Here is a 56,499-nt window from a genome sequence, read left to right as displayed (position 1 = left end):
TACGTACGTATACGAACTGCCATATTTAAGGGGGCGCAGCGGCGTATTGTGCATAATGATGCGAAAATGGCGCTGAAGAACAAGAGGAAATCGCCTGAACTATGCCAGTAGTAGAGTTAATTAAACCGCTAACTCGTTACCACACAAATATTCGCTAAAATAGACGTTAATAATGAAACATTAATGACAAAGTATTGCCCGCAGGCAATAGAAACGTTTCGTTATTACTTTTTTTGATTAGCTCAAAAGATTATTCAATATGTGAAATAGAGCATGGATGTTTAATCCATTAAACGGAAACAGTTTGAGGCAGAATAAGGGATTATATAAGAATAAGTTATAGCAAAATTTTATGACACTCACAGGCGCGCACATGATGTGCACACCTGTTCATCAACTTAACGTTCGGCAACGAGACGAATGAAATCGTCGTCGTTTTTCTCCTTCTCAGCCGCTGAAGGTTCAGCAACCTCTTCTTTCTCCGGCTCATTGGCTTCACAGAGACGGCGCAGCAGCGCATTCTGCCGCTTTTGTTGATCCAACAGCGACTGCAGCAGTTCGATTTGCTCATTGCTACGTGAACTGGCGCGATTCACAAAGAACCACAGCAGCAGCCCCACCAGCAGCAGTACAACGGAAAGCGCCAGAGACGCCAGACTTACAATCCCAGGATTCAATAACTCACTCATTTCACCACCTCAAAGAGAAGGCGTTCATTCTACCACCCGCGCGGCAGAAGAAAATCCGTCGGCACAAAAATGTCTTACCAGGGGATGAACTTGTTAATAGCGCAAATACCGCTGAAAAATTGCACATCCTGATCGCACATTACGTTAAGCATCTGAGTCCACAGCAGTAAACAGCCCGCTATGACAACAATCAGCAAAACCCAGCGTAATTTTTTCACTCCACTCTCCGTACCATAATCAGATGTTGCCAGGATAACACGGCCTTCTTAAACCGCGGCTAACTGTAATACGAAAGGCGAGTTTAGGAATCATAGACTTGTATCAAATAATGTTCGTGCCAGAATAAACGTCAGGATCATACAAATAACGAGGCAACAATGCGATTGATCATTCGCTCTATTGTCATACTGGCGATCGTCTGGATTGGCGTATTATTAAGCGGTTATGGGGTATTAATTGGCAGCAATCAGAATGCTGGCGGGCTGGGACTACAGTGCAAATACCTGACGGCGCAAGGCATCACCACCGCACAATATGTTCACTCTGATAGCGGTATTATCGGCATTACCAACTGCCCGATTCTGCGCAAAAGCGTGAAGGTTATCGATCAGGGTTAATACAAGTGGAGCTACAGCATCGCGCTGTAGCTCCCGCTGACTATCAGAACGGATAATTGTTATAACCCATCTGCTCGGAAATCTTACGCGCGGCGGCATGCAGCATCGCCACATACTCGTGCAAACGTTCTTCAGAGAAGCGCAGCGTCGGGAAGGAAATACTCAAGCCGGCAATCACCACGCCAAAGCGATCGAAGACCGGCACCGCAATACAGCGTAATCCTTCTTCCTGCTCCTCATTGTCTTCGCCATAGCCCTGCTCGCGCACCTGGTCCAGCACTTTCAACAGCTCGCTGGTATCGGTAATGGTTCGCTCGGTGCTACGTTTGTACTCCACGCCCTCCATGATTTGCTCGACTTCCGCCCGCTCGCGCCACGCCAGCAGCACTTTACCAATGGCGGTGCTATACAGCGGATTACGACGACCGATACGCGAATACATCCGCAGGTTATACATGGAATCAATTTTGTGGATATAAACGATGCTGTCTTCATCCAGCGCGCCGAGGTGAATCGTCTCTTTAGTCAGACGCGAAATTTCGCGCATCTGGATATCAGCGCTGCGGATCAGATCAACGTTCTGCAATGCCCGCGCGCCAAGCTCGAACAACTTCAACGTTAAAGAATATTTCTCAGACTCGCCTTCCTGTGCGACATAGCCCAGCGACTTCATAGTCTGTAAAAAACGATACACCGTGCTTTTAGACATCATCACACGCTGTGACAATTCGGTGATACCAATCTCACGCTCTTCGCCCAAAGCCTGCAGGATGCCAAAAACTTTTAATACTGAAGAGACAGAATCTGGCTGTTTATCCATATCAGCAGCTGCCATTGTTCACCTCATCGTAACTGTTTTATAAAATTCAGAACTGTTTTTTATTATAAATTCACATTATGACCGTCGCAATCGTTGTTCTGCGAGTTGGTTACAAATCTGCGACTTATGGTTGAATAATCAATGCTAAAATCATTAATCAGAAAATAGTTTCCTCTAAGACTTAAACTTCACATGGATAAAAAATTTTTGGATGGCCTGCCGGCGCCGCAGCGCTACGGCGCCATTCTGACGATTGTTTTAGGCTTGACGATGGCCGTACTTGATGGCGCTATCGCCAACGTCGCCCTGCCGACGATTGCCACCGACCTCAATGCTTCGCCGGCATCGTCAATCTGGATAGTCAACGCTTATCAAATCGCTATTGTCATCGCCCTGCTACCGCTATCGTTTCTTGGCGATATGGTTGGCTATCGGCGCATCTATAAAATCGGTCTGGTGGTATTTACTATCACCTCGTTGATTTGCGCACTTTCCCGAAGCCTTGAGATGTTGACGCTGGCGCGAGTGGCTCAAGGTTTAGGTGGCGCAGCGCTGATGAGCGTCAACACGGCGCTGATTCGCCTTATCTATCCTAAAAGGCAGCTAGGACGTGGAATGGGCATCAACTCTTTCGTTGTCGCCGTATCCTCCGCCGCGGGGCCAACCATTGCCGCCGCTATTCTTTCGCTCGCCTCCTGGCAATGGCTGTTTTTAATCAACGTACCGCTGGGGATTATTTCTATTTTCCTCGCTATGCGTTTTTTGCCGCCCAACAGCGCCGCCAGCAAAATTACCCGTTTCGATCTGCCGAGCGCGATCATGAACGCTCTCACCTTCGGGCTGCTCATCACGGCGCTCGGCGGCTTTGCCCAGGGGCAATCCGGTTATCTGGTGCTCGCGGAAGTCATCGCCATGCTGATTATCGGCTTCTTCTTTGTGCGACGGCAGTTGCGCATGCCGGTACCACTGCTACCCGTTGATTTACTGCGAATTCCGATCTTTTCGCTCTCTATCTGTACCTCAATCTGTTCTTTTTGCGCCCAGATGCTGGCGATGGTATCCCTGCCCTTTTTCCTGCAAACCGTTATCGGACGCAGTGAAGTAGAGACCGGGCTGCTGTTAACGCCGTGGCCATTGGCGACCATGGTGATGGCCCCTCTGGCGGGTTACCTGATAGAGAAAGTTCATGCCGGGCTACTGGGGGCAATGGGGTTGCTGATCATGGCCTGCGGCCTGTTTGGCCTTGCGCTATTACCCTCTTCCCCTTCCGACCTCGATATTATCTGGCGGATGGCGCTGTGCGGCGCGGGCTTCGGGCTGTTTCAGTCGCCAAACAACCATACTATTGTCTCCTCCGCGCCAGCTCATCGCAGCGGCGGCGCCAGCGGCATGTTAGGTACCGCACGCTTACTGGGACAAAGTAGCGGCGCCGCGCTGGTCGCCCTGCTGTTTAACCTGGCGGGCGATAGCGGCACCCATACCGCGCTTCTGCTGGCAGGCGCCCTGGCGGTGGTTGCCGCTGCCATCAGCGGACTACGCGTAACTCAACCGCGCGCCGCCTGATAACGCGCGGCCAAAAAAAATCCGCAGCCCGAAAGCTGCGGATTTTTATTTTCAACGTCTGCACGCCAGATTATTTCAGGTATTCCCCGCTGCGCAGCGCTTCAATGCGTTTGTCCAACGGCGGGTGGGTCATGAACAGTTCGCTCATCGACTTCGCTTTACCGTTGATACAGAACGCCATCATGCTGCTCGCTTCCTGCGGTTCATAGCTGGTTTTCAAGCGCTGCAATGCAGCAATCATCTTCTCACGGCCGACCAGTTTGGCGGAACCAGCATCGGCGTGGAATTCACGATAGCGCGAGAACCACATGGTAATGATGCTGGCGAGAATACCGAACACCAGTTCCAGTACGGTAGCGACCGCAAAGTAGATAAGCGGGTTACCGTTGCTGCTTTCGCCTTCATCTTCACGATTACCGCCGAGGAAACCAGCCGCAATCTGCGCGATAACGCGGGAGATAAAGATAACGAAGGTGTTCACTACCCCCTGAATCAGCGTCATGGTGACCATGTCGCCATTGGCAATATGGCTGATTTCGTGAGCGATAACGGCTTCCGCTTCGTCACGGCTCATATTCTGCAGCAAGCCGGTGCTCACAGCGACCAGAGAAGCGTCGCGGCGCGCGCCGGTGGCGAAGGCGTTAATGTCCGGGGCGTGATAAATCGCCACCTGCGGCATGCCGATGCCCGCCTGCTGCGCCTGCTGCGCGACGGTGTTCATCAGCCAACGCTCAGTTTCGTTACGCGGCTGCTCGATAACTTCCCCACCAACCGACTTCAGCGCCATCCATTTCGACATCAGCAGCGAAACGATCGAGCCGCCAAAACCAAACAGCAGCGCCATGATCAGCAGGCCGGTCATGCTGCTCGACTGGATCCCCGTCAGGCTAAGCACCAGGCCAAATACCACCATGACTGCCAGGTTAGTCAGCAGGAAAAGCGCGATTCGCATCATAATATTCTTTTTACCTCGATTTAACAAAACGCACTATGCGATACCCATATCGTATGGGTCAGATGCTAATTTTCAACTATCAGGCCCTGCTAAGTCACGAGAAAGACACAACTTTACATTTTGTAGCATATCGCTGACACCTGAGAGAGTGTTGACATTTTTGTTGAATAAAGTCGACGGGCAGATGAAGGGAGAAAAAGAAACGGGCACAATCACTTGTGCCCGTTGAGGAGTTATTTGCTAACCGGCGGCTCTACCGGAGGCTGAGCTTTTTCCTGTTGCGCCAGGTCAATGGCGATATGCACGGTCTCATCAAGATACGGATCCGGTTCTTGATAATCCTTCGGCAGATCGTCAATCTTTTTGAGCAGCGGCTTGCCTTCGCGTTTCAGGCGATCGTTCACTCGCGCCAGACGAATTGCATCATCTTCTTCATTCTCTTTCTCACGCTGCGCGTAGTTCAGAGAAACAATATTGCGCTTGTCTTTCATAGCGTTAAAGCGCGCAATATCCTTCATGATGTACTGGAATTCCGGATCTTTCGCGATACGGTCTTCATGGCGCTTAAGCAGTTCAGGTTCGAACGGTTTCATATCGCCGGACTTCACGTAGGTCGCCGGATCGATACTATCCCACGGCAGCGCGTTATCTTCATACTGCTCGCCGGTATCGCGATCTTCTTTACCGGTTGGCATCATGATGTCCGGAGTAACCCCTTTACGCTGAGTGCTGCCGCCGTTAATGCGGTAGAACTTCTGGATGGTGTACTGTACGGAACCTAACGCCGGCCATTCCGGGCGCAACATCTGATCGTAGATACGGTTTAGCGAACGATACTGCTGAACGGTTCCTTTACCAAAGGTCTGCTCGCCGACGATCAGCGCACGGCCATAGTCCTGCATCGCGGCGGCAAAAATTTCCGATGCCGAGGCGCTGAAGCGATCGACCAGGACCACCAGCGGACCTTTATAGTAGACGACACCGTCGGTATCGCTATCTTCGCGAACCTTACCGTTGTTATCACGCACCTGCACCACCGGGCCGGATGGGATAAACAGACCAGAGAGCGAAACCGCCTCCGTCAGCGCGCCACCGCCGTTACTGCGCAGATCGATGACGATGCTGCTGACATTCTGTTTTTCCAGCTTCTGCAGTTGCACTTTGACGTCATCGGTCAGGCCAACGTAGAAGCCCGGGATATCCAGCACGCCGACTTTTTCTTTACCGACGGTTTTGACCGACATCTTAACCGCACGGTCTTCAAGACGAATACGTTCGCGGGTCAGAGTAACAATTCGGGTTTTCGCCCCTTTGCCAGCCGGCAGAACTTCCAGGCGAACTTTGCTGCCCTTCGGCCCTTTGATCAGCGCGACAACATCGTCCAACCGCCAGCCGATGACATCGACCATGCTCTTACCCGGCTGACCGACGCCGACGATACGGTCGCCAACGCTAATCGCTTTGCTCTTCGCCGCAGGACCACCGGCAACCAGTGAATTGATCACCGTATAGTCGTCGTCCATTTGCAGCACCGCGCCAATACCTTCCAGAGACAAGCTCATTTCAGTATTGAACTGTTCGGTGTTACGCGGGGAGAGATAGTTGGTATGCGGGTCGATTTCGCGCGCGAAAGCGGTCATCGCCAGCGAGAAGACGTCTTCGCTGTTGGTTTGGGCCAGGCGACGAATCGCAAACTTGTAGCGACGAGTCAGGGTTTCACGAATTTCTTTCTCGTCTTTACCCGCCAGCTTCAGGCTTAGTTCATCGAACTTCACCTTGGCGTCCCACAACGCGTTAAGCTCGGATTCATCCTTCGGCCACGGTGCCTTGCTGCGATCGAGATTGAAGTTGTCGTTGCCGGTAAAATTCATCGGACGATCCAGTACCTTTAAGGCGTACTGGTAACGCTCAAAGCGACGCTTCTGCGCGAGGTTATACAGGTCGTAGAAAACGTCCAGTTTACCGCTGCGCAGTTCGTCGCCGATTTTATTTTTTTGCGCCGCAAACTGAGAAACGTCGCTGGCCAGCAGCACGTTATGGCTGTAATCCAGCAGATTCAGATAGCGGTCGAAAATTTTTGCCGAAAAGGCGTTGTCGAGATCAAACTGCCGATAATGGGAGCGAGTAAAGCGCGAGGTAACGCGCTCACTCACCGTCGCGTGCTGCGGCTCTTCTTTCAGCACGGGAATTTGATCGACTCGGGTGATATCGTCCACGGCGAAGGCATGGCCTGCTATTGCTAGCAGGCCCGCAAGCGCGGTGAGCTTAAAAAGTTTGTTCATGCCTGGCCCGGCCTCCGTTTCAGAACACCAGGTGTTCTGCGCGTACAATCATTGACATACCAGAAGTCAGCTGTACACGAACGCCATCTTTGGTGATTTCCACAACGGTGGCGTCCATTGCGTTGTTGCCTGCTTTCACCTTCAGAGCCTGACCGACGCTCAATACAGAGACGTCAGACACCGGGGTAAGGCGTTGCTCTTCACGCGGTGCTTTGGCAGCTGCAGGACGCGGCTTACGCTGTTCACTACCTTCTTTACGGCGAGCCTGCGGCTGAGGACGCGGTTTACGCTCGCGGCGTGCCCCTTCTTCCTGCTGGCCTGCCGCGGCAGCGGCTTCGCGCTTCTTCGCCTGCTGGCTGGCGCGCTGCGCCTGAACGCGGGCTTTGGCTTCTTCGAGCTGCTGACGGGCGTGAGCAACGTGTTGCTCTTCCAGTTCGCCGCACGGGTTACCGTCGAGATCGACGCGAATCGCTCCCGCTTTCACGCCGTACAGATAACGCCAGCTCGAAGTATAAAGACGTAAGGCAGCGCGCAGTTGGGTTTTGCTGAGATTCATCTCGCCGCCAACTCGCTCTACAAGATCCTGAAAAATACCGATTTTCAGGGGGCGCGCTTCGCCTTCAGCGCTGAAACACTGAGGAAAACGTTCGGCCAGAAACGCGATTACTTCTTTACTGCTATTCAACTTAGGTTGATTTTCCATGAAATTTCCTGATTACAACGGACGTAGCCAACAAGCCGCAGGCATGAACAGGCGTCATTATAATGACGTCATCGCTAAATGCTACGTTATCCGTTGATTATCCTGCGACGTGGGCAAAGATTTTTTGATAATCGGTCGCCGCAATCAGCGTTTCAAGGCGCGAGACCAGCTCTGCAAGCCCCTGTTCGTCTTCTGCGGTGAAGCGGGAATACGCCGTGCTATCGATATCCAGTACGCCGATAATCTGATTATTCACCTGCAACGGAAAGACGATTTCCGAATTGCTGGCGGCGTCACAGGCGATATGGCCATCAAAGGCATGGACATCTTCCACGCGCTGGACGCGGTTCTGCGCCACGGCGGAACCGCACACGCCGCGGCCGACAGGAATACGTACACAGGCCAGCTTACCCTGGAACGGCCCCAGCACCAGCGTGTCGCCTTCCAGCAGGTAAAAACCGGCCCAGTTGACCTCTTCCAGGCGTTCAAACAACAACGCGCTGGTATTGGAGATCATTGCCAAAAAACTGGTTTCGCCTGCCATAAGCGCCTGGAAATCGCGGTTCAGATCCGCGTAGAATTCTGTTTTGTTCATTTTTTAATCACTTAGTTGTCTTACTATCTCATCTGCAGATGCCTACTAAAATAAGCATTAAATGCCTTCGGGCTCAAGATGAATTCATTCCTGGGTTAATATAGTGGGATACATTCATTCCCGAACGTAATAAATGCTGATAAAAACACCCTCAATCACGCCGACGAAGAAGATTACCGTTCATTCGGTCAGTTCGCCAACGCCGCATGCGCACTATCAGCGCTGTACGCAGTGCGACATGCTGTTTCGCATACCGGTTGTGAAAAGAAATCAATGCGCCTGGTGTCCGCGGTGCAACGCGAAAGTACGCGACGGCCGCGATTGGTCCCTCTCGCGGCTTGCCAGTATGGCGTTTACGATGATGTTGCTGATGCCGTTCGCCTGGAGCGAGCCGCTGCTGCGTTTGCATCTGCTCGGCGTGCGCATTGACGCTAACGTCCTGCAGGGGATCTGGCAGATGACCAACCAGGGCGACCCCATTACCGCCGCGATGGTGCTCTTCTGCGCCGTGGTTGCGCCCGTCCTGCTGGTGGTATCCATCGCCTACCTTTGGCTTGGTAATGTGCTGGGGATGAACCTGCGTCCGGTGCTGCTGATGCTCGGGAAACTGAAAGAGTGGGTGATGCTGGACATTTATCTGGTCGGTATCGGCGTCGCCTCCATTAAGGTCCAGGACTATGCCTTCCTGCAGCCCGGCATCGGCCTAATCGCGTTTATCGCGCTGACCCTACTCAGCATCCTGACGCTCATCCACATGAACGTTGAAGAGTTGTGGGAGCGTTTTTATCCCGAACGACCGGCAATGCGCTACGACACCAATCTTCAGGTTTGCACCGGCTGTCACTATACCGGTTATCGCGACTCCCGCGGCCGCTGCCGCCGGTGCCATACTTCGCTGCATCATCGCCGGCCGCAAAGCCTGCAGCGTAGCTGGGCGGCCCTGATTGCGTCGCTGGTTTTCCTGCTGCCGGCCAACCTGCTGCCGATATCGATAATCTACGTCAATGGCTCGCGCCAGGAAGATACGATTCTTTCGGGCATTATTTCACTTGCCAACAGCAACATCGCTATCGCCGGCGTAGTGTTCATCGCCAGTATTTTGGTACCATTCACCAAAGTTATAGTGTTATTTACCCTGCTGGTCAGCATACAATTCAAATGCGAACAGGGGCTACGTACGCGTATCCTGCTGCTGCGGCTGATTACCTGGATCGGCCGCTGGTCGATGTTGGATCTGTTTGTTATCTCATTAACCATGTCGTTGATAAACCGCGATCAGCTCCTGGCTTTTACCATGGGGCCGGCGGCGGTGTACTTCGGCGGCGCGGTGATTTTAACTATCCTTGCAGTTGAATGGCTGGACAGCCGCTTACTTTGGGACGCTCATGAGTCAGGAAACGCCCGCTTCGCCGACTGAAGCCAAAATAAAAACCAAACGTCGTATCTCGCCATTCTGGTTGTTGCCGGTCATCGCGCTGATGATTGCCGGATGGCTCATCTGGACCAGCTTTGAAGGCCGGGGAACGACGATTACCATCGATTTCCAGTCCGCAAACGGGATTGTTCCGGGGCGTACACCTATCCGCTATCAAGGGGTAGAAGTTGGTACGGTACAGGATATCTCTTTGAGTAAGGACCTCAGCAAGATCGAAGTTTCCGCCAGCGTGAAGAGCGATATGAAAGACGCGCTGCGCAAAGACACCCAGTTCTGGCTGGTGACGCCAAAAGCTTCACTGGCCGGCGTTTCCGGGCTGGATGCGCTGGTCGGCGGTAACTATATCGGCATGATGCCGGGCAAAGGCGAACCGGAAGATCACTTCGTCGCCCTGGATACTCAGCCAAAATACCGCATCAACAACGGCGAACTAATGATTCATCTGCAGGCGCCGGATCTCGGCTCGCTGAACAGCGGCTCGCTGGTCTATTTCCGTAAAATTCCGGTTGGCCGGGTGTATGACTACACGCTCAACGCCAACAATCAGGGGGTGACGATTGATGTATTAATCGAGCGTCGCTTCACCAATCTTGTTAAAAAAGGCAGTCGGTTCTGGAACGTCTCCGGGATTAAAGCCGACGTCAGCCTGAGCGGCGCCAAAGTCCAGCTGGAAAATCTCTCCGCGTTAGTTAACGGCGCCATCGCCTTTGACTCGCCAGACGACTCCAAAGCGGCGGCGCAAAACGACGAGTACAACCTGTATGAGGATCTGGCGCACAGCCAGCGCGGCGTGCTGGTGACGCTGGAGCTGCCTGACGGCGATGGGTTGAAGGCGGGCTCTACGCCGCTGATGTATCAGGGGCTGGAAGTGGGTCAGTTAACCAAACTCAATCTCAATCCCGGCGGTAAAGTTAGCGGTGAGATGACCGTCGACCCGAGCGTGGTCACCCTGCTTCGGGATAAAACGCTGATTCAAATGAAGAAGCCGAAAATCTCGCTGGATAACCCAAGCGTCAGCGCCCTACTCACCGGCAACACCTTCGAACTGGTACCCGGGGACGGCGAACCGCGCAATCACTTTATGGTTATGCCAGCCGATAAAGCGCTGCTGGATGAGCCTAACGTCGCCACCGTGACGTTATCGGCGCCGGAAAGCTATGGCGTTTCCGCCGGCCAGCCGCTCATGCTGCACGGCGTGAAAGTGGGCCAGGTGCTGGAACGCAAGCTAACCGCAGAGGGTGTCACTTTCCAGGTCGCCATTGCGCCGGAGTATCGCAATCTGGTACGCGGCGATAGCAAATTTGTCGTCAACAGCCGCCTTGATGTGAAAGTTGGGCTGGATGGCGTGCAGGTACTCGGCGCCAGCGCCAGCGAATGGGTTGATGGCGGGATCCGCATCATCCCCGGCGAAAAAGGGGAAATGCAGAGCAGCTATCCGCTGTATGCCAACCTGGAAAAAGCGCAGGAAAATAGCCTTAGTGAAATCCCGACCACCACGCTAAGCCTTTCTGCGGAAACGCTGCCCGATGTGCAGGCAGGCTCGGTAGTGTTGTATCGCAAATTCGCCGTCGGCGAGATCATCTCGGTGAAGCCGCGCAGCAACGCATTCGATATCGATCTGCATATCAAACCGGAATATCGCCATTTGTTGACCAATAACAGCGTCTTCTGGGCCGAAGGCGGCGCAAAGGTAAAACTCGACGGTAATGGGCTAACCGTGCAGGCGTCACCGCTGGCGCGCGCGCTGAAAGGCGCCATCAGCTTCGATAACCTCAGCGGCAGCAGCGCCAACGCGCGCTTGAACAATAAGCGTATCCTGTACGCCTCCGAAACCGCCGCCCGCGCGGTGGGCGGCCAGATCACGCTGCACGCTTTCGATGCCGGTAAAATGGCGGCGGGTATGCCGATTCGCTACCTCGGTATCGACATCGGCCAGATCCAGTCGCTGGAACTGATCACGGCAAAGAATGAAGTTCAGGCCAAAGCGGTACTTTATCCTGAATATGTCGGCACCTTTGCCCGTGCCGGGACGCGTTTCTCGGTCATTACGCCGCAGATCTCTGCCGCCGGCGTTGAACATCTGGACACGATTTTCCAGTCTTATATCAACGTTGAACCCGGCCGTGGTTCGCCGCGCCGCGACTTTGAGATTCAGGACACCACCATCACCGACTCACGTTACATCGATGGCCTGAGTATTATCGTCGAAGTGCCGGAAGCCGGTTCGCTCGATATTGGTACGCCGGTGCTGTTCCGCGGCCTGGAAGTGGGCACCGTGACCGGGCTGACCCTGGGTTCAATGTCCGACCGCGTAATGGTTAAGCTGCGTATCAGTAAGCGTTATCAGTACCTGGTGCGCAACAACTCGGTGTTCTGGTTGGCTTCCGGCTATAGCCTCGACTTCGGCCTGATTGGCGGCGTGGTGAAAACAGGTACCTTCAACCAGTTTATTCGCGGCGGTATTGCCTTTGCCACGCCGCCGGGAACGCCGCTGGCGCCGAAAGCGCAGGATGGCAAGCACTTCCTGCTGCTGGAAAGCGAGCCGAAAGAGTGGCGCGATTGGGGAACGGCGCTACCTAATTAATTCCCAATGTCCCATAAACGCCCCGGTGTCCCGCTCCGGGGCGTTTATGGTAAACTGCGCACCCTTTTTTCTTGTGGTGCGCTGCTCGTGGCTCAAAACGCTGTCTATCTTCCGGAACCCTTCCTCGCTCAAATGCGTGCGGCTATGCCAACGCATCTCTCTTTCGATGACTTTATCGCCGCCTGCCAGCGTCCGCTGCGTCGCAGTATCCGCGTCAATACGTTGAAGATTACGGTCGCTGATTTTCTGCAACTGGTCGCCCCTTACGGCTGGCAGTTAACGCCGGTTCCGTGGTGCGCCGAGGGTTTCTGGATCGAGCGCGATGACGACGATGTATTACCGCTGGGCAGCACCGCCGAGCATCTGAGCGGGCTATTTTATATTCAGGAAGCGAGCTCGATGCTGCCGGTAGCGGCGCTGTTCGCCGATGGGAACATGCCTGAGCGAGTGATGGACGTCGCCGCCGCGCCGGGTTCCAAAACGACGCAAATCGCCGCTCGCATGGGCAATCACGGCGGGATTCTGGCTAACGAATTCTCCGCCAGTCGGGTGAAAGTGCTGCACGCCAATATCAGCCGCTGCGGCATCACGAACGTTGCCCTCACCCACTTCGACGGGCGCGTCTTCGGCGCCGCTCTGCCTGAGTGCTTCGACGCGATTTTGCTCGACGCCCCCTGCTCGGGCGAAGGGGTAGTGCGTAAAGATCCTGATGCGCTAAAAAACTGGTCGCCAGAAAGTAATCAGGAGATTGCCGCCACCCAACGTGAGCTCATTGACAGCGCCTTTCACGCTCTGCGTCCTGGCGGCACCCTCGTTTACTCCACCTGTACACTGAACCGTGAAGAAAACGAGGAAGTGATAAACTGGCTCCTGCAGACCTACCCGCAGGCGGTAGAAGTCCTGACGCTGGATTCACTGTTCCCACAGGCCCGCGAGGCGCTCACCGACGAAGGCTTCCTGCACGTGTTCCCGCAGATTTTTGATTGTGAGGGTTTTTTCGTTGCCCGCCTGCGTAAAACCGCCTCTATCGATCCGCTGCCTGCGCCCGGCTATAAAGTGGGTAAGTTCCCTTTCGCGCCGATGAAAGGACGTGAGGCAGCGGCTGTCACCGCAGCCGCCAACGCCGTTGGCCTGCATTGGGGAGAGCATCTTCATCTGTGGCAGCGTGATAAAGAAATCTGGCTGTTCCCACAGGCGCTGGAAGCGCTAATCGGCAACGTCCGTTTTTCGCGCATCGGGATCCGCCTCGCTGAAACGCATAACAAAGGCTACCGCTGGCAGCATGAAGCAGCGATCGCGTTGGCCGCGCCAGAGGAGCCGTTTGAGCTCACCTTAGCGGAAGCGGAAGAGTGGTATCGTGGACGCGATGTCTATCCCGAGGCGCCGCCGCGGCAGGATGAAGTAATTGTCACGTTCCAGGGAGCGCCATTAGGACTCGCCAAGCGTGTGGGATCGCGGTTGAAAAACAGTTACCCCCGCGAACTGGTGCGCGACGGCAAACTCTTCGCTGGAAAGTCGTGACCGCGCGCCAAAAAGCGCACTTTTTGACTGGCGATTTACTCCCCGTTGTCTACGCTGAAAAATGACGGCCTAACTGGTCGTACCACAACTCAGCAGACAAACGGGGTGAATGATGAGTAAAACTAACGTACGAATCGGCGCGTTTGAGATCGACGACGCCGAGCTGCATGGCGAGTCACAGGGTGAGCGAACGTTAAGCATTCCTTGCAAATCCGATCCTGACTTATGCATGCAATTAGACGCCTGGGATGCCGAAACCAGCGTTCCCGCCATTCTTAATGGCGAACATTCTGTGCTTTACCGCAAACATTACGATCGCCAATCCGATGCCTGGGTCATGCGCCTTGCCTGACTCAAATGAACCCGTCGCCTGAGACGGGTTATTTATATCCCTCCCCCGCTGCGCTAACTTCCCCTACACTTACCTTATGTTCATTCGCTAATGAGGGCGGGATGTTTGCCTTAGTATTATTCATTTGCTATCTGGACGGCGGGTGCGAAGACATCGTAGTGGATGTCTATGATAGCGAACGACAATGCCTCGTCGCTATGGACGACCAACGAATTCGCCAGGGAGGCTGTTTCCCGGTAGAAGATTTTATCGACGGCTTCTGGCGACCGGCGACGGAATACAGCGATTTTTAAGCGGCTCACTGCAGCTGCACCAGCGTTAGCTCTCCGCCAAACACCGCGCCGGTGTCAATGTAGTGTTGGTTATCGCTATCGTAACGGCGTTTAAGCGGCGTATGGCCAAACCAAAAATGATCCGCCCCGGCTATCTCACCGTGCCGCCCCGCCAGATGATCGGTTAAACGCTGGCGGCCCCAGAGCACCTGATGTTCGTCCACGGGCAACTGCCAACGATAAACGCTGGCGGGATAGTCGGCATGGGCAATCACGTGGGTGGTATCCTGACAGCGGAGTTCAATGATTAACGGTACATCCCGGCAGCGGTTAAACAGCAAATCAGCCAACCGTTTCTGTTCCTGTGAGGCGGTTGGATACCAGCCGCCGCCGTTCATCGTCCACAGTGCCATTTCCCCGCTCGCCAGCGCATCCAGCGCCATTTGCTCATGGTTACCGCGCACCGCTCTGAACCACCGGCAACGCAGCAACCCCAGACATTCCACGCTTTGCGGCCCACGGTCAATCAGATCGCCAACAGAAATAAGAAGATCCTGCCAGGGATCAAATTTAAGCTGGCGCAGCTGGGACATTAATAAAGCAAAACAACCATGTAGATCGCCCACCAGCCAAATATTACGCCAGGTGCTACCTGCCAATCGCTGATACATATTTCACCCCCTCTGTTAATTATACAAAATATGTCTGAAAACGAGGTTGAAAATTCATACGTCAATCAACGTTAAACAAGGCGTAAATATAGTCTGGCGAACCATTAAGCTTGTCCCGCGAGATCCGTAAAATAAAAATAAAATAATGACGAGGTATGACATCGTGACGGACAATAGCCTGCATTCATCATGCACACTGCAGCAACGCTCAAATTTGATTGCCGATCTCGTAATGGGGCGTATCACGCCTGCGCCAATCTGGCAAAAACGCAACTTTCGGCTCAAATTCTTGTTGCGTACGGCATTATTTTATCAGCCGACCCGAGAAATGCTGGACACCCTTTCGGCACGTAGTGATTTCCGCCAACTGTTGGCTGCGCAGGCTACGCTTCCAGGTAAAGTACATCGTCAGTATTTAGTGCGCGATCTAAACGCGCGTCAGCGTTCCCAGGCCATCATCAGCCACTATCAGTACGTCGACTCGTTGGGCGAAAACCGGCTGGCGATGGCCATGATATCGCCGTCAGAACTACCGTTACTGACCCTGTCCGCTAAAGATGATGCGGCCTTTACGCTCTTTGCCTCGTCAGCCGGGAAAGCAGAGCGGGAAGGTGAAACCACCCTTTGGCTTCGCGATAGCCATCACCAGTTGTTGGCCAGCGCCACGTTTAGCGTAATCCGCCACCAAGGGCAGTGGCAACTGGTCATCGGCGGCCTGCAGGGGCCCCGCCGCCATGTTTCCCATGAGGTGATTAAACACGCGACCCGCGCCTGTTACGGCCTGTTCCCTAAGCGCCTGCTGCTGGAATTCATCTGGCTGTTGGCCGGCCAAAGCAATATTCAGGCTATTTACGCCGTTAGCGATAATGGCCACGTGTTCCGCGCGCTGCGCTATCGCTTAAGCAAAGGCCGGCACTTCCATGCCAGCTATGATGAGTTCTGGCAATCAATTGAAGGTGTGCGTGAGGATAGTTACCGCTGGCGCTTGCCGCTGAAACTGGAAAGAAAATCGCTGGAAAGTATCGCAAGCAAGAAGCGTGCCGAATATCGCCGCCGTTTCCAGCTAATGGATGAGATGGCCGTACAGGTGGCTAATCTGCTAAGTGTAAAATAAATATTCACGTCTTATTACGAAAAAGATTCGCCGTTTTAAATAACGGCGTTTTCATTTGTACATTCTTTGGTTAATATCGTGGCCTGTTGATAATCGGTTTAAGTTGGCCATTGACCCATGAGTAAAACTGAGATTTTCCTGCTGCTGGTTATCCTGCTTATTTTAGGTAGTGCCCTATGGTTTATTTTCAGTGACGAGATATGGGTATTGGTCAGCTATCTGGAAACGTCACTTTATCCGGCACTGATCGCGCCAGAATAATTCTCCATATTGCTCGTGGCCGAAAACTTAGTTCAATTATTAACAACTTGCAGAATTACGACGTCGATTAGCCGAAGAACCGCATTAATTGTAAAACATTCCATCATTGCCTTATTTCATTTGTCATACAAATATGTATACTGACGACTTCCGATGTAGACCCAATTTTCACCTGCACCATGGGTCTGGTTGCGTGCAGGTGTCTTCTTTTCTGCTGTTTTTATATGCTCATCCCTACCAACTTTTTCCCTGGCATTTCGCTAAAAATATGCGCTAACACGACAATTGCAAAAATTGTACACAGTCCCCCCTTCCCCACCTCGCCATACGCAGAATTTACAACGCTCAAAACACCTAAAAACCAATAATAAAAATAAACATTCACAAAACACAAAGCATAAAACACCATAAAAACACTAACTATAAGTTCATTGTAAAAAAATAAGCATTTTTCCAGAGAGCGATTATATGTTGATTAATGGGATTAATCTCATGCTCACAAAAACAGGGTTTTACTTAGCGGCTTTCAATCCAGAGGTTCATCATGAACGTCAACACTATTTCGCGCATTTTGCTTGGCGGCTTTATCACAACAGCGCTTCTCGTTCAGGCGCCATGGGTCACTGCAGCTGGGCTAACCACAGGTACATTGACGGGTCAGGTCGGGGTGCAATTGACTATCGGCTCGGGCTGTACCGTCACCAATGGTTCCAGCGCAAGCGGCGTAAACAACTGGGGTACCATTGATTTCGGCACCTATAGCGATTTGGTTAACGCCATAGATAGCAATCTGATTGGCAGCGGCGGCGCCAGCGCTGTCTCTATCGTCTGTAGCAATAACCTTCCCGCGACGCTGACATTGAATAACGGCCAGCATGTAGGAACAAACGGACTGCGCCAAATGCAAAGCGCCGACGGCGATCAAATTGCCTACCGGCTTTACTCAAATAGCACCCGTCAGGCCGAATTTACCAGTGCCGGTATCGGCATCACGGGGACAGGTAGCGCGCAGGAAATCCCAATTTATGCCCGAGTGCTGCCGGCGGACCAAGGAGGCGTAACCGCCCCTGCTGCGGGCTTCTACCAGGACATGGTCACCGCGACATTAACCTGGTAACACTGTGGAGAAATGGATGTCATGTCGCGCACAATTTGGCTACTCATATTCTTTTTTTGGACCACAGCCGTCTGGGCTGACACCGCGCAGAAAACCTTCAAGGTTACCGCCCAGATCACGACCGGCTGCCTGCTTGGCAACGGAACAGGAACACCTGGCGCTGATTTTGGCACCTTAAATTTTGGCTCCATGTCGTCGCTTTATAGCAATGTTGATGTCGCCAGCTCCGCTGGCGCTGGCTCAATCGTCGTCGCGTGTACGCCGGGGATGGCGATCTCGCTGGCGCTTGACTACGGTGTCAACGGCGGCTCCGCGGCCCAACGCTATATGTCCAACAGCACCGGCAATACGCTGGCTTACCAGCTTTTTCAGGATGCTAACCGCTCTACCGTTTGGGGGACCGGCGCTCAAGCTTACAGCGTCGCCTCATTCCCCAACACGACACAAACTTATACGGTTTATGGCCGCCTTTTTGCCACGAATGGCTATCCGGCGCAGGGTTCATACAGTGATACCGTTACGGTCACGCTGACCTATTAAAATAAGACAGGTTGAATATGATTCGTCGTTGTATTGTTGTTTTGCTGGGTTCAGCAATAAGTACTAACGCCTGCGCCGCCAGCTCGGTGCTGGTCTGGCCTATTTTTCAAACCATCAGCGCCAGCGAAAAAGGCTCTGAACTGTGGCTGGAAAACCGCGGCGAGACGGCGGTCAATTTACAGCTACGCATCTTCGGCTGGGATCAAAAAGAATCGAAAGATGTTTACGCCGATCAGAATGACGTCGTCTCCAGCCCGCCCTTTGCCAATGTGCAACCCGGCCAGCGTCAACTTATCCGCCTGATGCGCGTTTCGCCAGTCGCCAGCGGCCAGGAAAAATCATACCGTATCGTGATTGACGAAATCCCCGCGGCGCAACCGATAAAACAGACAGACAAAAGCTCCGCCGGCCTGAATATGCGCATGCGTTACGTACTGCCTCTGTTCACCTATGGACAGGGTGCGGATCCGTTGAAGCTGGAAAACGGCATAGAGCTGCTACGAACCACGTTAAACTGGTCGCTTAGCGGTCAGAATCTGTGCATTAACAATGCCGGGAATCAACACGCCAGGTTGAGTAATGTCTACTGGTCAACATCAGCAGGAAAGCCGCAGATCGAACAAACTCAGGGTTTACTGGGGTATGTGCTGGCTAAACGTCGCGTCTGTTTCCCGACATCAGGCCGCGCGGCGAACGCATCCGGGATGCGCCTGTTTGCGAAATTGACTGATAATAGTCAGGCGGTGGAAATCCCGGCAGCGCGTTAACCATGAGGCTTCTGATCGGAATCGGTGGTCTGCTGGCTATTGCTTCGGCAACGGCCTGGGCGGCTACCTATGATTCGTTACCCGCACCTGCGACCGCACCAGGCACACAACAGGAGTACGTGCTGTATCTCGGTATTTCCGTCAACGGCAACACGCCTGTGGGTACCGTGCCGGTGAAAGTGATTAATGATCGTTATTGGATCTCCGCTGCGGTACTCAAGCAGATGTGGATCCCGGTTCCCGACGGCAAAACGCTGGTTGACGTAGGAGAGATAGCGGAGGTCAAGGTCGTTTACGACCAGCCCGGCCAAATGCTGAAATTAACCGTTCCGGATAATTGGCTGCCGGAGCAGCATATCGGTAATAGTCGCGAGCAGGAGTATCTGCAGGCGATCAGTACCCCTGGGCTGTTGTTTAACTACGATTCCTATAGCCTGGCTTCTTCCGCCGGCGAGCGAACCACCAGCACCTCGACGGAATTTCGCCTTTTCGGCCCGGCGGGCGTTTTTTCTAATAATGCCGTTATCAGACAAAACTGGTCATCCCGCCGCGATGATAGCCAACAGGGATATATCCGCTACGATTCGCTGTGGAAGTATAGCGATCCTGAAAATATGCTCAGCTACCAGGCAGGCGACGTGGTGAGCAATGCGTTAACCTGGAGTAGTTCGGTGCGCCTCGGCGGTATTCGCCTCAGCCGTAACTTTTCGGTTCGTCCGGACCTGGTCACTTACCCGTTATTGAATCTATCCGGTAGCGCAGCAGTCCCTTCAAGTGTCGATCTCTTTATCAACGGCTATAAAGCCAGCTCAACGCAAATTAACGGCGGTCCGTATACCCTGACTAACGTGCCGTACATTAGCGGCGCTGGTGAAGCAACCATCGTCACAACCGATGCTCTTGGCCGTCAAGTCTCTACCAGCGTTCCTTTTTACGTCTCAAACACCCTGCTGCGCCAGGGACTCAGCGATTTCGATTTTACCCTCGGCGCGTTGCGTAATAACTACGGCATTAAAAATGCCGACTATGGCGCTGGCGCCATCAGCGCAATTTATCGCTACGGTTTAACCAACTGGCTCACGCTGTCAATGCATACAGAAGATCGGCAAGGATTAACTAATGGCGGGGTCGGCAGCGACATCGCTATTGGCGCGCTGGGTACGCTGAGTCTGTCCGCCAGCACGAGTAAGGGCGATGGGCAGGGTGACCAGTATTCCGCTGGTTATTCGTATTACGGCAATATCTGGGGGATTAACTATCAACATATTCAACGCAGCGAGAATTTCGCTAATCTCTCCAGCTATCGATCGACGGTAACGCTCAGTCGTCAGTCAGACCAGGCAACATTAAGCCTCAGCCCATGGGGAAAAATACTGGGTTCATTTAGCCTTGGTTATTTCGATATCCAGGCGCAGGATGACAGCCGCACCCGCCTGATGAACTTATCCTGGAGCCGTAGCCTGTGGCGAAATAGCAGCTTCAACATCAGCATTAACCGGGATCTGCAGGCAAATACTTATTCCAGTATGATGCAGATAACCATTCCTTTCGACAGTTTCGGCTCATTGCAGTTAAGCAGTCAGCGCGCCAGCTCCGGCGAATGGGGGCAAAACGTCGCCTACAACCGCTCCGCTCCCGCAGACGGTGGATTAGGTTGGAATTTGGCCCACTCCGTTACCGGAGATCGCTATAGTCAGGCGGATTTAACCTGGGTAAATGATGTTTCAACGTTAAGTGGCGGTTATTACGGTTCCCAGCATGATAATCAGGGCTGGTTTGAAGCAGCTGGTTCGGTGGTGTTGATGGATAGCAGCCTGTTCTTCGCGCGCAGGATCAGCGATGCGTTTATCGTCGTCTCGACCGCTGGCTATCCGGATGTCGCAGTTAATTACGAAAACCGTAAAGTCGGAACGACCGACAAGAGTGGCCATCTGCTAATCCCGTGGGCCACCGCCTGGTATCCTGGCAAAGTGACCCTCGACACCTTACCGCTGCCCACGGACGTTGAGGCTAAAGTCGTAGAAAAACGAATTGCGATACGGGAATCCAGCGGCGCGCTGGTGGATTTCCCGGTCACCCGCGTCCGTTCCGCTTCGATTACCCTGGTCGATGAAGCGGGCAACCCTCTGCCGCCAGGCACGTCGGTTGAAGAAGTCAGCAGCCAGCAATCGGGGCTGGTTGGTTACGACGGACTGGTGTGGTTCAGTCATCTCACTCAACACAACAAATTGGTTATTCACGCTGCCAGCGGCGTGTGTACGGCGCAATTCGAGTTGCCGGAATTAACGCCGGTACCGCAACGTATCGGCCCGATTAGCTGCCATTGAAGAATAAGGATAGAAAATTGAAACATCTGTTTTTACTGTGCGCGCTATTCTTTCTGCTTTGTGCAACGGCGCGCGCGGATATTAGTTGTTCATTTCAGCTCTCAAACGATGCAAGTTTTGGTTCTGTTGACTCCTTTACGCTGGCAAACACTCAGCAAACGGTCAAATCGGGGTCTGGTTTTTCCTGTTCCGGCAGTGCCCTATCGCTACTCAGTACAAATACGATAAACGCCAGGATTCTTTCCTCCGATCATCCCTCGGGCACCACGCCCCAAATGATGAGCACCACCGGTACCGACGTGGTTCCTTACAACATCTGCTCAGATACCAATTGTTCGGAAATTTACAATATTGGCTATACCAAAACATGGAGTATCACTTCACTCATCGGCCTGCTTGGGTTATTTAATGCCAGCGACGGTTCGCTGCCTTTGTATTTGAAGATCCCGGCCGGACTCAACGTACCTGCGGGTACTTATACCGACACCATTAGTATTCATTGGGATTACCGGATTTGCGTTTCCGGCATTATTACCTGCAACTATGCCACCGGTCAGCAAACCGTCACGCTGAATGTGAAGCTAATTGTTACCAATTTCTGTTACATCGATAATGCTCCTGATGTCGCCTTTACTCCGGCGTCAATTCCTTCAAGCTTTACCACGCTTAGCAACAAACTTTCCGTTCGCTGTACTAAAAACGCAACCTATACCGTCAACCTCACCAGCGCCAATGCCCTCGCTGGCGGATGGCGGCAGCTTATTGCGAGCATTAACCAGGTGAATTACGGGTTGCAATATCAGTTTTATCAGCCTTCAGGCAGTGCATGGACGCCAACCAATAATCTGAGCGTCAGCGGCACCGGCGCATCACAGGATGTAAACTACACAGTACAGATAAATCCCAGCCAGACCAGTAAACCCGCAGGAGTATATACGGATATCGTCACCGTCACCGTGACCTATTAAGAACGGTACAGGATTCCGGCCAGCATGTCTGAACTCGGCCATTAACGGGACAAATTTTATGTAAAAATAATGTTAAGAGTGTTTTTGTTGTGATATAAGGGGAAAAGCTGAGCGTTCGGCCGTTTGGGCAGTCAAAAATGGATATTATTAACTCGCTGAACTTCAGATAAAAAGAGACCGAACACGATTCCTGTATTCGGTCCAGGGAAATGGCTCTTGGGAGAGAGCCGTGCGCTAAAAGTTGGCATTAATGCAGGCTAAGTCGCCTTGCCTTATAAGAATAGTTGACTGTGTCAGCTTTTCCAGTCCGCGACAAAAGCGGTTGAAAAATTGCTGACAAAATCCGTTGCGCCAACAAAAAACCGCCGCGTTTTTCCACAAGACGCAGGCGGTTTTTTATCTTTAAAACAACGTGATATAGGTAATTATCAGCAGAGCTTTTGCGCTCGTTCGATAAACGGCGCCAGACTCATTTTTTGCCCCGGATGCTGCGGATCGTCAGCCAGGATGATTGAAATCGGCTGCGCGGTAGTCTTACCGGCCTTCACTTCCTGCTCGGCGACATCATTCAGCGGATACTGCACCAGGGTGCTCGGGTTAATCACATAAAGCGCATTACCCGGGCGGCAGGTTAACATCACCTCTTCGCGGGTGAAGGCCCAGTTGTCTTTACCCACTTCAAAACGGCTCACGGTAATCACCTGTGGCGCCGCCAGCGCGGCGCCTGAGCTTGCCAGTAACAACATTGTCAGAACGATTTTTTTCATCATTTAGCCAGTTAACTCAATTAGGTTGCCAGGTCGCGAACAGGCTGACGGCGAGGATCGCCAGCGCGGCAAGCGCCATTTCCAGCTGTGTAGTGCGTAAAATAGTCCGTTCCGCCCATGCGCCTTCGCCTGACATTCGCGGTACCAGAACATACCTGTTCACCAGCGCAATTGCTACCATCGCGGCGACCAGCGCACATTTGAGCAACAACATCGCTCCCCACGGTGAATCGCCAATCAGCCGCCCCTGTATTAATAGCGTATTGCCAATTCCGCTGGCAATCGCGCCAGCCACGGCCAGATGCCCATAACGTGAAAAACGCATCATGGTGGTTATCGCTACCTGACGCCAGCGCCCGCGCGCCAGCCGCAGGCAATAGACAAATGGCAACAGCCCGCCGGCCCAGGCAGCGACGCAGAACAGATGTAGCGCGTGATTGGTGCGCTGTAGCGCGCCGAGCCAACCGTCGTTCATCGCCGCATGCCCCACGCCGGCCATTAACAACAACTGCGCGCAAAATAGCAGTAACAGAAGACGCGCCGGGCGGCGTGGTTTGAGCCACGCCACCGCCAGCGCAATCCACGCCAGCACCATTTGCCAAAGCCAGACGCCGCCGAACTGCGTCCCGATAACAGCCCTCCAGATTGCAGGTCGCCAGACATCCCCCCAGCCATCGGCCATCAACCCGCCTTGTGCCATCAGCATCAAGGTGGCTGAAATAGCGCTAATCATTAGCAGGTAGCGCAGCAAAGGATAAAAACGCTGCATCAGCAGACGACGCAGCGAGGCTGGCGCCCACCATGCGCCGTACAGCGCGCAACCGAAAGCCGTCATCAATGAGATGAAGTGGACAAACCGCAGGCCGACATACACTCCCGTCAGCATGGTTTACTTCACGCTGAAGTGGTATTGCCCTTTGGTCTTATGGCCGTCAACGGAGACCACATGCCACGCTACGGTATACTCGCCCGCCGCCAGCGGTTCAGTCAGCGGCAGCGTTAATTGCGCCTTATTACCGTCGCTGCGGGCCAGCTTGCCGGTAGCGACAGGTTTATTCTGCGGGCCGCTGAGGGTCACACCGCTGAAGGAGAGCTCGACGCCTTCACTAAACGTTAACGTGAGCGACTGCGGCGACGCGGAGACCGTCGAATCGGCCGCCGGGATTTGTTGTTGCAGATGAGCATGAGCAAAAGCGCTGGCGGTGGTTAACATAGCGCTGAAAAATACGGCGGCGTATAGCGCGCGTCCGGCGATGTTTCGCATAAACGTCATTCCTTTTTGTTATGTATGTTGGACAGAGAATAACCCTGTATAATGGCATAGTCGAGCTAAGCATCCGGGACTTGCCTTTCAGCGTCACGCTTAGTAACTTTTGCGCCGTAATGAAGGAGGTACTGATGGCAAATAATCTGGCAAAAATTTCGCAAGATGAAATGGACAAGGTCAACGTTGATCTCGCGGCGGCCGGCGTCGCCTTTAAAGAACGCTACAATATGCCGGTCGTTGCCGACCTCGTCGAGCGAGAGCAACCGGCTCACCTGCGCGACTGGTTCCGTGAACGTCTGATCGCGCACCGTCTGGCATCCGTGTCACTTTCCCGCCTGCCGTATGAACCGAAAGCAAAATGATTGATCATTCCTTGAGGATCCCCCCATTGGCATCCGCCGCGCATTCCTTTACGCTGGTGTTTTTGGCGAGGAGTAAGCCATGCTGCGCGTAATCGATACCGAAACCTGCGGTTTGCAGGGCGGCATTGTCGAAATTGCGTCCGTCGATATCATCGACGGCCAGATAACGAATCCCATGAGTCATCTGGTGAGACCTGACCGCCCTATCAGCCCGCAGGCGATGGCTATCCACCGCATCACTGAAGAAATGGTGGCCGATAAGCCCTGGATTGAAGAAATCGTACCGCAATACCAGGGCAGCCCATGGTATGTCGCCCATAACGCCAGCTTTGATCGCCGGGTATTACCGGAAATGAACGGCGAGTGGATTTGTACTATGAAGCTGGCGCGCCGCCTGTGGCCGGGGATTAAGTACAGCAATATGGGGTTGTATAAGTCGCGCAAGCTGAGCGTAGCCACCCCGCCGGGTTTGCATCACCACCGCGCGCTGTACGACTGTTATATCACCGCCGCCCTACTGCTGGATATCATGCAGGTTTCCGGCTGGTCACCGGATGAAATGGCCGACATTACTGGCCGACCGGCGCTACTGACTACCTTTACCTTCGGCAAATATCGCGGCAAAGCGGTGTCGGAAGTGGCGGAAAACGATCCAGGCTATTTACGTTGGCTGTTCAATAACCTGGACCGAATGAGCCCTGAACTGCGGCTGACCCTCAAACACTACCTTGGCGAGTAACGCTACACTTCTACCTTGCCGGGCAAGGTGCCTTGCGCGAGGGCGATTAAAAAGGCGTACTCCAAGGCCACGCCCTCGTAGCTTTTAAACCGTCCCGACTTACCGCCATGCCCGGAATCCATGTCGGTACATAACAGCAGCAGATTGTCGTCGGTTTTCAGCTCGCGTAGCTTCGCCACCCATTTTGCGGGTTCCCAGTATTGCACCTGCGAATCATGCAGCCCGGTGGTCACTAACATATGCGGATAAGCCTGGGCTGAGACGCCATCATAGGGGCTATAGCTCTTCATATAGTGATAATAGGTTTCGTCCTGCGGGTTTCCCCACTCCTCAAACTCACCGGTCGTGAGCGGAATAGATTCGTCGAGCATGGTGGTCAGTACGTCAACAAACGGCACCTGCGCCACTACGCCATGGAACAACTCCGGTCGTTGGTTTATCGCCACGCCCATCAGCATGCCGCCGGCGCTGCCGCCCATGCCATAGCATAATTTAGGGTCGCCATATCCCTGCGCCAGCAGCGCATCGCAGACGTCCAGATAATCGTTAAAGGTATTCTTCTTGTTGAGGAATTTGCCGTCTTCATACCACTGCTGACCAAGTTCGCCGCCGCCGCGAATATGGGCTATTGCAAAGACAAAACCGCGATCCAGCAGGCTCAGACGGCTGGCGCTAAAATCGGCGTCCATGCTGGCGCCGTAAGAGCCATAGCCGTACACCAGTAACGGGTTGGCCCCTTTGCGAAAGTGTTCGCGGTGATAGACCAGCGATACCGGCACCTCCACGCCGTCACGCGCTGTCACCCACAAATGTTCGCTGCGATAACAGGCAGCGTCAAAGCCCTGCACTTCCTGTTGTTTGATAACCCGCCGCTCGCCGGTATCCATATCCAGCTCAAATAGCGTATCCGGGGTCGTCATCGATGAATAACCGTAGCGCAGCCTTGACGTTTCCGGTTCCGGATTATAGGCAAGCCACGTGACGTAGGCGGGATCGTCAAAAGCGATGCCAACCACTTCTCGCGTTTTACGGTTGATCTGCCGCAGGCTGGTTAAGCCCCGCTGGCGTTCCTCGACCACCAGCCAGTCGGTAAACAGGGTAAAACCTTCAAGCATCACGTCAGGACGCGCAGGGATCAACGTCTGCCACTGCCCTTCGTCGCGAAGCACGGTGCGGTAGAGGCCAAAGTTCTTACCTTCGCGATTAGAGCGCAGATAAAACGCGTGCTGATAATGGTCGAGGCTATATTCATGATCCTTGCGTCGCGGCAAAAAGCACACCGGTGCCGCATCGGGAAGTTCCGGATTAAGGAGTAACACTTCACTGGTGGTGGCGCTGGCAAGATAAATAACCACAAACTGCTGGGAGGTGGTTTTATGCACGCTGACGTAAAACGTGTCGTCTTTCTCTTCGTAGACCAACACATCGTTATCTGCACTAGTGCCAATGGCATGCCGCCAGACCTGATACGGCAGCAGCGTGGTCGGGTGCTTACGCACATACCACAGAAAACGTGAGTCATTACTCCAGGCGAATCCTGGCGTGACGTTTTCCAGGATCTCAGCCGACCATTCGCCGCGGCTCAGATCCTTAAAACGTAAGCCGTACTGACGGCGGGAAAGATAATCTTCCGCCACCGCCATCAGCTGGTTGTTCGGCGCGACGCCTAATCCGCCGAGAGTATAGAATTCGCTCTTCGCCGCCCGTTGGTTGGCGTCGAGCAAAATCTCCCATTCATCCCACTCTTCTTTGAGCACCGATTGACGTTGGTAAATCGCGTATTCACAGCCTGGTTCATAGACCTGGCGATAGCGGTAGCCATTTTTGCTATAGGGAGCGGAGACCTCCCGCTGCGGAATGCGATCGATGATTTCCTTCAGCACCCGCTCCTGCAGGCTGCTTTGTGAATCCATCACCTTTTTGCCGTAGTCATTTTCCTGATGGAGATACTCCAGCACTTCCGGGCGCGCGCGTTCGTCATCGCGTAGCCAGTAGTAGTTATCGATGCGAGTGTCGCCATGTAGCGTCATGGCGTGGGGGATCCGTTTGGCTTTCGGTAGCATGCGTTATTCTTCTGCGTCTTATTATGGAATCACAAAATCACTCAGGGCGCCAAGCGCCCTGAACGATGTCGTGTCTATAAGGGTGGCAAAAGTGGCCAGCGATGCAAGCGAAACGCTCTCTTTTAAGAATCAAGCGCCTGCTTTTGCGCCTGAACATCGCGTTCTATCTCCTGACGAACGTCCTCAGGCAGCTTGAGCGCATCGCCGAGCGCATCCAGATAGCTGCGCTCCATAAAATGGTCAATATCAATTACCGCGCAGCTGAGGTAGTAGATTTCCAGCGCTTCTTGCCCATCGCGCACGCTTTGCGCCAGCCGCTGCGGGTCGAGCGGCTGGGTTAAAACCCTGTCGATCAACACTCGGCCCTGCACGTCGATGTTCGCCGCGCGCAACTGCTCTTCTATATGCTGACGTTCACGTTCGTCAATATGACCGTCGCTTTTGGCGGCAAAGACTAGCGCGGTAATCAGCCGCTCGCTGCGCGCATCAAGCACAACCGGTTCCTGGGCAACCGCGGTAGATGTCTGCATTGCGATATCCGCCTGCTGGCCGCGCATTTTTTGCTGATACTTATTCCACAGCACGCTGCCTGCCACCGCGCCGCCGCCAACCAGCAGCGCGCCGGTGCCATATTTCGCCAGCAGCTTGCGCGATGACTTGCTGGCGACCAATAAGCCCGCAAGACCGCCCAATGCGCCGGGCAGCAGGTTTTTAGCGGATGACGACTTTTCAGCGGAGAGGGGGTTACCCTGCTGACCCAGCAGGGACTGAAGTTGATTAAGCCAGTTAGCCATAACATTCCTCATAGCGCGAGATGCGATGCCATCAGCCTAAACGACGAGACGTCAGGAAATGTTATGGCTGGCTAAAGATGCGAAAATTTCCGTTGCGCCGGTTATCAGGCGGCCTTTGCTTTGCGCGGCTTTTTCGCGGCGCCTTCTTCGGCGGCACCAGGCTGAGCCTCGTCCTCTGTAGGCGCAGACTCCGGCATTTCTGCCGCCGCCTCAGCATGATCTTCTGCTTCCGGCAATTTCCCTGACTTCAGAATGTGGTGTAAGGCGTCTTTGCGCTCGGCCAGCCACATCGACATATTGTCACGCTGAGCTTCATCTAATTCCAGCGGGCACGCGACCAGCCAGTCATTGAGCACCTCAGCCAAATCGAGCATTTTGTCGTAAGCATCGGCCTCTTTTTTGCTGGCAAAAGACATTTTTTCCTCACCTTCACGGATCACGACGTATTTGATTTCAACCGCCATTGTGCAGCCTCTTTGTACTGTATTTATATACAGTATATCAAATTTCGCCGCCGTTCTCAACTTACGCGTATAAAGACATACGCAAACGTTTTCGTTTATAATGCGCGGCATGTTCTGTTTACGCTGAGAGTAGGTTATGACTTTATTAGGTACCGCGCTGCGCCCCGCGGCCACGAAGGTAATGTTGTTAGGTTCCGGCGAGCTCGGAAAAGAAGTCGCCATTGAATGCCAGCGGCTGGGTATTGAAACCATCGCCGTCGACCGCTATCCCGATGCGCCGGCGATGCAGGTGGCCCATCGTTCGCACGTCATCAACATGCTGCACGGCGACGCGCTGCGTGAACTGATCGCCTTAGAAAGGCCAGATTATATCGTGCCGGAGATCGAAGCCATTGCCACCGACACTCTGGTTGAACTTGAACAAGCCGGGCAAAAAGTGGTGCCAACCGCGCGGGCCGCGAAACTCACCATGAATCGCGAAGGCATTCGCCGGCTGGCGGCAGAAGAACTGCAGATCCCCACCTCTGCCTATCGTTTTGCCGACAGTGAAGAAGGGTTCCGCGCCGCCGTCGCCGAAATTGGTCTGCCTTGTATCGTTAAGCCGGTAATGAGTTCCTCGGGTAAAGGCCAAAGCTTTATCCGCTCGGCTGACCAGCTCAGCGCCGCCTGGCAATACGCCCAACAGGGCGGGCGCGCAGGCGCCGGACGCGTCATCGTCGAAGGGGTGGTAAATTTTGATTTTGAAATTACGCTGCTCACCGTCAGCGCCGTCGACGGCGTCCACTTTTGCGCCCCGGTAGGCCATCGTCAGGAAGATGGCGACTACCGTGAATCCTGGCAGCCGCAGCTGATGAGCGATCTCGCGCTGCAACGCGCGCAGGAGATCGCCCGCAAAGTGGTACTGGCGCTGGGTGGATATGGGCTCTTCGGCGTTGAATTGTTCGTTTGCGGCGATGAGGTTATCTTCAGCGAAGTCTCCCCTCGCCCACACGATACCGGCATGGTCACTCTGATCTCGCAGGATCTATCGGAATTCGCCCTGCACGTTCGCGCCTTCCTTGGCCTGCCGATCGGCGCCATCCGCCAGTATGGACCAGCGGCATCGGCGGTGATTTTACCGCAGCTAACCAGTGAGAACGTGACCTTTGGCAATCTGCATGCCGCCGTTGGCGCGGGTCTGCAGTTGCGGCTGTTCGGCAAACCGGAAATCGCCGGCGCGCGTCGCCTGGGCGTTACGCTGGCGGTTGCTGACAACGTCGATGAAGCCATCAGCCGCGCCAAAAACGCTGCCGCCGCGGTTGTCGTGAAGGGATAAAAAAAGCCCGGTCGCTCACGCGGGCCGGGCTTCTGTCATTTAAGGCGCAGAAATTATTTCGCGCCTTCTACCGCTTCGCGGGCCAGTTTGGTGATGCGATCGTAGTCGCCGTTTTCCAGCGCGTCGGCCGGAACCAGCCAGGAGCCGCCGATGCACAGCACGCTGTTAAGCGCCAGATAGTCGCGGTAATTCGCCGGAGAGATGCCGCCGGTCGGGCAAAAACGAATGTGGCCGAATGGACCCGCAATCGCCTGCAGCGCTTTCACGCCGCCGTTCGCTTCCGCCGGGAAGAATTTGAACTCTTTCAGGCCATACTGCATGCCCAGCATCAGCTCGGATACGGTGCTAATACCCGGGATCAGCGGGATAGTACCTTCGCCGGTCGCCGCTTTCAGTAGGGACTCGGTCAGGCCCGGGCTAATAGCGAACTGCGCGCCTGCTTCAGTTACGGCTTTCAGTTGCTCAACGTTCGTCACGGTGCCGGCGCCGACAATCGCCTCCGGCACTTCTTTGGCGATAGCGCGGATAGCTTCCAGCGCGCACTCGGTGCGCAGCGTGACTTCCAGAACGCGTACACCGCCTGCAACCAGCGCTTTCGCCATCGGCACCGCGTGTTCCAGCTTTTTCACCACGATAACCGGTACGACCGGGCCGTTAGTCAGGATTGCTTCTGCAGTTGTTTTCCAGTTTTTCATCAGAGTTTTCTCTCGCCAGATCTACAAATCGAATCGTCTTAAAAAGTGATGCAGGTTGCGCCCTGCTCGGCTCCGGAGAGCTTCTCGCGCAGCGCGCCGAACATCTCGCGGCCGGTACCGACCCGCGAACTGCTCAGGTCAGGAATATGCGGCTGGCGGGCGGCCAGTTCGGCTTCATCGACCAGCAGGGTCAACTCGCCGGTCTGCCCGTTAACGCGAATCATGTCGCCATCGCGCACTTTCGCCAGCAAGCCGCCATCGTAGGCTTCAGGAGTAACATGGATGGCTGACGGTACCTTGCCTGATGCGCCGGAAAGTCGACCATCGGTGACCAGCGCAATTTTGAAACGGCGGTCCAATAATACACCAAGTGGCGGCATAAGTTTATGTAATTCTGGCATGCCGTTCGCTTTCGGCCCCTGATGGCGTACAACGACTACGCAATCTTTATCCAGCAGTCCCGCTTCAAACGCCGGCAGTACGTCGTGCTGGCTCTCAAAGACGACCGCTGGCGCTTCGATAATCTGGTTCTCAACCGGCACCGCGGAGGTCTTCATTACCGCACGACCGAGGTTACCGCTCAGCACTTTGGTACCGCCATGGCGGGAGAACGGTTTCTCGAAGGTAGCAATGACCTGATCGTCAAGCGGCGCGGTCGCCCCTTCACGCCAGTCCAGTTCGCCGTTATTCAGCCATGGTTCCATGGTGTAACGGGACAGGCCGAAGCCGGCAACCGTGTTGACATCTTCATGCAGCAATCCGCCTTTTAGCAGCTCGCGCACCAGTACCGGCACGCCGCCTGCCGCCTGGAAGTGGTTAATGTCCGCCGGACCATTTGGATACAGGCGCGTCAGCAGCGGCACCACATCAGAAAGATCGGAGAAATCATCCCAGTTAATGATAATGCCCGCCGCGCGCGCCATCGCTACCAGGTGCATCGTATGGTTGGTGGAGCCGCCGGTCGCCAGCAGCGCAACGATACCGTTGACCACTACTTTTTCGTCAATCATTTTACCCAGCGGCATCCACTCATTGCCGTTGCCGGTCATGCGCGTCACCTGACGCGCGGCGGCGCTGGTCAGCGCTTCGCGCAGCGGAGCGTCCGGATGAACAAACGAGGAACCTGGCAACTGCATACCCATAAACTCAACCACCATCTGGTTGGTGTTGGCGGTACCGTAGAAGGTACAGGTGCCCGGCGCATGATAAGAGGCAGCTTCGGATTCAAGCAGCGCCATACGGTCAACCTTACCTTCGGCATACAGCTGACGAATACGCACTTTCTCTTTATTCGGCAGACCGCTGGCCATCGGGCCGGAGGGAATAAACACCGACGGCAGATGGCCGAAGGAGAGCGCCGCCATGGTCAGACCGGGAACAATTTTATCGCATACGCCAAGATACAATGCGCCGTCGAACATGTTATGCGACAGGCCGATGGCGGCGGACATGGCAATCACTTCGCGGCTCAGCAGCGACAGCTCCATGCCATCCTGACCCTGCGTCACGCCGTCGCACATTGCCGGTACGCCGCCGGCCACTTGCCCTACCGCATTGGCGGAGTGCAAGGCTTTGCGAATGATATCCGGATAATGTTCATAAGGCTGGTGGGCGGACAACATATCGTTGTAGGAGGTGATAATGGCGATGTTGTTGCGCAACATGCTCTTCAGCGACGCTTTATCTTCTGACTGACAGGCGGCAAAACCGTGCGCCAGGTTACCGCAGGCCAACTGCGAGCGATGGACGGTATCGCTTTTGGCTTGATTAATCCGTGCGAGGTAGGCTGAGCGGGTTTCGCGCGACCGTTCGATAATGCGATTTGTTACCCGTAACATTGTCGAATTCATAGAGGCTCCTCAAAATTTATCTGTCCGGCCACCGCGCGATGACGTCGAAGAATAGTGTAAATGGCACCACCACTGGGGCTCAGGGGCAAAATGTCTACAGGCAGTGTAATAAAAAAAGCCCCGGGGGTGAATCCTCCCGGGGCTTAAAAGATTAAAAATTATGCGCCAGACTGCGCCAGATCATGTTACCGGTAAAATAACTCTCCCGGATTAACGATACACTTACTCGAATTCGTTCCAGGAACGGCCATCGCGGGTGATCATCGCCACCGACGCCACCGGGCCCCAGGTACCGGCCTGGTAAGGCTTCGGCGCGTCGCCGTCGGCCGCCCATGCGCCGGTAATGGAGTCAACCCACTTCCACGCTTCTTCCACTTCATCGCGACGCACGAACAGCGCCTGGATACCGCGCATGGTTTCCAACAGCAGGCGTTCGTAGGCATCCGCCAGGTGAGTTTGATTGAAGGTCTCGGAGTAGCTCAGATCCAGTTTGGTGATCTGCAGATTATGCTTGTGATCGAGGCCTGGAACTTTGTTAAGCACCTGAATATCAACACCTTCATCCGGCTGCAGACGAATGGTTAGTTTGTTCTGCGGCAGCTCCTGCCAGGTCTCTTTGAACAGGTTCAGTTCCGGAGTTTTGAAGTAAACCACCACTTCGGAACATTTGGTCGGCAGACGTTTACCGGTACGCAGGTAGAACGGAACCCCAGCCCAGCGCCAGTTATCGATATCCACGCGGATGGCCACAAAGGTCTCCGTATTACTGGATTTGTTAGCGCCCTCTTCTTCCAGATAGCCCGGTACTTTTTTGCCTTGCGCAAACCCGGCGGTGTATTGACCGCGGACGGTTTTCTCACGCACGTTCGAGCGATCGATTCGGCGCAGCGATTTCAGCACTTTTACTTTTTCATCGCGGATGCTGTCGGCAGTCAGATCCGACGGCGGCGACATGGCGATCATGCACAGGATCTGCAGCAGATGGTTCTGGATCATGTCGCGCATCTGCCCGGCTTGATCGAAATAACCCCAGCGGCCTTCAATACCCACTTCTTCCGCCACGGTGATTTCAACGTGGTCAATGGTGCGGCAGTCCCAGTTATTAACAAACAAGGAGTTAGCAAAGCGCAGTGCCAGCAGGTTCAGTACCGTCTCTTTACCCAAATAATGGTCGATACGGTAAACCTGGCACTCTTCGAAATACTCGCCCACCTGGTCATTAATTTCCCGGGAGGTTTCCAGCGAGGTACCGAGCGGTTTTTCCATCACCACCCGCGCGGGTTTGGCATTCAGCTTTGCTTCGCCCAGACCTTTGCAGATGGCGCCGAAAGTGCTTGGTGGCATCGCGAAGTAGTTAATGGTGACCCGGTTTTCCTGATCCAGCATTTCGCCCAGACGGGTGAAGCCACTGGTATCGTTGACATCAAGATTACAGAAGTCCAGACGACCGCTCAGGGTATCCCATAAACCTTCGTCGATTTTCTCTTTCATGAAGGTTTCTAACGCTTCACGCACTACTTTGGTGTAAGCGTCTTTATCCCAATCGGCGCGACCAACGCCGATGATGCGGGTTTCAGGGTTAATCTGGCCAGCCTTTTCAAGCTGATACAGGGAAGGCAACAGTTTACGGCGCGCGAGGTCACCTTTCGCGCCGAAAATGACCAGATCGCATGCCTGGGCCGTTTGCGTTACCGCCATGTCATTCTCCTCAGTTGATAGTCTGGTGCTTATGCCAGGCTAAATTTGTAATTTTCTTACGCTGCACTGTACTGTGTTTACGAATTTCCTGAAACCCTTAGCGGTGCTTTCCCGACGTTACCGCACATAGAGGAAAAGCGTTCGCCGACAAATTGGGCATCAGGCTAAGAATGTTCGTTGTTTCGTCTGGTTTTCAGTTAGTAAAATACGACTCTGATCATGTAATGAAAAAAAACGACATTTTTTCTCGTCATTCCTCACCGCTTCTGATTGCGGAGGGGTATATTCTTGCTAAAACGCCTGATGATTTCACCCATTAATGAAATCGTTTCCATTGATGAGCGCCTGTTAACAATGAACATGCTGGAAAAAATCCAGTCCCGACTGGAAAACCTTAGCAAATCTGAACGCAAAGTGGCGGAAGTCATTCTTGCCACCCCGGCGCAGGCCATTCACTCAAGCATAGCGGCCCTGGCGCTGGAAGCCGGCGTCAGCGAGCCGACCGTAAACCGATTTTGTCGCAGTCTTGAAACCCGGGGTTTCCCCGATTTTAAACTGCATCTGGCACAAAGTCTGGCACACGGTACCCTCTATGTTAACCGTAATGTCGATGAAGACGACAGCGTCGAATCCTATACGGCGAAAATTTTCGAATCGGCGATGGCCAGCCTCGATCAGGTACATCATGCGCTGGATATGTCGGCGGTCAACCGGGCAGTCGATCTGCTTACCCAGGCGAAGAAAATCTCCTTCTTCGGTCTGGGGTCCTCAGCCGCCGTCGCGCATGACGCAATGAATAAATTTTTCCGTTTTAACGTCCCGGTCATCTACTCCGACGATATTGTCCTGCAGCGCATGAGCTGTATGAATTGTAACGATGATGACGTGGTGGTCATCATTTCACACACCGGGCGCACCAAAAGCCTGGTTGAACTGGCGCAACTGGCGCGTGAAAACGATGCCATGGTCATTGCCATTACTTCAGCCGGCACCCCGCTGGCGCGGGAGTCGACGCTGGCCATTACTCTGGACGTCCCGGAAGACACCGATATTTATATGCCGATGGTGTCGCGTCTGGCCCAGCTCACGGTAATTGATGTGCTGGCGACCGGCTTCACCCTGCGCCGCGGAGCAAAATTCAGAGATAACTTGAAGAGGGTCAAGGAAGCGCTCAAGGAATCGCGCTTTGATAAAGAACTACTCATTAGTAGTGATAAACAATAATAGTCATTATAAGTCAGAGACCAATTATGTCCCGGCAGCGTAGCAGTTCCGCCCATTAGCGGATTCGGCGCTACCGAATCCATGTTCACGCAACACCAAAGTTGTTTCAGTCAACGGAGTATTACATGTCCAGAAGGCTTCGCAGAACCAAAATCGTAACGACCTTAGGTCCGGCAACTGACCGCGATAACAACCTCGAAAAGGTTATCGCCGCGGGCGCTAACGTCGTACGCATGAACTTCTCTCACGGTACCCCGGAAGATCACCAGCTCCGCGCAGACAAAGTCCGTGAAATTGCAGCAAAACTGGGCCGTCACGTAGCAATTCTCGGCGACCTGCAGGGGCCGAAAATCCGCGTCTCTACCTTCAAAGAAGGCAAAATTTTCCTCAACATTGGCGACAAATTCCTGCTCGACGCCAACCTCGGCAAAGGCGAAGGCGATAAAGAAAAAGTCGGCATCGACTATAAAGGCCTGCCGGCGGACGTCGTTCCAGGCGATATCCTGCTGCTCGACGATGGTCGCGTGCAGCTGAAGGTCCTGGAAGTACAAGGGATGAAAGTGTTCACCGAAGTTACCGTTGGCGGCCCGTTATCTAACAATAAAGGTATCAACAAACTCGGCGGCGGACTGTCTGCTGAAGCGCTAACCGATAAAGACAAAGCCGATATCATTACCGCCGCAAAAATTGGCGTTGATTACCTGGCGGTCTCCTTCCCGCGCTGCGGCGAAGACCTGAACTACGCTCGCCGTTTGGCCCGCGACGCTGGCTGCGATGCGAAAATCGTCGCTAAAGTCGAGCGTGCGGAAGCGGTCTGCGACCAGGATGCCATGGACGACGTTATTCTCGCCTCCGATGTGGTGATGGTTGCTCGCGGCGATCTCGGTGTGGAAATCGGCGATCCGGAACTGGTGGGTATCCAGAAAGCCCTGATTCGCCGCGCTCGCCAGCTTAACCGCTCGGTCATCACCGCCACGCAGATGATGGAATCGATGATCACCAATCCGATGCCGACCCGCGCGGAAGTTATGGACGTAGCGAACGCCGTGCTGGACGGTACCGATGCCGTAATGCTGTCCGCAGAAACCGCTGCCGGACAGTATCCGTCAGAAACCGTTGCCGCGATGGCGCGCGTGTGTCTGGGCGCGGAGAAGATCCCAAGCCTCAACGTTTCTAAACACCGTCTTGACGTCCAGTTCGACAATGTCGAAGAAGCGATTGCCATGTCGGCGATGTATGCGGCCAACCACCTGAAAGGCATTACCGCGATTATCACCATGACCGAGTCCGGCCGCACTGCACTGATGACTTCGCGTATCAGTTCCGGCCTGCCGATTTTCGCCCTCTCCCGTCACGAGCGTACTCTGAACCTGACGGCGCTCTATCGTGGCGTGACGCCGGTGCATTTCGATAGCCATAACGACGGCGTTGCCGCCGCGCACGACGCGGTTAACCTGCTGCGTGATAAAGGCTATCTGGTCTCCGGCGACCTGGTGGTCGTCACCCAGGGCGACGTGATGAGCACCATCGGTAGCACCAACACCACCCGTATTCTGACCGTTGAGTAATCATCTTCAGAGACAGGAAAGCCTCCTTACGGAGGCTTTTTTATGCTTGTTATCCTGGTAAATACAGGCATCACAACATGCCGGCGATGGTAGCATACGGAAATGTTTTGTAGGCCCGCGCAAGCGCAGCGCCGCCGGGCAATATCCGCGGATAAGGAGCCGCTTTTGCGCCGGATGGCGGCTGCGCCTTATCCGGCCTACGGTCTGGTAAATGCAGGCGCCGTAGCCCTGCTCAGCGCAGCGTACAGCTTACTTCTTCGGAAACAGTTCTTTGCGTTTATAAGGCTCAGTTTCGCCCGGCTTACGCGTCTTCAGCAGTTTCAGGATCCAGGTATACTGTTCGGTGTGCGGCCTGACGAAAATCTCAACCTCTTCGTTCATACGGCGCGCAATCGTCGTGTCATCGGCTTCCAGCAGGTCGTCCATCGGCGGGCGCACCAGTACCGTCAGGCGATGCGTTTTACCGTCATACACCGGAAATAGCGGCACTACGCGCGCGCGGCAGACTTTCATCAGACGGCCAATCGCCGGAAGAGTCGCTTTATAAGTCGCGAAGAAATCAACAAATTCGCTGTGCTCGGCGCCGTGATCCTGGTCGGGCAGATAATAGCCCCAGTAGCCCTGGCGCACCGATTGAATAAACGGCTTGATACCATCGTTACGCGCGTGCATCCGCCCGCCAAAACGACGGCGCACAGTGTTCCAGACGTAGTCAAATACTGGATTACCCTGGTTATGGAACATCGCGGCCATTTTTTGCCCGCCTGAAGCCATCAGCATCGCCGGAATATCCACGCCCCAGGCGTGCGGCACTAAAAAGATGACCTTTTCATTATTACGGTGCATCTCGTCAATGATCTCTTTCCCTTGCCAGTCAACGCGGGACATCACACGCTGCGGATCGCGCATGCCGAGTTCGGCCATCATCACCATTGCCTGCGGAGCAGACATATACATCGCATCGATGATAGCTTCACGCTCTTGTTCGCTTTTTTCCGGGAAGCAGTACAGCAGGTTAATCTGCGCCCGACGGCGGGAGCTTTTTGCCAGACGGCCGACAAAACGCCCCAGTTTTCCGAGAATAGGGTCGCGGAAAGAGGGAGGCGTCAGCGCGATTCCGGCGAAGGCGAAAACGCCCAGCCACGCGCCCCAGTAGCGCGGCAGTAAAAAAGATTTCTCAAATTTGGGGATAAATTCAATGTTATTTTTTTTCGTTTCCATGCCCGGTCCGCAGAAGTTCTGCTTAATCAATAAAGATAATGGCTTAGTTTAGCGATACGTCACTCATCGCACAAAAGAAAAAGCCGGCGCACAACGGGCGCCGGCTTTCAGTGAAGATAATTCAGACTAATCAAAGCGCAGCTGCGGGATAACCTCTTTGGCCTGCGCCAGGTAATCGGTACGGTCGGAACCGGTTAAACCTTCGGTACGCGGCAGTTTCGCCGTCAGCGGGTTAACCGCCTGCTGGTTGATCCAGACTTCATAGTGCAGGTGCGGGCCAGTAGAACGCCCGGTGTTGCCCGACAGCGCGATACGGTCACCGCGTTTCACTTTCTGCCCCGGTTTCACCAGCAGCTTACGCAGGTGCATATAGCGGGTGGTATAGGTGCGGCCATGACGCACGGCGACATAGTATCCTGCCGCGCCGCTGCGTTTCGCCACCACCACTTCACCATCGCCGACGGAAAGCACCGGCGTGCCCTGTGGCATAGCGAAGTCAACGCCGCGATGCGGCGCGACGCGCCCGGTCACCGGATTCAGGCGACGCGGGTTGAAGTTAGACGACACGCGGAACTGACGCGAGGTCGGGAAGCGCAGGAAGCCTTTCGCCAGCCCCGTACCGTTGCGATCGTAGAATTTGCCATCTTCGGCACGGATCGCGTAATAATCTTTGCCATCGGAACGTAAACGCACGCCCAACAGCTGGCTCTGCTCGCGCTTGCCATCAAGCATTTCACGCGACATCAGGACCGAGAATTCATCACCTTTTTTCAGCTTACGGAAGTCCATCTGCCACTGCATCGCTTTGATGACCGCGCTGATTTCCGTACTGGTAAGGCCAGCATCACGGGCGCTGGAGACGAAGCTGGCGCCAACGGTACCTTTCAGGACATTGTTGATCCAATCCCCTTTCTGCAGCTCGCTGCTCATTTTAAAGCCATTGGCGACGCGGTTATAGGTACGCGTCTCGCGGCGCGACATCTCCCACGTCAGGCTTTGCAGGTCGCCATCGGCGGTCAGCGTCCAGGAGAGCTGTTGACCAATTTTAAGGTTGCGCAGTTCTTTATCAGCAGAGGAGAGTTGAGCGATATCGCCCATATCAATACCGTACTGATTAAGAATACTGCTCAGCGTATCGCCGGTGGAAACCACATATTCATGGCCGCCGGAGTCGCTATCGGATTTATCGTCGAGCTCATCCTGCGGGATAGCTTCTTCTTCCTGCGGCGCCTGATCGATGGGTTCAGAGGCTTCCGGCAGCAGAGAGCGGATTTCGCTTTTTTCCAGCTCAATCGTTCTGACGATCGGGGCTGATTCCGGGTGGTAGATGTAGGGCCGCCAGACGGCGACCGCTAAAGTCAGGACGCTCAACGACCCCAGCATAACGCGATGGGGTCGCGGCAAGTTGTTGAATGCCTGAGTGACAGCGCGGGCTATCTGTTGCACGTATTCACTTCCTCGTTAATCTCCTTTCAGGCAGCTTGAATACTGATGCCCCAACTGGCTCAGGAACTGCGGGTAACTGTCTTTACCCAGCTTAATTCCGATTCCAAGTGGATCCAGGGTTCCCATGCGCACGGAGGTCCCCCTGGCAACAGCTTCGATAACCGCTGGCCTGAATTGTGGCTCAGCAAAAACGCAAGTCGCTTTCTGCTCAACCAACTGTGTTCTTATTTCGTGTAAACGCTGCGCACCAGGCTGGATTTCAGGGTTGACGGTAAAATGCCCCAACGAGGTCAAACCGTAATGTTTTTCGTAGTAGCCATAGGCATCATGAAAAACGAAATACCCCTTACCTTTCACCGGCGCCAGCTCGTTACTCACCTGTTTGTCGGTTGCGGCTAATTTTGCCTCAAATTCCTTCAGGTTGGCGTCAAGTTTGGCTCGACTCTGCGGCATAAGTTCCAATAATTTATCGTGGATTGCAACCGCTGAGAGCCGCGCTATCTCTGGGGAGAGCCACAGATGCATATTGTAAATGCCGTGATGGTGATCGCCGTCACTTTTTTCGCCATTAGCATGTTCGTGACCATGTTCGTCATCGTCATCATCCGTCCCTTTCATGAGCAACGGTTTCACCCCATCCAACTGGGCGATGGTGACCTTTTTCTGCTCCGCAATGCTTTGCGTTGACTTGTCCATAAAGGCTTCCATTTCTGGACCAATCCATACGACTAAGTCTGCGTTCTGTAAGCGTTTTACATCCGATGGACGAAGTGAATAATCATGCTCGGAAGCACCATCAGGCAGTAAAACCTGGGTATCCGTCACGCCATCGGCGATGGCGGAAGCGATAAAGCCAAGGGGTTTCATGGAAGCGACGACGGCTGCATGAGCAACCGGGGCATGAGCGAACAAAAAAGCGGCGCTAAGTCCAGCGCAAAGAAGCGTATTTTTATGTAACATAATGCGACTAATCATCGTAATGAGCGAAAGTGATGTGATATTATAACATTCAATCGCTAGTGCAACCCCTAATTTGACATGACGAATCTTGTAACGCTGGAAAAAGTCGCGGTCGTCTACGGCCAGCGGCGCGTGTTGTCTGACATTTCGCTAACGCTAAAACCAGGCAAAATTTTAACGCTTCTTGGCCCAAACGGCGCCGGGAAATCGACGCTGGTGCGCGTGGTGCTCGGCCTGGTGACGCCGACCGAAGGTGCTATCCAGCGCGAGAAAAATCTGCGTATCGGCTATGTGCCGCAAAAACTGCATCTTGATGCGACCATGCCGCTGACGGTCAGCCGCTTTATGCGCCTGCGTCCCGGTACCCGCAAGCAGGATATTATGCCGGCGCTGCAGCGCGTGCAGGCCGGGCATCTAATCGATGCGCCAATGCAAAAGCTCTCCGGTGGCGAAACCCAGCGCGTTTTGCTGGCGCGCGCCCTGCTGAATCAACCACAACTTCTGGTGCTGGATGAACCGACCCAGGGCGTCGACGTCAATGGTCAGGTGGCATTGTATGATTTAATTAATCAACTGCGTCAGGAGCTGAACTGCGCGGTCTTAATGGTTTCCCACGATCTGCACCTGGTGATGGCCAAAACCGATGAAGTGCTGTGCCTGAATCAGCATATTTGCTGCTCCGGAACTCCGGAAGTGGTCTCGATGCATCCGGAATTTATCTCCATGTTCGGCCCGCGCGGCGCGGAACAGCTGGGCATTTATCGTCACCAACATAATCACCGCCACGACCTGCAGGGGCGGATTGTACTGCGTCGGGGAAATGGCCGCTGATGATTGAATTACTGTTACCCGGCTGGTTAGCCGGCATGATGCTCGCCTGCGCGGCAGGCCCCCTGGGTTCGTTCGTGGTCTGGCGGAGAATGTCCTACTTTGGCGATACGCTGGCGCATGCTTCGCTGCTTGGGGTGGCGTTTGGTCTGTTGCTCAACGTTAATCCGTTTTATGCGGTTATCGTGGTCACGCTGCTGCTGGCAGGCGGGCTGGTATGGCTGGAAAAACGCCCTAACCTGGCGGTCGATACCCTGCTCGGCATCATGGCGCACAGCGCGCTGTCGCTCGGCCTGGTGGTGGTGAGCCTGATGTCGAACGTGCGCGTCGACCTGATGGCCTATCTGTTTGGCGATCTGTTAGCCGTCACCCCGCAGGATTTAATCTCCATTGCGTTAGGCGTGGTGGTAGTGGTCGCGATATTGCTCTGGCAGTGGCGCAACCTGCTGGCGATGACCATCAGCCCTGATTTAGCGTTTGTTGATGGGGTGAAGTTGCAGCGGGTTAAGCTGCTGCTGATGCTGGTGACGGCATTGACTATCGGCGTGGCAATGAAGTTCGTCGGCGCGCTGATCATCACTTCGTTGTTGATAATCCCGGCAGCTACCGCCCGCCGTTTTGCCCGCACGCCGGAACAGATGGCCGCGGTAGCCGTTGGTGTAGGTATGCTGGCGGTGACCGGCGGTTTAACCTTCTCGGCGTTCTACGATACCCCAGCAGGGCCTTCGGTTGTGCTCTGCGCAGCGGCGCTGTTTGTTCTGAGTATGACGAAGAAAGCGGCGAGTTGATTGAGAGGCTACCCGGTAGCGGAAAGCTACCGGGTTTTATCAGGGCATTTCCGGCGGGGTAATACCGAAGTGATTCCAGGCGCGCACCGTCGCCATTCGGCCACGCGGCGTGCGCTGCAGGAACCCCTGCTGAATTAAGTACGGCTCCAGCACGTCTTCAATGGTTTCCCGCTCCTCGCCGATAGCCGCCGCGAGGTTATCGAGGCCGACCGGACCACCAAAGAATTTATCGATCACCGCCAATAGCAGCTTGCGATCCATATAGTCAAACCCTTCGGCATCCACGTTGAGCATATCCAGCGCCTGAGCGGCGATCTCAGCGGAGATAGTGCCATCGTGGCGCACTTCGGCGAAGTCGCGTACCCGGCGCAGCAGACGGTTGGCGATACGCGGTGTACCGCGCGCGCGACGGGCCACTTCCAGCGCCCCTTCCTCGCTCATCTCCAAACCCATATGACGGGCGCTGCGGCCTACGATATGCTGCAGGTCCGGCACTTGATAAAACTCGAGGCGCTGCACGATACCAAAGCGGTCGCGCAGCGGCGAAGTCAATGAACCGGCGCGGGTAGTCGCGCCAATCAGGGTGAACGGCGGCAGGTCGATTTTAATCGAGCGTGCGGCCGGGCCTTCGCCAATCATGATATCCAGCTGATAATCTTCCATTGCCGGATACAGTACCTCTTCCACTACCGGCGAAAGGCGGTGGATCTCATCAATAAACAGAACATCATGCGGCTCAAGGTTGGTCAGCATTGCCGCCAGGTCGCCGGCCTTTTCCAGCACCGGGCCGGAGGTGGTACGCAGATTCACGCCCATTTCGTTGGCGACGATATTAGCAAGCGTGGTTTTCCCCAACCCTGGTGGGCCAAAAATCAACAGGTGATCGAGCGCATCGCCGCGCAGTTTCGCCGCCTGGATAAAGATCTCCATCTGCGAACGCACCTGCGGCTGGCCGACATATTCTGCCAGTAATTTGGGGCGGATAGCGCGGTCAGCGGCCTCTTCGAAACCAATGCTGTCGCCTGATACCAGCCGATCTGCTTCAATCATCCCTTACCTCACAACGCCGCGCGCAGCGCTTCGCGGATTAGCGTTTCACTGTTGGCGTCCGGGCGAGCGATTTTGCTCACCATTCGGCTGGCCTCTTGTGGTTTATAGCCCAGCGCCACCAGCGCGGCAACCGCTTCTTGCTCCGCATCGTCGGCAGTTGGGCCGACAGGCGTGGTCAGCACCAGATCGGCGGCCGGAGTAAACAGATCGCCATGCAGGCCTTTAAAGCGATCTTTCATCTCGACAATTAAACGTTCGGCGGTTTTCTTGCCGATACCGGGCAGTTTCACCAGCGAGGCAACTTCTTCACGCTCAACGGCGTTCACAAACTGCTGCGCCGACATGCCGGAAAGGATAGCCAGCGCCAGCTTCGGCCCGACGCCGTTGGTTTTGATAAGCTCTTTAAACAGCGTGCGTTCCTGCTTGTTGTTAAAGCCGTACAGCAGCTGCGCGTCTTCACGCACCACAAAATGGGTGAAGACGATGGCTTCCTGCCCGGCTTCCGGTAGCTCGTAGAAGCAGGTCATCGGCATATGGACTTCATAACCTACGCCCCCGGTTTCCAGTAATACCAGCGGGGGTTGCTTTTCGAGAATGATGCCTCTGAGTCTGCCTATCACGTAGCGCTCCTGAATAAAGGGCCGAAAGTCTAATGCGTTATCATAAAAAAAGGCTGGATGAATATCCAGCCTGATTTGTGATTATCGTAACCGCCCTCGCGCCAGATTGAGCCTGGTCTCGCTAATCTGAGCCAGGTTCTGACTGAGGTGGCAATGGGTGATGGCGATGGCCAGCGCATCCGCCGCATCCGCCTGCGGATTTGCCGGAAGTTTCAGCAAGGTACGCACCATATGCTGTACCTGGCTCTTTTCCGCGCTACCGATTCCGACGACGGTTTGCTTAACCTGGCGGGCGGCGTACTCAAAGACCGGCAGGTCCTGGTTCGTCGCCGCGACAATCGCCACCCCGCGCGCCTGCCCAAGCTTCAACGCCGAATCGGCATTTTTCGCCATAAAGACCTGCTCGATAGCGAAATAGTCAGGCTGGAACTGGGTAATAATTTCGGTGACGCCGGCGTATATCAGCTTCAGCCGCGACGGCAGATCGTCTACTTTGGTGCGGATACATCCGCTGCCAAGGTAGCTCAACTGCCGCCCGACCTGGCGAATCACGCCATAACCGGTCACGCGTGACCCCGGGTCAATGCCGAGAATAATGGCCATCACGCGCCTCCAGTAATAACTCACCCGCAATACCGGCTACCGGCATCACAGCGTTGCGGCAACCTCATCAGAGATTTCGCCGTTATGATACACTTCCTGCACGTCGTCGCAGTCTTCCAGCATATCAATAAGACGCAGCAGCTTCGGCGCGGTTTCCGCATCCATATCCGCTTTAGTCGACGGGATCATTGAGACTTCAGCAGCATCGGCTTTCAGGCCAGCGGCTTCCAGCGCATCACGCACCGCGCCCATCTCTTCCCAGGCGGTGTAAACGTCAATAGCGCCGTCGTCATAGGTAACGACGTCTTCAGCACCCGCTTCCAGCGCGGCTTCCATGATGGTGTCTTCGTCGCCTTTCTCGAAGGAGATCACGCCTTTTTTGCTAAACAGATAGGCCACGGAGCCGTCGGTTCCGAGGTTACCACCGGTTTTGGTAAAGGCGTGGCGTACTTCGGCGACGGTACGGTTACGGTTGTCGCTCAGACATTCAACCATTACCGCAGTGCCGCCCGGGCCGTAACCTTCATAAATGATGGTTTCCATGTTCGCGTCTTCATCACCGCCGACGCCGCGCGCGATGGCGCGGTTCAAGGTGTCGCGAGTCATGTTATTGGACAACGCTTTATCTACAGCCGCGCGCAGACGCGGGTTGGATGCCGGATCGCCGCCGCCCAGACGCGCAGCGGTGACCAGCTCGCGGATGATTTTAGTAAAGATCTTACCGCGCTTGGCATCTTGTGCCGCTTTGCGGTGTTTGGTGTTGGCCCATTTACTATGACCTGCCATAAAAAACTCTCCAAAAAAGCCGTCTTCCCGCGACAAACGCCGCGGGAAGTTATCCGGCGTTAATTACAAATTCTTCAATCGCCTGCCGGTTGCTCCACGATTTGGTTAGCGCGGCGGCATCCGACGCGCTAACCCAGCGGTAATCCAGATGTTCAGTGAAAACAATCTGGCGCTCATGGGGCAGCGCAAGACGGAACCAGAATTCCGTATTGCGCTCGACGCCCGGCGCATAGCGATGACGTAAGTGAGAAAATATCTCGAACTCCACCGTACGCTGACAGTCAATTAAGGCCAGTTGCTCGCGAGCAACGTCAATGGCGACCTCTTCCTTTACTTCGCGCGCGGCGGCCTGCAACGCGGTTTCCCCCTCTTCCAGGCTGCCGGTAACCGACTGCCAGAAAGCGGGATCGTCGCGTCGCTGCAACATCAGCACCCGCTTCGTATCTTCGGCGTAAATCACCACCAGAACGGAGACGGGCAGCTTGAATGACATCTTAGTTGTTCTCCGGAGACTCTTTTGCCTCTTTCGCCACAACCTGAATCCCCAGTTCGCCTAACGCGGCAGGATTCGCGAAGCTCGGCGCTTCGGTCATCAGGCACGCGGCAGCCGTCGTTTTCGGGAAGGCGATAACGTCACGGATGTTATCGGTACCGGTCAGCAGCATGGTCAGGCGATCCAGGCCAAACGCCAGGCCGGCGTGCGGCGGCGTGCCGTACTTCAGCGCATCCAGCAGGAAGCCGAATTTTTCACGCTGTTCTTGTTCGTTAATGCCCAGAATGCCAAACACGGTTTGCTGCATTTCACCACTGTGGATACGCACCGAACCACCGCCGACTTCGTAGCCGTTGATGACCATATCGTAGGCGTTAGCCACAGCGTCTTCCGGAGCGGCTTTCAGCTCGGCGGCAGTCATATCTTTCGGCGAGGTGAACGGATGGTGCATCGCGGTCAGGCCGCCTTCGCCGTCGTCTTCGAACATCGGGAAGTCGATAACCCACAGCGGCGCCCATTTGTTCTCGTCGGTGAGATTCAGGTCTTTGCCCAGCTTCAGACGCAGCGCGCCGAGGGCATCGGCAACCACTTTCTTGTTGTCAGCGCCGAAGAAGATCATGTCGCCGTCCTGCGCGCCCGTGCGCTCAAGAATAGCTTCGACGATTTCTGCGTTGAGGAATTTCGCCACCGGGCTATTGATGCCTTCAAGGCCCTTCGCACGCTCGGTCACTTTAATATAGGCCAACCCTTTCGCACCGTAGATCTGTACGAATTTGCCGTATTCATCAATCTGTTTACGGGTCAGCGCCGCACCGCCCGGCACGCGTAAGGCAGCAACGCGGCCTTTGGCGTCGTTAGCCGGGCCGGAGAAGACGGCGAATTCGACCGCTTTCACCAGATCGGCTACGTCTACCAGCTCCATCGGGTTACGCAGGTCCGGCTTATCGGAACCGTAACGACGCTCCGCTTCGGCAAAGGTCATCACCGGGAATTGACCGAGGTCTACGCCCTTCACGTCCTGCCACAGCTTACGAACCAGATCTTCCATCACTTCACGCACCTGCGGCGCGGTCATGAACGAGGTTTCAACATCAATCTGGGTAAATTCAGGCTGACGGTCGGCACGCAGGTCTTCGTCGCGGAAGCATTTGACTATCTGATAGTAACGATCGAAACCGGACATCATCAGTAGCTGTTTGAACAGCTGCGGAGATTGCGGCAGCGCGTAGAATTTACCTTTATGAACGCGCGACGGCACGAGGTAGTCACGCGCGCCTTCCGGTGTGGCTTTAGTCAGCATCGGGGTTTCGATATCGAGGAACCCGTGATCGTCCATGAAGCGGCGCACGAAGCTGGTGATTTTGGCGCGGGTTTTCAGGCGCTGAGCCATTTCCGGACGACGCAGGTCCAGATAGCGGTATTTCAGGCGCGCTTCTTCGGTGTTGACGTGGTTGGAGTCCAGCGGCAGCGCTTCCGCGCGGTTGATGATGGTCAGGTCAGACGCCAGCACTTCGATTTCGCCGGTGGCCATCTCGCGGTTGACGTTGCGCTCTTCACGCGCACGCACGGTGCCAGTGATTTGGATGCAGAACTCATTACGCAGTTCGGAAGCCAGTTTTAATGCATCCGCACGATCCGGATCGAAAAACACCTGCACGATGCCTTCACGGTCGCGCATATCGATGAAGATAAGGCTACCGAGATCACGACGACGGTTGACCCAACCACACAGGGTCACTTGCTGCCCCACGTGGGACTGACGTAGCTGTCCGCAATATTCTGTACGCATGAGATATCCCTTAACTTAGCCGCAGGCGGATGTTGCCTGCCATGCAGGCGACGAGGTCGCAGCTTTGCTGAATGTCACTACTGAATGAAAAAAGGCGGCTATTATACTGGAAATTCTGTCTGACGATAAGCCCGACGCAGTTTGTACGCTGCTTTGCTGCGCGCTTATTGCTTGTGCTCACATAAATTAACAAAATTTGTTACCCTTGAGCCGAATTAGCAACGGTATTGTAGCGGCCTGACAAGAGAACAAGATACGGGGATACCATGTTAGAACTCAATGCGAAAAAAACCGCGCTGGTCGTTATTGACCTGCAAGAAGGCATTTTACCCTTTGCCGGCGGCCCGCATCGCGCCGACGAGGTGGTGACGCGCGCGGCAAAGCTGGCTGAAAAATGTCGTCAACAGGGTTCGCCCGTCATCATGGTTCGCGTCGGCTGGTCCGCCGATTTCGCTGAAGCGTTAAAACAGCCGGTAGATGCCCAGGCTGGCGCCGCGAAGCTGCCTGAAAACTGGTGGGTCTATCCGCCGGCGCTTGGCAAGCAGGATAGCGATCTTGAAGTGACGAAACGTCAGTGGGGCGCGTTCTACGGTACCGATCTTGAACTGCAGCTGCGCCGCCGCGGTATCGACACCATTATCCTTTGCGGTATCTCCACCAATATCGGCGTGGAATCCACCGCTCGCAATGCCTGGGAACTCGGTTTCAATCTGATCATCGCCGAGGATGCGTGCAGCGCTGCCTCCGCCGATCAGCATCAGGGCAGTATGACGCATATCTTCCCGCGCATCGCCCGCGTGCGCAGTACTGAGGGCATTCTCGCCGCCTTATGATTTATATCGGGCTCCCGCAATGGTCGCACCCTAAATGGGTGCGCCTTGGCATCACCGGCCTTGAAGAGTATGCCCGCCATTTTAACTGCGTGGAGGGTAATACCACCCTGTATGCCTTACCAAAGGCCGAGATAGTCGATCGCTGGTATCAACAAACTCACGATGATTTTCGGTTCTGTTTCAAATTCCCGGCCACGATTTCGCATCAGGCGGCACTGCGCGACTGCGACGATTTAAGCCACGAATTTTTTACCCGTCTGGCGCCGCTGGAATCGCGCATCGGCCAGTACTGGTTGCAGTTGCCCGCCACCTTCGGGCCACGAGACCTCCCTGCCCTGTGGCATTTTCTCGATACGCTACCGAAAAACTTCACCTACGGCGTTGAAGTTCGCCATCCCGAGTTTTTCGCCAAAGGCGATGCCGAACAGCAGCTTAATCGCGGGCTACACCAGCGCAACGCCAATCGAGTTATCCTCGATAGCCGCCCGGTGCATAGCGCCGTCGCGCGTAATCCGGCGATGATCGACGCGCAGAAAAAGAAACCCAAAGTCCCGGTTCACGCGGTCATGACCGCGGAGCAGCCGATGGTGCGCTTTATCGGCAGCGATGATATGGCGCAGAATCGCGAATTGTTTCGCGTCTGGCTACAGACGCTGCCAAAATGGCATCAGTCGGCCACGCCGTGGCTGTTTTTGCATACCCCGGATATCGCCCAGGCGCCTGAACTGGTAGATACCTTATGGGAAGACCTACGCGCGGTGCTGCCGCAAGTCGGCGCCGCACCGTCAATTCCGCAGCAATCCTCGCTTTTCTGATATCCTGCTATGATAGTCGGAGCCACCTGACATAATTAAAGGGAGTTTTGGGTATGGTCAGCGCGCTGTATGCGGTTTTGGGTGCGTTATTGTTAATCAAGTTTTCCTTCGACGTGGTACGTCTGCGCATGCAGTATCGCGTCGGCTATGGCGACGGCGGTTTTAGCGAACTACAGGTCGCCATTCGCGTTCATGGCAATGCCGTGGAATACGTCCCCATTGGGCTTATCTTGCTGCTGTTTATGGAAATGAACGGCGCGCTAACCTGGATGGTGCACGTTTGCGGTATTTTGCTGATTGCCGGGCGCCTGATGCACTCGTACGGTTTCCATCATCGCCTGTTCCGCTGGCGGCGTTCCGGAATGAGCGCCACCTGGTGCTCGCTGTTGCTGATGGTGCTGGCTAACCTGTGGTATATGCCCTGGGAGTTGGTTTTCTCCCTGCGTTAGCGCACAATACGCCGTTTTCGTTTTTTCGGGTTTAACGTTATGTCTCACCGCGATACGCTTTTTTCCGCGCCGATTGCCAGTCTCGGCGACTGGACCTTTGATGAACGGGTAGCCGAAGTCTTCCCGGATATGATCCAGCGCTCTGTTCCTGGTTACTCCAATATTATTTCGATGATCGGCATGCTGGCTGAGCGTTTTGTTCAGCCAAACACTCAGGTTTACGATCTTGGCTGTTCGCTCGGCGCCGCGACGCTTTCCGTGCGCCGCAATATTGCGCACCCGGGGTGCAAAATTATCGCCATTGATAACTCCCCGGCGATGGTAGAACGTTGCCGTCGTCATATTGATGCCTATAAAGCGCCAACGCCGGTTGAGGTTATCGAGGGCGATATTCGCCATATCGCCATTGAAAATGCCTCGATGGTCGTGCTGAACTTCACTATTCAGTTCCTCGAACCGAGCGAACGTCAGGCGATCCTTGATAAAGTCTATCAAGGGCTCAATCCGGGCGGCGCACTGGTGCTTTCCGAAAAATTCAGCTTTGAAGATGCCAACGTCGGCGAACTGCTGTTCAACATGCACCATGACTTCAAGCGCGCCAATGGCTATAGCGAACTGGAAATCAGCCAGAAACGCAGCATGCTGGAAAACGTCATGCTGACCGATTCGGTTGAAACCCATAAAGCGCGCCTTCGTCAGGCCGGATTTGAACATGCCGAACTGTGGTTCCAGTGCTTTAATTTTGGTTCGTTGGTGGCGGTTAAATCCGAGGAACGGGCATGATCGACTTCAGTAATTTTTATCAGTTGATCGCGAAAGGGCCGCTCTCCCACTGGCTGGAAACCCTGCCCGCTCAGGTCGCGGCCTGGCAACGCGAAGCGCTGCACGGTAAGTTTCGCGAATGGGAACGCGCCGTTGAGTTTCTGCCCGAGCTGGCGCCCTGGCGTCTCGATCTATTGCATAGCGTCACGGCGGAAAGCGAAACGCCACTCAGCGAAGGCCACCAGCTGCGAATTGAAAATCTGCTGCGAAACCTGATGCCGTGGCGTAAAGGCCCTTATTCGCTGTATGGCATTAATATCGATACCGAATGGCGTTCCGACCTGAAATGGGAACGCGTGCTGCCGCATCTTTCCGATCTCACCGGTCGTACTATTCTTGATGTCGGCTGCGGCAGTGGTTATCACATGTGGCGAATGATCGGCGCCGGCGCGCATCTGGCGGTCGGTATCGATCCAACCCAGCTGTTCTTATGCCAGTTTGAAGCGGTACGCAAACTCATCGGCAACGATCAGCGCGCGCACCTACTGCCGCTAGGCATCGAACAACTGCCGGCGCTGGAAGCTTTTGATACCGTCTTTTCGATGGGAGTGCTGTATCACCGCCGTTCCCCGCTGGATCATCTGTGGCAGCTCAAAGATCAGTTAGCCCCCGGCGGCGAACTGGTACTGGAGACGCTGGTCGTTGAAGGTGATGAGAACACCGTGCTGGTGCCAGGCGACCGCTACGCGCAAATGCGTAACGTTTATTTCATTCCTTCCGCCGCCGCGCTAAAACAGTGGCTGGAGAAGTGCGGATTCATCGATGTGCGCATTGTTGATACCTGCGTTACCACCAGCGAAGAGCAGCGCCGCACCGAATGGATGACGACGGAATCACTCGCCGACTTCCTCGACCCGCATGACAGCAGCAAAACGCTGGAAGGTTACCCCGCGCCGCTGCGCGCGGTGATCGTCGCCACTAAACCAGAGACGCAACAGTCGCTGGCGAAAAAAGCGGCCGCGGCCAGGGCGTAATTCACCTCAGCCGAACACTGGCGCTCGTGGGATAAAAAAAGGCCCCTGTTGAAATTGCAGGGGCCTGGTACGGGCAATCATCATATTGGGCGACATGATGTGCAGCAAAAAACGGTTAGCTTCGCGGGCTAATCCCGCGCGGCAGAAATAATCTGTTTCATTTCCGCTACCGCTTCGCCGTTAACGGCATAGCGGCAATATTCATCGGCATCTGCGTCGGTGGACATTGATAACCCCGGATTACGAAAGCGCATCGGCGATGGCAACCACTGCCCCGCTGAGCTATGCACCTCTTTGAGGCCTGCCTGCAGAAACTTTTGCAGATTGGCAGCCCGCACTCCCGCTCCGGCCATAATGATTGGAGTATCGCCCAGCGCAATTAGTTCCATAATTTTTGCAAGACCTTGTTCCGCCGTTGGCCGTTGACCGGAAGTAAGGATGCGAGCAACGCCAAGTTCAGCAAGCGAATGCCAGGCCTGACGCGGGTCGGCGCACATATCAAAGGCCCGATGGAAGGTCACCGCCAGCGGACCCGCCGCCGCCATAATTTTTCGCATACGTGGGATATCCACCTGGCCGTCAGCATCGAGTACGCCAATCACCAGACCAGCAAAACCCAGATCTCTGACCGTCGCCACATCATCCACCATGGCGGCAAATTCACCCTCGGTGTAACAAAAATCGCCGCCGCGCGGACGGATAATCGGATGAACCGGAATCGAGATATTGTCTCGCACCGAACGCAGCACGCCCAACGACGGCGTTAACCCGCCCTCCTGCGGCGCGGCGCAAAGTTCAATGCGATCGGCGCCGCAGCGCTGCGCCTCCAGCGCGCATTCCATGCTATAGCAGCAAACTTCCAGCAACATCGATTCCTTCTCCATTTTCATCACGGGCAGCACAGCATGTCACGATTTTTCCCCGCAGACGCCGCGCGGCTTCACACTGTTAAGTATCGGTTCGCTCGCTGGCGACGATTTGCTCGATCGACCAGGGATGGAATTTGATGGTCACTTTTCCGTCCGTGACCGCAAGCGTCGGGTTCGGCAAGCGTTCACGCTCCCCTTTCGGCGAGCTGGTTTTTACGAAAATTCCCGGCTGGCTGAGCCCGTCATCGGAAAGCAAGGCCAGCGCGCGAGCGTTGAGGGTTTCCGGCTCGCCCGGCAGAACGATTTCGATATGTTCCCAGCCTTCGTGCGGATAGCGTTTTTCCCCCGGCCATGGCAACTCCACAACCGTAAAGCGCCAGTGGGCGACACAAATAGGTTCGGCAAGCTTAAATAAGCAAATGGGGCGGCCATTAATGATATTTTCCGATAGCAGCGCGCCGCAACGCTCCAGCCCCTGCCGCCAGCGTTCCGCCGTGGTATTTTGATGACAGCGCAGCGAGATATGGTCGGCGTCCAGCGGCGCAAGCTCCAACCCCAACCGTTCGGCCAGCGCTTGCAGCGCATCGCTAAAACGCGGTAAATCCGCCGAAATATCTTTCAGTTCATCAATTTGCTGCCAGTTCGCCATCTTGCGCCTCGGTCATTGCTAAAAAGGCTAATTTATCCTGTTTCGCCGCCCCGACCAACCGCCAATCCGCGCGCCTGAACAACGAATGGTTATTCATTAAGCGTGCCGCTTTACAACTTGCGCGCGGTGCTGACGGCTGGGCGCAAATGCAGTATACTCCCGCCTTAATTTGTCCATGTTCCGGCGCCGCCCCACAGGGGTTCTCGCGCCTTAAAAGTAAGGTATTCCGGTGAATATTCAGGCTCTTCTCTCAGAAAAAGTCAGCCAGGCCCTGATCGCGGCAGGCGCGCCTGCCGATTGCGAACCTCAGGTCCGCCAGTCAGCAAAAGTTCAGTTCGGCGACTATCAAGCCAATGGCGTGATGGCAGTGGCCAAAAAACTGGGCATGGCGCCGCGACAACTTGCAGAGCAGGTACTGTCTCATCTCGATCTGAACGGCATTGCCAATAAAGTCGAAATCGCCGGGCCGGGCTTTATCAATATTTTCCTCGATCCGGCCTTCCTGGCGGAAAACGTCAATCTCGCGCTGCAGTCCGAGCGCCTGGGCGTGGCGAAACCACAGTCGCAGACCATCGTTGTTGACTACTCCGCGCCGAACGTGGCGAAAGAGATGCACGTCGGCCATCTGCGTTCAACCATCATCGGCGATGCCTCGGTACGTACTCTGGAATTCCTCGGCCATCGCGTTATCCGCGCCAACCACGTCGGTGACTGGGGTACCCAGTTCGGGATGCTGATCGCTTATCTGGAAAAGCAGCAGCAGGAAAACGCCGGCGAAATGGCGCTGGCCGACCTCGAAGGTTTCTACCGCGAAGCGAAAAAGCACTATGACGAAGACGAAGCGTTCGCCGAGCGCGCGCGTAGCTACGTGGTTAAGCTGCAGGGCGGCGACGAGTACTTCCTGCAGATGTGGCGTAAACTGGTCGACATCACCATGTCGCAAAACCAGATCACCTACGATCGCCTGAATGTCACCCTGACTCGCGATGATGTGATGGGTGAAAGCCTGTACAATCCGATGCTGCCGGGGATCGTTGCCGATCTGAAAGCAAAAGGTATGGCCGTCGAGAGCGAAGGCGCGACCGTGGTCTTCCTTGATGAATACAAAAACAAAGAAGGCGAACCGATGGGCGTCATCATCCAGAAAAAGGATGGCGGCTACCTCTACACCACTACCGATATCGCCTGCGCAAAATACCGTTATGAAACGCTGCATGCCGACCGCGTGCTCTACTACATCGACTCTCGTCAGCATCAGCACCTGATGCAGGCATGGACCATTGTCCGTAAAGCCGGCTATGTACCTGAATCCGTACCGCTGGAACACCACATGTTCGGCATGATGCTCGGGAAAGATGGTAAACCGTTTAAAACCCGCGCCGGCGGTACCGTCAAACTGGCCGATCTGCTGGACGAAGCGCTGGAGCGCGCACGCCGCCTGGTGGCCGAGAAGAACCCGGATATGCCTGCCGATGAGCTGGAAAAACTGGCCAATGCGGTGGGTATCGGCGCGGTGAAATATGCCGATCTGTCGAAAAACCGTACTACCGATTACATTTTCGACTGGGATAACATGCTGGCGTTCGAAGGTAATACCGCGCCTTACATGCAGTATGCCTATACCCGCGTGCTGTCGGTGTTCCGTAAAGCCGGTATCGACGAAAGCGCGCTGGCTGCCGCGCCGGTGGTTATTAGCGAAGATCGCGAAGCGCAGTTGGCTGCCCGCCTGCTGCAGTTCGAAGAAACGCTGGCCGTCGTCGCCCGTGAAGGTACTCCGCACGTGATGTGCGCCTATCTGTACGATCTGGCCGGGCTGTTCTCTGGTTTCTACGAACACTGCCCAATCCTCAGCGCCGAAAGCGAAGAGGCCCGTAATAGCCGCCTGAAACTGGCGCAGCTGACGGCGAAGACGCTGAAGCTGGGTCTTGATACTCTGGGTATTGAGACCGTAGAGCGGATGTAAAAACAAACCCGGTGAAAGCCGGGTTTGTATTATCAGGAGCCCCGGTACGCGCGGCGTGGCCGGGGAATCTATGCCGCTATCAGAAATATTTGCGCAGATATTCCGTCAGACAAAGAATCGCCATCGCCTGGCCGTACGGCATCGACGTCAGCGGAATTTGCCGATAAAAATCGAGATCGGTGCCCATCCCGGTACCAAACGAAGTTTGCAGCAGTTCCCCCTCTGGTGAAATATTACGCACAATCCCGCGTATCGCCTTTTCGGCAACCTCGGTGTACTCCGCCCCGATATAACGCTTGCGTATCGCTTTCAGGATGCCGTAAGCAAAGCCCGCCGTCGCTGACGCTTCAAGGTAGGAATGCGGATCGTCGAGCAGGGTATGCCAGAGGCCGCTCTCATCCTGACAGTCAGCTAACGCGGCAATTTGCGCATTCAGTACCTGTAGCAGATAGCGGCGCACCGCACTCCCCTCTGGCAAATCCACCAGCTCAAGGAAGTCCGGGATAACGATGGTGAGCCAGCTGTTACCCCGCGCCCAGCGCGCACGCGCAAAGTTGTGCCGACCGTCGTAATTCCAGCCGTGGAACCACAGGCCAGTCTCTTTGTCCATCAGGTTCTGTACATGCAGCAAGAACTGATAGGTTGCTTCTTCAATGTAGTGCGGACGATTTAGTAATTTACCGATTTTGGCTAGCGGCAGCACCGTCATCATCAGCGTGTCATCCCACATCTGCTGATGGTTCTCTTCCGCCAGGGTAATGTGCTGCATGCCTCCCTGCTCGGTGCGCGGCATCTCATGCATCGCCCACTCGGCCCAGCTATCGAGCCACGGGAGATACTCCTGACGCCCGGTCTCTTCATAGCGATAAGCCAGCGTCAAAAACGGCGCCATGGTATTAACGTTTTTGGTGGTTGCCCCTTCGGCGAAGCGGTCGGCGAACCAGCCGTCAATGATATCGCGCATGGCGGTATCGCCGGTTTGTTGATAATACTGGTAGATGCCGTACAGGCCAACGCCGTGGGTCCATTCCCAACCGGCCCAACCTTTGGTATCGATGACTCGCCCGTCGTCCAGCCGCAGTAAAAATTGCCCGCTTTCATCCTTAATATTCACCAGGTTTTGCGTCACATTACGGATCAATGCCTGAAGCTCGCTGCGAGCGATAAAGCGCTCAGGCTGACGCAATAATGGGCTATGTTTGACCGGCCAAACTTTCATGTTCTTAACCTCTGGTATATGTCGAATTCAAAGCACCGCCCTGATTCAGCGCCGGGGCGGCAGGTTTATTGCGATTCAGGTAACCAATATTGTTATTGCCCCACAGGCATTCGTAAGGCATCCCCGCCAGCTGCTCAACCACCGCGCGGTTTTCCGCTGTCGCCCGCTCGGGCTGCGCGTAACCGACATCGCGCATCATTAGCGTCTCGGCGCGCAGCACGCTATGCGTATGCAGATTGAGTTTAAAGCGCAGGGAGACCAGGAAGCCGCAAGCCAGCACCACCAACGTACCGACGCTAAGGATCAACAGAATGGTATGACTCACGCCTTCCGGCTGAATTTTTTGCCCGGAGACAAAGCCCG

The 56,499-nt window shown here is 54.8% G+C and carries 55 protein-coding genes and 2 pseudogenes (1 of these 57 only partly in view); 27 read left to right on the top strand and 30 right to left on the bottom strand.

Annotated features, from left to right (window positions below; genetic code table 11):
• Positions 1-398: 398 nt before the first annotated feature.
• Together KGA69_RS15465 and mgrB are read right to left on the bottom strand one after the other, a co-directional pair.
• Positions 399-689: a YebO family protein gene (locus KGA69_RS15465; RefSeq protein ID WP_045390380.1), complete on the bottom strand. Its 291-nt coding sequence runs from the start codon at positions 687-689 to the stop codon at positions 399-401.
• A gap of 74 nt (positions 690-763) precedes the next feature.
• Positions 764-907: a PhoP/PhoQ regulatory lipoprotein MgrB gene (mgrB, locus tag KGA69_RS15460; RefSeq protein WP_015366032.1), complete on the bottom strand. Its 144-nt coding sequence runs from the start codon at positions 905-907 to the stop codon at positions 764-766.
• A gap of 159 nt (positions 908-1,066) precedes the next feature.
• Here mgrB and KGA69_RS15455 point away from each other — a divergent pair, with 159 nt between their 5' ends.
• On the top strand, positions 1,067-1,306 hold the full coding sequence (locus KGA69_RS15455; protein WP_015705933.1) for a YobH family protein: 240 nt from the start codon (positions 1,067-1,069) through the stop codon (positions 1,304-1,306).
• 43 nt (positions 1,307-1,349) lie between these two features.
• Here the strand turns inward: KGA69_RS15455 and kdgR are convergent, their stop codons facing one another.
• Entirely contained in the window at positions 1,350-2,141 is a 792-nt protein-coding gene (kdgR, locus tag KGA69_RS15450; RefSeq protein ID WP_045390378.1) for a DNA-binding transcriptional regulator KdgR, read from the bottom strand.
• A 177-nt stretch (positions 2,142-2,318) separates the two neighbouring features.
• On the opposite strand from kdgR, the gene KGA69_RS15445 reads away from it, so the two are divergent.
• Positions 2,319-3,689, top strand: a complete 1,371-nt coding sequence (locus tag KGA69_RS15445) for an MFS transporter (protein ID WP_045390376.1) — start codon at positions 2,319-2,321, stop codon at positions 3,687-3,689.
• Between the two features lie 70 nt (positions 3,690-3,759).
• On the opposite strand, the gene htpX is transcribed toward KGA69_RS15445, so the two are convergent.
• The 4 genes and pseudogenes from htpX to KGA69_RS15425 form a co-directional block, all read right to left on the bottom strand.
• Positions 3,760-4,644, bottom strand: coding sequence for a protease HtpX (gene htpX, locus KGA69_RS15440; protein ID WP_045390374.1), 885 nt, complete (start codon positions 4,642-4,644; stop codon positions 3,760-3,762).
• Positions 4,645-4,877: 233 nt separating this feature from the next.
• Positions 4,878-6,926: a carboxy terminal-processing peptidase gene (gene prc / locus KGA69_RS15435; protein WP_045390372.1), complete on the bottom strand. Its 2,049-nt coding sequence runs from the start codon at positions 6,924-6,926 to the stop codon at positions 4,878-4,880.
• Between the two features lie 19 nt (positions 6,927-6,945).
• The gene (gene proQ / locus KGA69_RS15430) at positions 6,946-7,629 is read right to left on the bottom strand and encodes an RNA chaperone ProQ (protein ID WP_015366026.1); all 684 of its coding nucleotides are present in this window, start codon (positions 7,627-7,629) and stop codon (positions 6,946-6,948) included.
• 81 nt (positions 7,630-7,710) lie between these two features.
• Positions 7,711-8,224, bottom strand: a pseudogene (locus KGA69_RS15425) (GAF domain-containing protein).
• Between the two features lie 133 nt (positions 8,225-8,357).
• Between KGA69_RS15425 and yebS the strand changes: the two are divergent.
• From yebS to KGA69_RS15400, 5 genes are all read left to right on the top strand, one after another.
• Positions 8,358-9,641, top strand: a complete 1,284-nt coding sequence (gene yebS, locus KGA69_RS15420) for a membrane integrity lipid transport subunit YebS (RefSeq protein ID WP_047045296.1) — start codon at positions 8,358-8,360, stop codon at positions 9,639-9,641.
• On the top strand, positions 9,610-12,243 hold the full coding sequence (locus tag KGA69_RS15415; RefSeq protein ID WP_063448036.1) for a PqiB family protein: 2,634 nt from the start codon (positions 9,610-9,612) through the stop codon (positions 12,241-12,243). Before yebS ends, KGA69_RS15415 begins: the two co-directional genes overlap by 32 nt.
• 87 nt (positions 12,244-12,330) lie before the next feature.
• Entirely contained in the window at positions 12,331-13,764 is a 1,434-nt protein-coding gene (gene rsmF / locus KGA69_RS15410) for a 16S rRNA (cytosine(1407)-C(5))-methyltransferase RsmF (RefSeq protein WP_074165890.1), read from the top strand.
• A gap of 112 nt (positions 13,765-13,876) precedes the next feature.
• Positions 13,877-14,116: a YebV family protein gene (locus KGA69_RS15405; RefSeq protein WP_015705939.1), complete on the top strand. Its 240-nt coding sequence runs from the start codon at positions 13,877-13,879 to the stop codon at positions 14,114-14,116.
• A 101-nt stretch (positions 14,117-14,217) separates the two neighbouring features.
• Positions 14,218-14,409: a YdfD/YebW family protein gene (locus tag KGA69_RS15400; RefSeq protein WP_045376105.1), complete on the top strand. Its 192-nt coding sequence runs from the start codon at positions 14,218-14,220 to the stop codon at positions 14,407-14,409.
• A 5-nt stretch (positions 14,410-14,414) separates the two neighbouring features.
• Here KGA69_RS15400 and pphA read toward each other — a convergent pair whose 3' ends face one another.
• The gene (gene pphA, locus KGA69_RS15395; protein WP_045390362.1) at positions 14,415-15,059 is read right to left on the bottom strand and encodes a protein-serine/threonine phosphatase; all 645 of its coding nucleotides are present in this window, start codon (positions 15,057-15,059) and stop codon (positions 14,415-14,417) included.
• A gap of 145 nt (positions 15,060-15,204) precedes the next feature.
• Here pphA and KGA69_RS15390 point away from each other — a divergent pair, with 145 nt between their 5' ends.
• From KGA69_RS15390 to KGA69_RS15360, 7 genes are all read left to right on the top strand, one after another.
• Complete coding sequence (locus tag KGA69_RS15390; protein ID WP_045390359.1) at positions 15,205-16,173, top strand: VirK/YbjX family protein; 969 nt, start codon at positions 15,205-15,207, stop codon at positions 16,171-16,173.
• Positions 16,174-16,290: 117 nt separating this feature from the next.
• A complete protein-coding gene (locus KGA69_RS15385; protein ID WP_113771553.1) occupies positions 16,291-16,434 on the top strand; it encodes an Ecr family regulatory small membrane protein in 144 nt (47 codons plus the stop codon).
• A gap of 544 nt (positions 16,435-16,978) precedes the next feature.
• Complete coding sequence (locus tag KGA69_RS15380; protein WP_045390356.1) at positions 16,979-17,551, top strand: Csu type fimbrial protein; 573 nt, start codon at positions 16,979-16,981, stop codon at positions 17,549-17,551.
• Between the two features lie 21 nt (positions 17,552-17,572).
• Positions 17,573-18,091, top strand: coding sequence for a Csu type fimbrial protein (locus KGA69_RS15375; RefSeq protein WP_213292437.1), 519 nt, complete (start codon positions 17,573-17,575; stop codon positions 18,089-18,091).
• 17 nt (positions 18,092-18,108) lie between these two features.
• The gene (locus KGA69_RS15370; RefSeq protein WP_045390350.1) at positions 18,109-18,858 is read left to right on the top strand and encodes a fimbrial biogenesis chaperone; all 750 of its coding nucleotides are present in this window, start codon (positions 18,109-18,111) and stop codon (positions 18,856-18,858) included.
• Between the two features lie 2 nt (positions 18,859-18,860).
• Entirely contained in the window at positions 18,861-21,185 is a 2,325-nt protein-coding gene (locus KGA69_RS15365; protein ID WP_213292436.1) for a fimbria/pilus outer membrane usher protein, read from the top strand.
• 17 nt (positions 21,186-21,202) lie between these two features.
• On the top strand, positions 21,203-22,153 hold the full coding sequence (locus KGA69_RS15360; protein ID WP_049060939.1) for a Csu type fimbrial protein: 951 nt from the start codon (positions 21,203-21,205) through the stop codon (positions 22,151-22,153).
• Positions 22,154-22,581: 428 nt separating this feature from the next.
• On the opposite strand, the gene KGA69_RS15355 is transcribed toward KGA69_RS15360, so the two are convergent.
• The 3 genes from KGA69_RS15355 to yobA are packed head-to-tail and all read right to left on the bottom strand — an operon-like array spanning position 22,582 to position 24,184.
• On the bottom strand, positions 22,582-22,923 hold the full coding sequence (locus KGA69_RS15355) for a YebY family protein (RefSeq protein ID WP_072251410.1): 342 nt from the start codon (positions 22,921-22,923) through the stop codon (positions 22,582-22,584).
• A 13-nt stretch (positions 22,924-22,936) separates the two neighbouring features.
• Positions 22,937-23,806, bottom strand: a complete 870-nt coding sequence (copD, locus tag KGA69_RS15350; RefSeq protein WP_045390338.1) for a copper homeostasis membrane protein CopD — start codon at positions 23,804-23,806, stop codon at positions 22,937-22,939.
• A gap of 3 nt (positions 23,807-23,809) precedes the next feature.
• Positions 23,810-24,184, bottom strand: a complete 375-nt coding sequence (gene yobA / locus KGA69_RS15345; RefSeq protein WP_045390336.1) for a CopC domain-containing protein YobA — start codon at positions 24,182-24,184, stop codon at positions 23,810-23,812.
• Between the two features lie 134 nt (positions 24,185-24,318).
• Here yobA and KGA69_RS15340 point away from each other — a divergent pair, with 134 nt between their 5' ends.
• Together KGA69_RS15340 and exoX are read left to right on the top strand one after the other, a co-directional pair.
• Positions 24,319-24,549, top strand: coding sequence for a DNA polymerase III subunit theta (locus KGA69_RS15340; RefSeq protein WP_015366007.1), 231 nt, complete (start codon positions 24,319-24,321; stop codon positions 24,547-24,549).
• Positions 24,550-24,628: 79 nt separating this feature from the next.
• Positions 24,629-25,288, top strand: coding sequence for an exodeoxyribonuclease X (gene exoX, locus KGA69_RS15335; protein ID WP_045390333.1), 660 nt, complete (start codon positions 24,629-24,631; stop codon positions 25,286-25,288).
• 2 nt (positions 25,289-25,290) lie between these two features.
• Here the strand turns inward: exoX and ptrB are convergent, their stop codons facing one another.
• The 3 genes from ptrB to KGA69_RS15320 all read right to left on the bottom strand — a co-directional run bounded on the left by ptrB (position 25,291) and on the right by KGA69_RS15320 (position 28,609).
• Positions 25,291-27,351: an oligopeptidase B gene (gene ptrB, locus KGA69_RS15330; RefSeq protein ID WP_213292435.1), complete on the bottom strand. Its 2,061-nt coding sequence runs from the start codon at positions 27,349-27,351 to the stop codon at positions 25,291-25,293.
• A gap of 122 nt (positions 27,352-27,473) precedes the next feature.
• Positions 27,474-28,145, bottom strand: a complete 672-nt coding sequence (locus KGA69_RS15325) for a tellurite resistance TerB family protein (RefSeq protein WP_045390329.1) — start codon at positions 28,143-28,145, stop codon at positions 27,474-27,476.
• A 104-nt stretch (positions 28,146-28,249) separates the two neighbouring features.
• The gene (locus KGA69_RS15320; protein ID WP_045390327.1) at positions 28,250-28,609 is read right to left on the bottom strand and encodes a YebG family protein; all 360 of its coding nucleotides are present in this window, start codon (positions 28,607-28,609) and stop codon (positions 28,250-28,252) included.
• 136 nt (positions 28,610-28,745) lie between these two features.
• Between KGA69_RS15320 and purT the strand changes: the two genes are divergently transcribed.
• Positions 28,746-29,924 (top strand): formate-dependent phosphoribosylglycinamide formyltransferase, encoded by a 1,179-nt coding sequence (gene purT, locus KGA69_RS15315; RefSeq protein ID WP_213292434.1) that lies wholly within the window; start codon positions 28,746-28,748, stop codon positions 29,922-29,924.
• 53 nt (positions 29,925-29,977) lie between these two features.
• Here purT and KGA69_RS15310 read toward each other — a convergent pair whose 3' ends face one another.
• From KGA69_RS15310 to zwf, 3 genes are all read right to left on the bottom strand, one after another.
• The gene (locus KGA69_RS15310) at positions 29,978-30,619 is read right to left on the bottom strand and encodes a bifunctional 4-hydroxy-2-oxoglutarate aldolase/2-dehydro-3-deoxy-phosphogluconate aldolase (RefSeq protein ID WP_015366001.1); all 642 of its coding nucleotides are present in this window, start codon (positions 30,617-30,619) and stop codon (positions 29,978-29,980) included.
• 38 nt (positions 30,620-30,657) lie between these two features.
• Complete coding sequence (gene edd / locus KGA69_RS15305; RefSeq protein WP_213292433.1) at positions 30,658-32,469, bottom strand: phosphogluconate dehydratase; 1,812 nt, start codon at positions 32,467-32,469, stop codon at positions 30,658-30,660.
• Between the two features lie 222 nt (positions 32,470-32,691).
• Positions 32,692-34,167, bottom strand: a complete 1,476-nt coding sequence (zwf, locus tag KGA69_RS15300; protein ID WP_045390321.1) for a glucose-6-phosphate dehydrogenase — start codon at positions 34,165-34,167, stop codon at positions 32,692-32,694.
• A gap of 319 nt (positions 34,168-34,486) precedes the next feature.
• Here zwf and KGA69_RS15295 point away from each other — a divergent pair.
• A pseudogene (locus KGA69_RS15295) lies at positions 34,487-35,391 on the top strand (MurR/RpiR family transcriptional regulator).
• 125 nt (positions 35,392-35,516) lie between these two features.
• Positions 35,517-36,959 (top strand): pyruvate kinase, encoded by a 1,443-nt coding sequence (pyk, locus tag KGA69_RS15290; protein ID WP_045390319.1) that lies wholly within the window; start codon positions 35,517-35,519, stop codon positions 36,957-36,959.
• 249 nt (positions 36,960-37,208) lie between these two features.
• Here pyk and lpxM read toward each other — a convergent pair whose 3' ends face one another.
• From lpxM to znuA, 3 genes are all read right to left on the bottom strand, one after another.
• On the bottom strand, positions 37,209-38,180 hold the full coding sequence (gene lpxM, locus KGA69_RS15285; RefSeq protein ID WP_045390317.1) for a lauroyl-Kdo(2)-lipid IV(A) myristoyltransferase: 972 nt from the start codon (positions 38,178-38,180) through the stop codon (positions 37,209-37,211).
• Positions 38,181-38,306: 126 nt separating this feature from the next.
• The gene (mepM, locus tag KGA69_RS15280) at positions 38,307-39,626 is read right to left on the bottom strand and encodes a murein DD-endopeptidase MepM (RefSeq protein WP_213292432.1); all 1,320 of its coding nucleotides are present in this window, start codon (positions 39,624-39,626) and stop codon (positions 38,307-38,309) included.
• A gap of 15 nt (positions 39,627-39,641) precedes the next feature.
• The gene (gene znuA / locus KGA69_RS15275) at positions 39,642-40,586 is read right to left on the bottom strand and encodes a zinc ABC transporter substrate-binding protein ZnuA (protein ID WP_045390494.1); all 945 of its coding nucleotides are present in this window, start codon (positions 40,584-40,586) and stop codon (positions 39,642-39,644) included.
• Positions 40,587-40,664: 78 nt separating this feature from the next.
• On the opposite strand from znuA, the gene znuC reads away from it, so the two are divergent.
• Positions 40,665-41,417 carry a zinc ABC transporter ATP-binding protein ZnuC gene (gene znuC / locus KGA69_RS15270; RefSeq protein ID WP_015705955.1) on the top strand — a complete coding sequence of 251 codons (753 nt, stop codon included), beginning with the start codon at positions 40,665-40,667 and terminating at the stop codon, positions 41,415-41,417.
• Entirely contained in the window at positions 41,417-42,202 is a 786-nt protein-coding gene (gene znuB / locus KGA69_RS15265) for a zinc ABC transporter permease subunit ZnuB (RefSeq protein WP_213292431.1), read from the top strand. Before znuC ends, znuB begins: the two co-directional genes overlap by 1 nt.
• Before the next feature lie 39 nt (positions 42,203-42,241).
• On the opposite strand, the gene ruvB is transcribed toward znuB, so the two are convergent.
• From ruvB to aspS, 6 genes are all read right to left on the bottom strand, one after another.
• Positions 42,242-43,252: a Holliday junction branch migration DNA helicase RuvB gene (ruvB, locus tag KGA69_RS15260; RefSeq protein ID WP_015365990.1), complete on the bottom strand. Its 1,011-nt coding sequence runs from the start codon at positions 43,250-43,252 to the stop codon at positions 42,242-42,244.
• Positions 43,253-43,260: 8 nt separating this feature from the next.
• Positions 43,261-43,872 carry a Holliday junction branch migration protein RuvA gene (gene ruvA, locus KGA69_RS15255; RefSeq protein ID WP_045390313.1) on the bottom strand — a complete coding sequence of 204 codons (612 nt, stop codon included), beginning with the start codon at positions 43,870-43,872 and terminating at the stop codon, positions 43,261-43,263.
• Between the two features lie 81 nt (positions 43,873-43,953).
• Positions 43,954-44,475 carry a crossover junction endodeoxyribonuclease RuvC gene (gene ruvC, locus KGA69_RS15250; protein WP_015365988.1) on the bottom strand — a complete coding sequence of 174 codons (522 nt, stop codon included), beginning with the start codon at positions 44,473-44,475 and terminating at the stop codon, positions 43,954-43,956.
• 45 nt (positions 44,476-44,520) lie between these two features.
• On the bottom strand, positions 44,521-45,261 hold the full coding sequence (locus tag KGA69_RS15245) for a YebC/PmpR family DNA-binding transcriptional regulator (protein WP_015365987.1): 741 nt from the start codon (positions 45,259-45,261) through the stop codon (positions 44,521-44,523).
• Positions 45,262-45,310: 49 nt separating this feature from the next.
• Complete coding sequence (nudB, locus tag KGA69_RS15240; RefSeq protein ID WP_015365986.1) at positions 45,311-45,754, bottom strand: dihydroneopterin triphosphate diphosphatase; 444 nt, start codon at positions 45,752-45,754, stop codon at positions 45,311-45,313.
• Position 45,755: 1 nt separating this feature from the next.
• Entirely contained in the window at positions 45,756-47,543 is a 1,788-nt protein-coding gene (gene aspS, locus KGA69_RS15235; RefSeq protein ID WP_032705959.1) for an aspartate--tRNA ligase, read from the bottom strand.
• A 266-nt stretch (positions 47,544-47,809) separates the two neighbouring features.
• Between aspS and KGA69_RS15230 the strand changes: the two genes are divergently transcribed.
• The 5 genes from KGA69_RS15230 to cmoB are packed head-to-tail and all read left to right on the top strand — an operon-like array spanning position 47,810 to position 51,436.
• Entirely contained in the window at positions 47,810-48,376 is a 567-nt protein-coding gene (locus KGA69_RS15230; RefSeq protein WP_045390311.1) for a hydrolase, read from the top strand.
• Positions 48,373-49,191 (top strand): DUF72 domain-containing protein, encoded by an 819-nt coding sequence (locus tag KGA69_RS15225; protein WP_047066811.1) that lies wholly within the window; start codon positions 48,373-48,375, stop codon positions 49,189-49,191. Before KGA69_RS15230 ends, KGA69_RS15225 begins: the two co-directional genes overlap by 4 nt.
• A gap of 53 nt (positions 49,192-49,244) precedes the next feature.
• Positions 49,245-49,640 carry an MAPEG family protein gene (locus KGA69_RS15220; protein WP_015365982.1) on the top strand — a complete coding sequence of 132 codons (396 nt, stop codon included), beginning with the start codon at positions 49,245-49,247 and terminating at the stop codon, positions 49,638-49,640.
• Between the two features lie 39 nt (positions 49,641-49,679).
• Complete coding sequence (cmoA, locus tag KGA69_RS15215) at positions 49,680-50,423, top strand: carboxy-S-adenosyl-L-methionine synthase CmoA (RefSeq protein ID WP_015365981.1); 744 nt, start codon at positions 49,680-49,682, stop codon at positions 50,421-50,423.
• Positions 50,420-51,436 carry a tRNA 5-methoxyuridine(34)/uridine 5-oxyacetic acid(34) synthase CmoB gene (gene cmoB, locus KGA69_RS15210; protein ID WP_045390306.1) on the top strand — a complete coding sequence of 339 codons (1,017 nt, stop codon included), beginning with the start codon at positions 50,420-50,422 and terminating at the stop codon, positions 51,434-51,436. The genes cmoA and cmoB overlap by 4 nt, the downstream gene beginning before the upstream one ends.
• 128 nt (positions 51,437-51,564) lie before the next feature.
• Here the strand turns inward: cmoB and cutC are convergent, their stop codons facing one another.
• Entirely contained in the window at positions 51,565-52,305 is a 741-nt protein-coding gene (cutC, locus tag KGA69_RS15205; protein WP_045390305.1) for a copper homeostasis protein CutC, read from the bottom strand.
• Positions 52,306-52,384: 79 nt separating this feature from the next.
• On the bottom strand, positions 52,385-52,954 hold the full coding sequence (locus tag KGA69_RS15200) for a VOC family protein (protein ID WP_047045558.1): 570 nt from the start codon (positions 52,952-52,954) through the stop codon (positions 52,385-52,387).
• A gap of 229 nt (positions 52,955-53,183) precedes the next feature.
• Between KGA69_RS15200 and argS the strand changes: the two genes are divergently transcribed.
• Positions 53,184-54,917, top strand: a complete 1,734-nt coding sequence (gene argS, locus KGA69_RS15195) for an arginine--tRNA ligase (protein ID WP_045390301.1) — start codon at positions 53,184-53,186, stop codon at positions 54,915-54,917.
• A 79-nt stretch (positions 54,918-54,996) separates the two neighbouring features.
• On the opposite strand, the gene KGA69_RS15190 is transcribed toward argS, so the two are convergent.
• Together KGA69_RS15190 and KGA69_RS15185 are read right to left on the bottom strand one after the other, a co-directional pair.
• Positions 54,997-56,136, bottom strand: a complete 1,140-nt coding sequence (locus KGA69_RS15190) for a beta-galactosidase BglB (protein WP_063448031.1) — start codon at positions 56,134-56,136, stop codon at positions 54,997-54,999.
• Positions 56,137-56,140: 4 nt separating this feature from the next.
• Positions 56,141-56,499: the 3' end of an MFS transporter gene (locus KGA69_RS15185; protein WP_045390297.1), read on the bottom strand. It continues 1,225 nt past the right edge of the window; the window shows 359 of its 1,584 coding nt (coding positions 1,226-1,584); its start codon lies beyond the right edge, outside the window; its stop codon occupies positions 56,141-56,143.

It is taken from the genome of Klebsiella sp. A52, from assembly GCF_018388785.1.
Taxonomy (GTDB): Bacteria; Pseudomonadota; Gammaproteobacteria; order Enterobacterales; family Enterobacteriaceae; genus Klebsiella; species Klebsiella aerogenes.
Note: the sequence above shows the minus strand (reverse complement) of the source record. Positions and strands in the feature narration are given on the sequence as shown.

Coding starts and splice junctions, on each gene's coding strand:
- KGA69_RS15465 (WP_045390380.1), bottom strand. CDS start 689: ATGAGTGAGTTATTGAATCCTGGGATTGTAAGTCTGGCGTCTCTGGCG.
- KGA69_RS15455 (WP_015705933.1), top strand. CDS start 1,067: ATGCGATTGATCATTCGCTCTATTGTCATACTGGCGATCGTCTGGATT.
- kdgR (WP_045390378.1), bottom strand. CDS start 2,141: ATGGCAGCTGCTGATATGGATAAACAGCCAGATTCTGTCTCTTCAGTA.
- KGA69_RS15445 (WP_045390376.1), top strand. CDS start 2,319: ATGGATAAAAAATTTTTGGATGGCCTGCCGGCGCCGCAGCGCTACGGC.
- htpX (WP_045390374.1), bottom strand. CDS start 4,644: ATGATGCGAATCGCGCTTTTCCTGCTGACTAACCTGGCAGTCATGGTG.
- prc (WP_045390372.1), bottom strand. CDS start 6,926: ATGAACAAACTTTTTAAGCTCACCGCGCTTGCGGGCCTGCTAGCAATA.
- proQ (WP_015366026.1), bottom strand. CDS start 7,629: ATGGAAAATCAACCTAAGTTGAATAGCAGTAAAGAAGTAATCGCGTTT.
- yebS (WP_047045296.1), top strand. CDS start 8,358: ATGCTGATAAAAACACCCTCAATCACGCCGACGAAGAAGATTACCGTT.
- KGA69_RS15415 (WP_063448036.1), top strand. CDS start 9,610: ATGAGTCAGGAAACGCCCGCTTCGCCGACTGAAGCCAAAATAAAAACC.
- KGA69_RS15405 (WP_015705939.1), top strand. CDS start 13,877: ATGAGTAAAACTAACGTACGAATCGGCGCGTTTGAGATCGACGACGCC.
- KGA69_RS15400 (WP_045376105.1), top strand. CDS start 14,218: ATGTTTGCCTTAGTATTATTCATTTGCTATCTGGACGGCGGGTGCGAA.
- pphA (WP_045390362.1), bottom strand. CDS start 15,059: ATGTATCAGCGATTGGCAGGTAGCACCTGGCGTAATATTTGGCTGGTG.
- KGA69_RS15390 (WP_045390359.1), top strand. CDS start 15,205: ATGACGAGGTATGACATCGTGACGGACAATAGCCTGCATTCATCATGC.
- KGA69_RS15385 (WP_113771553.1), top strand. CDS start 16,291: ATGAGTAAAACTGAGATTTTCCTGCTGCTGGTTATCCTGCTTATTTTA.
- KGA69_RS15380 (WP_045390356.1), top strand. CDS start 16,979: ATGAACGTCAACACTATTTCGCGCATTTTGCTTGGCGGCTTTATCACA.
- KGA69_RS15375 (WP_213292437.1), top strand. CDS start 17,573: ATGTCGCGCACAATTTGGCTACTCATATTCTTTTTTTGGACCACAGCC.
- KGA69_RS15370 (WP_045390350.1), top strand. CDS start 18,109: ATGATTCGTCGTTGTATTGTTGTTTTGCTGGGTTCAGCAATAAGTACT.
- KGA69_RS15365 (WP_213292436.1), top strand. CDS start 18,861: ATGAGGCTTCTGATCGGAATCGGTGGTCTGCTGGCTATTGCTTCGGCA.
- KGA69_RS15355 (WP_072251410.1), bottom strand. CDS start 22,923: ATGATGAAAAAAATCGTTCTGACAATGTTGTTACTGGCAAGCTCAGGC.
- copD (WP_045390338.1), bottom strand. CDS start 23,806: ATGCTGACGGGAGTGTATGTCGGCCTGCGGTTTGTCCACTTCATCTCA.
- yobA (WP_045390336.1), bottom strand. CDS start 24,184: ATGCGAAACATCGCCGGACGCGCGCTATACGCCGCCGTATTTTTCAGC.
- KGA69_RS15340 (WP_015366007.1), top strand. CDS start 24,319: ATGGCAAATAATCTGGCAAAAATTTCGCAAGATGAAATGGACAAGGTC.
- exoX (WP_045390333.1), top strand. CDS start 24,629: ATGCTGCGCGTAATCGATACCGAAACCTGCGGTTTGCAGGGCGGCATT.
- ptrB (WP_213292435.1), bottom strand. CDS start 27,351: ATGCTACCGAAAGCCAAACGGATCCCCCACGCCATGACGCTACATGGC.
- KGA69_RS15325 (WP_045390329.1), bottom strand. CDS start 28,145: ATGGCTAACTGGCTTAATCAACTTCAGTCCCTGCTGGGTCAGCAGGGT.
- KGA69_RS15320 (WP_045390327.1), bottom strand. CDS start 28,609: ATGGCGGTTGAAATCAAATACGTCGTGATCCGTGAAGGTGAGGAAAAA.
- purT (WP_213292434.1), top strand. CDS start 28,746: ATGACTTTATTAGGTACCGCGCTGCGCCCCGCGGCCACGAAGGTAATG.
- KGA69_RS15310 (WP_015366001.1), bottom strand. CDS start 30,619: ATGAAAAACTGGAAAACAACTGCAGAAGCAATCCTGACTAACGGCCCG.
- edd (WP_213292433.1), bottom strand. CDS start 32,469: ATGAATTCGACAATGTTACGGGTAACAAATCGCATTATCGAACGGTCG.
- zwf (WP_045390321.1), bottom strand. CDS start 34,167: ATGGCGGTAACGCAAACGGCCCAGGCATGCGATCTGGTCATTTTCGGC.
- pyk (WP_045390319.1), top strand. CDS start 35,517: ATGTCCAGAAGGCTTCGCAGAACCAAAATCGTAACGACCTTAGGTCCG.
- lpxM (WP_045390317.1), bottom strand. CDS start 38,180: ATGGAAACGAAAAAAAATAACATTGAATTTATCCCCAAATTTGAGAAA.
- znuA (WP_045390494.1), bottom strand. CDS start 40,586: ATGTTACATAAAAATACGCTTCTTTGCGCTGGACTTAGCGCCGCTTTT.
- znuC (WP_015705955.1), top strand. CDS start 40,665: ATGACGAATCTTGTAACGCTGGAAAAAGTCGCGGTCGTCTACGGCCAG.
- znuB (WP_213292431.1), top strand. CDS start 41,417: ATGATTGAATTACTGTTACCCGGCTGGTTAGCCGGCATGATGCTCGCC.
- ruvB (WP_015365990.1), bottom strand. CDS start 43,252: ATGATTGAAGCAGATCGGCTGGTATCAGGCGACAGCATTGGTTTCGAA.
- ruvC (WP_015365988.1), bottom strand. CDS start 44,475: ATGGCCATTATTCTCGGCATTGACCCGGGGTCACGCGTGACCGGTTAT.
- KGA69_RS15245 (WP_015365987.1), bottom strand. CDS start 45,261: ATGGCAGGTCATAGTAAATGGGCCAACACCAAACACCGCAAAGCGGCA.
- nudB (WP_015365986.1), bottom strand. CDS start 45,754: ATGTCATTCAAGCTGCCCGTCTCCGTTCTGGTGGTGATTTACGCCGAA.
- aspS (WP_032705959.1), bottom strand. CDS start 47,543: ATGCGTACAGAATATTGCGGACAGCTACGTCAGTCCCACGTGGGGCAG.
- KGA69_RS15230 (WP_045390311.1), top strand. CDS start 47,810: ATGTTAGAACTCAATGCGAAAAAAACCGCGCTGGTCGTTATTGACCTG.
- KGA69_RS15225 (WP_047066811.1), top strand. CDS start 48,373: ATGATTTATATCGGGCTCCCGCAATGGTCGCACCCTAAATGGGTGCGC.
- KGA69_RS15220 (WP_015365982.1), top strand. CDS start 49,245: ATGGTCAGCGCGCTGTATGCGGTTTTGGGTGCGTTATTGTTAATCAAG.
- cmoA (WP_015365981.1), top strand. CDS start 49,680: ATGTCTCACCGCGATACGCTTTTTTCCGCGCCGATTGCCAGTCTCGGC.
- cmoB (WP_045390306.1), top strand. CDS start 50,420: ATGATCGACTTCAGTAATTTTTATCAGTTGATCGCGAAAGGGCCGCTC.
- cutC (WP_045390305.1), bottom strand. CDS start 52,305: ATGTTGCTGGAAGTTTGCTGCTATAGCATGGAATGCGCGCTGGAGGCG.
- KGA69_RS15200 (WP_047045558.1), bottom strand. CDS start 52,954: ATGGCGAACTGGCAGCAAATTGATGAACTGAAAGATATTTCGGCGGAT.
- KGA69_RS15190 (WP_063448031.1), bottom strand. CDS start 56,136: ATGAAAGTTTGGCCGGTCAAACATAGCCCATTATTGCGTCAGCCTGAG.